Below are 56,399 nucleotides of genomic sequence, written 5' to 3'. Positions count from 1 at the left end.
CACCGCCATCAAGGCCGCGATCGCCGCGAACCTCGAGGGCTCGGGGCTCAGTGCCGACGTCGAGTTCGCCGTCGACGCCCGGGGCCTGACCGTCCGCCTGATCGGCTCCGAGACCTTCTTCGGCACGAACAGCGCCGACCTCAGCGGCACGGCCGTGAACGTCATGAACGCCATCGGGCCGGTGCTGAAGACCTCGGGTCACGACGTCTCGGTCGAGGGCCACGCCGACCAGCGCAGCTCGACCGCGCCCTTCGCGACCAACTGGGAGCTCTCCTCCGCCCGCGCCACCCAGGTGCTGCGCGACCTCGTCGAGCGGGGCGGCGTGGGTGCGGACCACATCCAGTCGGTCGGCTTCGGCTCGTCGCGTCCGCTCAGCACCGGCACGACCGACGCCGACCTCGCGTCGAACCGCCGGGTCGACATCGTCGTCCTGTCTAACCAGTCCGACACGGTGAGTGCGCTGCTGCCGCAGCTCGAGCAGGCCGCCGCCGCCGCAGGAGGCGCGGTGACCGACGGTCGCAACCCCACCGTCCAGCAGGCGGCCGACACCTCGACCACGGCCGAGTCGGGTGACGCGTCGACGGCGGACGCCGCGGTCGAGACGAAGACCGAGACGAAGACCGAGAAGAAGACGGAGAAGAAGGAGGAGTCCTCGGGCCACTGACCCCCGACGGGCCCCTCCGGCCCGGGAGCGCGACCCCGCGCCGCAGCACGACGACGGCAACCCAGTCCGGGGGGTACGACCGATCCTGGGCTAACGCCCAGGTGGGGCGGGCCGATAGCTCCGTCCGTGACACTCCTCGACGCCCCGACGGGCAGCAGCGCACCGACCTCGACGGTCGGCTCGTCGACGCGCCCGCAGAAGACCGTCGAGGTCTACGACTTCCGCCGTCCGACGACCCTCGCCCGTGAGCACTCGCGCGTCCTCGAGCTCGCCTTCGACACCTTCGCGCGGCAGTGGGGCACCCAGCTCACCGCCAAGGTCCGGGTGCTCTCGCAGGTGACCTGCGACCAGGTGCAGATGCTCACCTACGACGAGTACGCCTCGTCCCTGCCGCCGACCACCGCCATGGTGCTCTGCACCCTCGAGGGCGTCTCGGCGAAGGCCGTCATCCAGTTCCCGTCGTCGGCCGCGCTCACCTGGGTCAGCCACATGCTCGGCGCCGTCAAGCCCGCCACGCTGCCCGAGCGCACCTTCACGCCCATCGAGCAGGCCCTCGTGCGCCGCCTGATGGACGACGCCCTCGACGACCTCCGCTACTCGTTCGGCACCATGCTCGCCGACCCGATCAGCGTCGGCGGGTTCCAGTACAACTCGCAGTTCGCCCAGGCCGCCCAGAAGTCCGACCTGATGATCGTCGCCTCGTTCGAGATCCGAGTCGGCGAGCGCGTCGCGCCCGGCACGGTCGCGATCCCCGCCGACGTCCTGCTGTCGCAGCTCGGCGAGTCCAACCCGACGATCGACGCCGCCGACGCCCGCGACCTGCTCGGCGCCCAGCTGGCCTCGGTGCCGGTCGGCGTCTCGCTGACCTTCGCCCCCGCCGCGGTGCTGCCGAGCGTCGTGCTCGGGCTGGCCGTCGGCGACCTGCTGCCGCTTCCCCACCCGCAGCACCGCCCGCTCGAGATCAGCGTCGACGGCCAGCCCGTCGGCCGTGCCGCCGTCGGAGCCGCCGGCTCCCGTCTGGCCGGCATCGTCGTCTCCACCTCCCTGACCGGCACCGAAGAAGGAACCTCATGACCGGCACGACCATCACCCTGCACACCGCGGCGGTCGAGGCGCTGGTCGCCCAGCTGCCGACGCCCACGCCCCTGCGTGCCGTGGCCGTCGACCCGGCCTCCGCGCACGGCCTCCGCCTCGCGGGCCCGTCCGTCGTGGTCACGTCGTTCGTCGGGTCGGTCTCGGCCGACACCGCGGTCCTGCTGGCCGACATGGACCAGCTCGCCGCCGCCGCGGGCACCGACAACCCGATGGTCTCGGTCTCGGACGTCCTGCGTCCCGCGCTCGAGGCCGCGACGGGCGTGCTCGGCACCGGCGTGCTCGGCGAGAGCCGTCGCGAGTCGGCCGACGCGCTCCTGACCGACCCCGAGACGGTCGTCTTCGAGCTGACGGCCGCGGGTCAGCCCGCCGGCTGGTTCGCCCTGCGCCTCCGCGAGACCGGCACGATCGGCGGCTCGTCGCCCGTGGCGCCGACCGTGGGCACGGTGTCGACCGGCAACCTCGGTCGCATCAACAACGTCGAGATGGCCCTGACGGTCGAGATCGGCCGCACCCGCATGTCGGTCCGCGACGTCCTGGGCCTCGAGCCCGGTGCCGTCATCGAACTCGACCGCTCGGCCGGCGCCCCCGCGGACGTCCTGCTCAACGGTCGCCTGATCGCGCACGGCGAGGTCGTCGTGGTCGACCAGGACTACGCCGTCCGCATCACCAAGATCCTCGACGTCGCCGACGGCATCGCCTGATCGTGGACACCGTCGTCGTCGGCCTGCGGGTCGTCCTCTCGTTGGGCGTCGTCCTCGCCCTGCTCTGGGTGCTGCAGAAGCGCCTGGTGAAGGGCGGTCGTGCGGGCTCCCGTGCCACGTCGCAGGTCTCGGTCGTCGCCCGTCAGGGCGTCGGCGCGAAGGCCAGCGTCGTGGTGGTCGACGTCGAGGGCGAGCGTCTCGTGCTCGGCGTGACCGAGTCGTCCGTGACCGTCCTCGCGGCCGCCGACCGTCCCGTCGACGCCGGCGCCCTGACGCTGGTCCCCGAGCCCGAGGAGTCCGCGACCGAGTCCGTCACGCAGGAGGCGCGGGTCACGTCGATCGCCCCCGTCGCGTTCGCGTCCGTCCTCTCCGCCGAGGGCGCCGCGGCCCGCGACGAGCTGCCCGCCCGCCCGGCCGACGCGACCCCCGTCGAGTTGCTGCGCCCCCGCGGCGCCGCCCGCCGTGCCGCCGTCTCGCGTCCTCGTGACCTCGACGCCCGTCGTCGCGGTCGCACCGCCAAGTCGATCGAGGGCTCGATCCTCGCACCCGACACCTGGCGTCAGGCGGCCGCGGCCCTGCGCAGCGGACGAGCCGGATGACCGGCCGCCGGTCGTCCGCGTCCCCGACCCGCCCCTCCTTCGCGTCCGCCCTGCGTCGCCTCGCCCGCCCGACGCTGCGGGACGGCCTGCACGGGGCCCCCCTCGGCCGCTCCCTGGTGGCCGCACCCGTGCGCTTCGCCGACACGCGCTTCGCCCGGGCCGTCGTCGTCACGCTGCTCGCGCTCGTCGTGGCGTCCGCCCTCGTCATGCTGATCGGTCAGCAGGCGAACGCGGCCCCCGTCTCGCCGACGGCCCCCACCGCTCCCACCGCCCCGGCCACGGACGGCACCGACGCCACCACCGGCACGACCCCCACCGACTTCACCGACACCGACCAGACCACGTCGGACGGCACCGGCTCGGGCGGCCTGAACATCGACATCAACGGCCCCGACGGTGCGCCCAGCCAGGCCGTCGTCACCCTGATCGGCATCACGCTGCTGAGCGTGGCTCCCGCGCTGCTGCTGATGATGACGTCGTTCACGAAGATCTTCGTGGTGCTCGCGATGACGCGGAACGCGCTCGCGCTGCCGTCGATCCCGCCGAACCAGGTGCTCGCGGGGCTGGCCCTGTTCCTGAGCCTGTTCATCATGGCTCCGATCCTGACCCACATCAACACGGACGCCGTGCAGCCCTACCTCGACGGCCGCCTCGACCTGCAGGGCGCGATCGACGCCGGCATCGCGCCGTTGCGGGAGTTCATGCTCGCCCACACCCGCGAAGAGGACCTCGCGCTGATGACCCGGTCGGCGAACCAGCCGAACCCCGACAGCCAGGCCGACGTGCCCATGCTGACGCTCATCCCGTCCTTCATGATCAGCGAGCTGCGCGCCGCGTTCATCATCGGCTTCGTGATCTTCATCCCCTTCCTCGTCATCGACCTCGTCGTCAGCGCCGCGCTCATGTCGATGGGCATGATGATGCTGCCGCCGGTGATGATCTCGCTGCCGTTCAAGATCCTGCTGTTCGTCCTCGTCGACGGCTGGGGCCTCATCATCAAGAGCCTCATCGAGAGTTACCAGGTGGGTGCCTGATGGATTCCAACGCCGTCCTCGACCTCTCGATGCAGGCCCTGATCATCACGGGCAAGCTCGCCGCGCCCGTGCTGATCACCTCGCTCGTCGTCGGTTTCGCGATCTCGCTCCTGCAGTCGATCACGCAGATCCAGGAGGTCACCCTCTCGTTCGTGCCGAAGGCCGTCGCCGTCGGCATCGCGCTCATCGTCACCGGACACTGGATGATCAGCGAGATGGTGTCGTTCACGACCATGGTGTTCGACCGCATCCCCCAGCTGCTCAGCGGCGGGTAGGGACGCACCGTGTCGTTCGACCTCAGCTGGCTCGAGGCCACCCTCCTCGCCGCCGTGCGCATGACCGCGTTCCTCGTGATCGCGCCTCCGTTCTCGTACCGGGCCTTCCCGGCGAGGGTGAAGGCCATGCTCGGCATCGGGCTCGCGCTCGCCGTCGCGCCCCGCGTCGCCCCCGGCTACGTGTCCCTCGAGACGGGACCGTTCGTCATGGCCCTCGTGCTCGAGCTCGTCGTCGGCGCCGTGCTGGGCTTCCTGGTGTTCGTCGCCTTCGCCGCGGTGCAGGCGGCCGGCAGCCTGATCGACCTCTTCGGCGGCTTCACGCTCGCCCAGGCGTTCGACCCGCAGTCGATGGTCAACGGCGCGCAGTTCACCCGCTTGTTCCAGATGACCGCGCTCGCCCTGATGTTCGCGACCGGGGGGTACCAGCTGATCATCGGCGGCCTCACGCGGTCGTTCGACGCCGTGCCGCTCGGCCTCGGCATGGACCTCTCCCGTCCGGTCGAGCTGCTGACGACCGGCGTCAGCCAGCTCTTCCTCTCGACCATCCAGATCGCCGGGCCGCTCTGCGTCGTGCTGTTCCTCGCCGACGTCGGCCTCGGGCTGCTCTCCCGCGTCGCGCCGGCCCTCAACGCCTACGCGATGGGCTTCCCGCTCAAGATCCTCATGACGGTCATGCTGGCCGGCGGCGTCTTCCTCGCCCTGCCCGGCGTCGTGGCCTCGTTGACCGGCGACGCCGCCGACATGCTGCTGGGGGTGGGCTGACATGGCGGACGACTCCGGCGAGCGCTCCGAGGCCGCGACCGCGAAGCGGATGAAAGAGGTCCACTCGAAGGGCCAGCTGTCCCGGTCGCAGGACCTCAGCGCCTGGGTGGGCGTCGGCGCCGCCGCCGTGATGATCCCCTCGACCATCGAGCGCGCCTCCTCGGCGGGCGTCGACCAGATGTTCTCGATCCGCCAGGCCATCACGCACCCCGACTCGGCGACCGTGGTCACCGAGCTGATGCAGGGCGCGGGTTCGATGGGGGCCACGATCGGGCCCATGCTGGCCGTCGTCGGCGTGGCCGTCCTCGCGACCGCGATCGTGCAGGGCGGCGTGCACATCAAGCGCATGACCGGCAACTACGAGCAGTTCAACCTGCTCAACGGCCTCAAGAACACCTTCGGCACGCAGGCGCTCTGGAACGGCGCGAAGGCGTTGATCAAGACGACCGTCGTCGGCCTCGTGCTCTGGTTCGCGATCCAGGGCCTGATGCCCGTGCTCATGAGCGGCGGCGGCCTCAGCGTCTCGGCCGTGCTCGAGGAGGCCAAGGCCGGCACCGGCATCCTGATCAAGGCCGCGATCGCGGCCGGCCTGCTGCTCGCCTTCGCCGACGTGTTCGTCGTCATGCGCCGCAACCGCAAGAAGACCCGCATGACCAAGAAAGAGGTCAAGGACGAGAACAAGTCGAGCGACGGCGACCCCCTGGTCAAGTCGCAGCGGCGTTCCCGTCAGCTCGCGATGAGCCGCAACCGCATGATCGGGGCCATCGCCGACGCCGACGTCGTCATGGTGAACCCGACCGACTACGCCGTGGCGGTCAAGTACGAACCCGGCAAGTCGGCTCCGCGCGTCGTCGCGAAGGGCGCCGGCACGGTCGCCGCCCGCATCCGCGAGCAGGCCACCGCCGACGGCGTCCCGCTCGTCGTCGACGTCCCGCTGACCCGAGCGCTCCACGCCGCCTGCGGCCTGGGCGAGGAGATCCCCGTCGACCTCTACACGCCGGTCGCCCGGGTGCTCACCTTCGTCATGGCGCTCAAGGCCCGCGGCACGCTGAAGGGGACGCACACGCCGCCCCGCGTCACCACGGCCGACGAGGTGGCCGGCGTCCTGGCTCCCGAGTCGCTCGAGGCCGACGCCGTGCCCCGCCGCCTCCGCATCGCCCGCGAGGCCGCGACCGGCACGACCGGCGCGACCTCCGCACCGTCCCGCACCGCGCCTCCTGCGCTCTCCCGCTCCGTCCGCCCCGCCACCCCTGGAGGCACCCGATGAAGTCCACCCTGCCCAAGCTCGCCGTCCCGGTCGGCATCGTCGGCATCGTGCTGCTGCTCGTCGTGCCGGTGCCCGCGCCGATGCTCGACGTGCTGATCATCCTCAACATCCTGTTGGCGCTGGTGATCCTGCTGACGACGCTGTTCGTCAAGAAGCCGCTCGACTTCTCGGTCTTCCCGTCGCTGCTGCTCGTGGCGACGCTGTTCCGCCTCGGGCTCAACGTGGCCTCGACGCGCCTCGTGCTCGGCGACGGCTTCGCCGGCGACGTCATCGCGGCGTTCGGGCACGTCGCCGTGAGCGGCTCGATCATCATCGGCTCGGTGATTTTCCTGATCCTCGTCGTGATCCAGTTCGTGGTCGTGACCAAGGGTGCCGAGCGCGTCGCCGAGGTGGGCGCCCGGTTCACCCTCGACGCCATGCCGGGCAAGCAGATGGCCATCGACGCCGACCTTAACGCGGGCCTCATCACCGACGAGGTCGCCAAGCAGCGTCGCGCCGACGTCAGCGCCGAGGCCGACTTCTACGGCGCCATGGACGGTGCGTCGAAGTTCGTCAAGGGTGACGCCATCGCCGGCATCATCATCATCATCATCAACCTGGTGGGCGGCATCGCGATCGGCGCGCTGCAGAACGGCATGGCCATCGGCGACGCCCTCTCGCACTACGGACTGCTCACCATCGGCGACGGCCTGACCACGCAGATCCCCGCCCTGCTGATGGCCGTCTCGACCGGCATGATCGTCACCCGCTCGGGCGCCGACACCGAGATGGGCGCGCAGGCCGCGTCGCAGCTCGGCCAGTCGCGCATCGCGCTCGCCGTGGCCGGGACCGCCGCCATCGGCATGGGCTTCATCCCCGGCATGCCGATCGTCGCGTTCCTGCTGATCGGTGGGGCGCTGCTGCTCGTCGCCTACCGGCTCGGCGTGGCCGCCAAGGCCGAGGAGGCGCGCGCGGCCCTCGCAGAGCAGCAGGCGGCGGTCGTCGCCCCCACCGACACGACCGACGACCTGCTCGAGCAGATGCGGGTGCACGCGCTCGAGATCCTGCTCGCGCCCGACCTCGTCGACATGGTCGGGGGAGCGTCGGACGACCTGCTCGGCCGGGTCAAGGCCCTGCGTCGCAAGATCGCTGTCGACCTCGGCATCGTCGTGCCGCCCGTCCGCACCCGGGACAGCGTCGACCTGCCGCCGGCCACCTACTCGATCCGCATCGCGGGCGTCGAGGCCGGTCGCGGTCAGGCGCCGGCCCGCTCCGTGCTGGCCCTCGGCGACGCGCTCGACGGCCTGCCCGGCACCGCCACGGTCGAGCCGGTCTTCGGCCTCGCCGGCAAGTGGGTTCCCGCCGAGATGCGCCACAGCGCCGAGATGACCGGCGCCACGGTGATCGACCGCGTCTCGGTGCTCGTGACGCACCTGTCGTCGATCATCGCCGACAACGCCGCCCGACTGCTGACCCGCGAGGACGTCCGCGTGCTGACCGAGGGCGTCAAGCAGGTCAACGCCCCGGCCGTCGACGACCTCGTGCCGAACATGCTGTCGCTCGCCGAGCTGCAGTGCGTCCTCCAGGGCCTGCTGTCGGAGCGCATCCCGATCAACGACCTCGCGCGGATCTGCGAGGGGCTGACGCTGCGGGCGAAGGTGTCGACCGACCCGGAGGGACTCGTCGAGGCGGCCCGCGCCTCCTTGGGCCCCGCGCTCACGGCGCAGTACCTCGACGGTCGCGTGCTGCGGGTCATCATGATCGACCCGACCCTCGAGCAGTCGATGCTCGAGGGGCTCCGACCGAGCGACCAGGGGACGCAGATCCTGCTCGACGGGCACCGGGTCGAGCAGGTGCTCGGGTCGCTGCGCGAGGCCGTGCAGTCGGTCGAGACCCAGGGTCTCAGCGCGGTGCTGGTCTGCGCCCCGGCGTTGCGACCGGCCATCCACCGGCTCGTGTCGGCGCAGCAGAACGGCCTGCCGGTGCTGTCGTACCAGGAGGCCACCGCCGCCGGCTCGACCATCGAGACCGTCGGCGTCGTCCGCGCGACCGACTCGATCGTGGCCTGAGATGCCGACCACGATCGTCATGACCGGCGAGACGCTCGACGGGCTGCGCCGCGAGGTGCGGGCGACCCACGGGGCCTCGGCGCGCATCGTCGCGGCGCAGAAGGTGACCGTCGGGGGAGTCGGCGGCTTCTTCGCCCGCAAGCACTACGAGGTCACCGTCGAGGTGCCCGACCCCGCGATCGACCTGCCCGTCGCCCGGGTGCGCATCACGACGCCGGTGCCGGCCGAGCGTGCGGGCATCGCGGCGTTGCTGGCGTCGGCCGACGAGGCCGAGGACGCCCTGCAGGCGGGGGCTCCGGCAGCCCGGGCCGCCTGGTCGGCGTCGCTGGCCGCGGGGGACGCGGCCGCGACGGCGGCGACGGCGGCGACGCCCGCGCGCGACGGCTTCGACGACGTGCTGACCGGTTCGGCCGCGCCCGTCAGCCCGCGGCGGGCCGCCCGCGCCGCTGCCGCCGCCGCGACGGGCCCCGGCGGGGCCTCGGCCTCGCCGTCGAGCGCAGGAGGCGCGGTGCCGGTCGCGTCCCCGGCCGACGTCTCGACGCGCACCGACGCGTTCGCCTCGATCATGGACGACCTCACCTTCAACGGCATCGCTCCCGCCGCCGGTGCCGCCGCCGGTGCCGCCGCCGGCCTCGGAGCCGGTGTCGCGGCGACGGGCCAGGGCCCCACCGCCGTCGCCGACGGTGACGCCGCCGACCCCGACGCGCCGCACGGGGCCGCTCCCCGTCGGACGGCGGCGTCGCTCGCGGCCGCTGCCGACGCCCTCGCCGCGCAGGCCCGGGCCGTGGCCTCCCCGGGCGTGCCGCCCGCCCCCGACGTGTCGCGCGGGGCAGGCGACCTCGTCGTGGTCGTCGGCCGCCCCGGCGACGCCTTCCGCGTGGCCGCCCAGATGGCGTCGACCTTCGGGCTGCGCTCGGTCGATGTGTCGGATCGCCGGAGCGGCATCCTGGCCCGGGCCACCGGCGTGCACGAGAACTCGGCCGTCGTGACGGCCCTCGCCTGGGACGCGGCCGCACCCGCCGCCCTCGAGGCGATCGCCGCCGACCAGGTCTGGGTCGCGGTCGACGTCGGGCGCAAGCACGACGACACGGCCCGCTGGGTCGAGGCCGTCCGAGCGGTCGCGCCCGTGGTCGCGGCCGCCGTGGTCGGCGAGGACGACACGGCCACCCCGGGCACGGTGCACCTGCTCGGGGTGCCGGTGGGCTGGCGCGAAGGAGGCGCGACCCGCTGAGTCGCGCCTCCTCCGGTGGTCGTCCTCCCGCGGTCGCGCCTCGGGGCCGGTGTCGTCCTGCGATCCCCGACCCGCGCCTCCTGCCTGTCGTCGTGGCCGGTGCGCCCCGCGCTCGGTAAGCTGGTCCGATGCTGGTGCTGACACGCAAGGTCGGAGAACGCATCGTGATCGGCGACGACATCGTCATCACGGTGCTCGACTCCCGTGGCGACGGCGTGCGCATCGGGATCGACGCACCGCGCGGGGTCAAGATCCAGCGCGAAGAGGTCATCAAGGCCGTGACCGAGGCCAACGTCGAGGCGTCGAAGGCTCCCGACGACGCCGAGGCTCGCCTGCGTGCCGCCCTCGGCGCCCCGGCACCTCGCGCCGACCAGTAGTCCCGCCGCCCGGCCCCCTCCGCAACTGGCCCGGGCCGCTCTGGCCTCGTGCCGCGGCGCGCTCGTGCCGCCCCGCCGCCGTGCCCTCACGCCGCCACGAGATGGACACAGCGCCACCTTTTCGCCTGGCGTCGTGTCCACATCGTGGCGGGTTGCCGGAGAGAACCGCAGCCTCTAACGGTTCTGACATTGCAGATAAGAATGTTGCTACCTTCGTCGCATGCACGAAAGCCGCCTCCGATGTCACTCGCCAGCTGCCACCGACCACGTCGCCGGCGAGTCGGCGAGGTCGACGATCCTCGATGCCCTGCCCGACTACCTGTTCCTCCGCGGGGGCGCCAGGTGACGGCGGTGTCGCTGTGGGGGGTCGGCCACGACGTGGTGGACACCAAGGGGGCGCGGCGCCCCGTCCTCGAGCAGATCTCGTTCACCGTGGCGAGGGGCGAGACCGTGGCGCTCATGGGGCCCTCCGGGTCCGGCAAGTCGTCGATCCTCGGGTGCGTGGCCGGGCTGCAGGACTGTTCGACGGGTCGCGTCGACGTCCTCGGTGGCGACATCCAGGCGCTCGACGCCGCAGGCCGTGCGTGGGTCCGGGCTCACCACGTCGCCCTCCTCCTCCAGGGAGACGACCTCCTGCCGGCTCTGACGGTCCGGGAGAACGTCGAACTCCTCCATCGCATCCGCGGCGAGAGGCCCCCGGCCGACGTGATCGACGACGCCCTTCGTCGCGTCGGACTCGCCGACAGGTCCGACGAACTGCCCGAGGGTCTGTCGGGTGGCGAGAGGCGCCGGGTCGCACTGGCCCGGGTCGCCGTCCAGCCGCCTCACGTCACACTGCTCGACGAACCGACCGACGGGCTCGACCCGAGATCGGTCGACGCCGTGGTCCAGATGATCCGCATCCGTGCCGGCGCGGCCGTCCTCGTCGTGACACACGATCCGAGGGTGGCGTCCGCTGCCGATCGCGTCGTGTTCATCGACCGGGGCCGAGTGCGCCATGACGTGACCGGTCCGACTCCGGAGGGGCTCGAGGCCATCTTCCGTTCGGCTGGCACGGCATGACGGTCTGGCTGGCCTGGAGGTCGATCCGTGCAGACCCCCGGGCGGCCCTCGCCGCCACGATCGTCGCCTTCGTCTCGACCTCGGCCCTGACCTTCGCGCTGGGACTCGCGGTCTCATCGGGGATCACGCGGTGGGTCGAGCCCGATCCGTTGGACGCCGACGTGAGCCCGGTAGTCGTCGCCACGGCGATGGCGACGGTCGTCGTCCTGATCCGCGTGCACGCACTCGCCGTGCGAGGCGACGAGGTACAGAGCGCCCTCCTGTCGACCGCAGGGCTGGGTCCGGGGCACGTCGTTCGTCTCGCGCTCGCCCGGGCAGGGGGCTGCGCCGTCCTCGGGTCGGTGTTCGCCGCGCCACTCGCCCACGTCCTCGTCCTGGTGCTGGTCCGTCCTGCCCTCGACGCCGTCGTCCCCTCGTTCGTGCTGCTGGTCGGCGGCAGCCTGTCGTGGACGTGCAGCGCTGCGTCCGTCGTGGGGCTGTCCCTGCTGTCGACGCGCTCGGCAGCCTCCAGGGCTTCCACGCGCCTCCCGGCTCGGGTCCTCCGCGGCGAGGGGGCGGATCACACGGTGGTTGCCGCCCCGCCCGCAGGTCGCATCGGCGCCGTCGCCGCGATGTGGCTCGTGTTCGTCTTGCCCGTCGCGGCCCTCGTCCTCGTCTGGGACGGGCTGACGGCGGCCGTCACGTCCGGCGCGGAGTTCTTCGACCAGGCCGACGTCGCCGCGTTCTCCGAGCTCGCGTTCTTCACGCCTGCCCTTCGGTTGCTCGCGCTGCAGTCGACGGCGGGTGTCGTGTCGGTCGCCAGTGTGGTGCTCCTGTACCCGTCCTTCGTGCCCTGGTTCGTCCGCCGATGGACACGGCTGGTGCCCCCTGGCAGAGGAATCGTCTGGCGGATCACGCAGGCCCGGGCCGTCCACGGGACCGTGTCCGCCGTGTCGACGACGGTGACCGTCGGCGTCTTCGTCGGTCTCGTCATGGCGACCGGGTCGGCACTCGACCTGGCCGTCATGCTCGGAGTGTCACCCGCCGGAGCCTCGGGGCCACAGTGGCGTCAGACGGCTCTGGCCCTCGGGCCTGCATCGGCCGTGGCGCTCGCGGGTGCGGCCGCCTCCACCTTGCTCCGCGGCCCTCGCCGCGACCCCGACCGACTCCACTTGTCCGCACACGGGGCGCGACCCGCCGTCGCCCGACGGATCGCCCTGGCAGAGGGGTTGGTCGTGGTCTTCACGGCCACACTGCCCGTCGGACTCGTCGTGGCGACGACGACGGGTTTCTCGCTCGCGCTCGCCGTGTCCACCGGGGTGCAGGTGACCCCCACCCTGCCCGACGTCGTCCCCGTCGTCGTCGCGACGGCCCTCGCCGCGGCCGCCGTCGTGGGCGCCACGGGGGCGGCCCACTGGCTCGACCGGGGCGTCGTCAGCGCGCCCCGAACACGCTCCGTGACGGCTCGGGCGAGGGCACGGCCGTCGCGTCGGTGACGACGGGCGCCCCGGCGACGAAGTCGCGCAGCTCACGGCCGTGGACGACCTTGGCCGGCAGCGGGTCCGACGAGTAGAGCCGGGGCATGCGGTCGGTCGGCAGCGGCGACGGCGAACCGATCAGCACGACGTTGCCGAAGCGACGGCCCTTGAGCGTCGCGGGGTCGGCCACGGCGACGACGTGCTCGAACACGGTCGCGAGGGTCGACGCCTGGCCGCGGGCGAAGGCCAGCCCCGCGCCGTCGGCCGAGTTGACGATCAGCATGCCGGTCGGCGACAGGAACTCGGCCGCCGCCGTGTAGAACTCGAGCGACGTGACGTGGGCGGGGATCTGCGAGCCACCGAACACGTCGACGATCAGCAGGTCGACCGTGCCGCGCAGTCCGGCGGGCAGCTTCACCATGACCTCGCGGGCGTCGCCGTAGCGCACCCGGATCGAGGCCCCCCGCGGCAGCGGCAGGGTCTCGCGCACCAGGGCCACGAGGTCGGCCTCGAGCTCGATCACCTGCTGGCGCGAACCCGGTCGGGTGGCCTCGACGTAGCGCGGCAGGGTCAGGGCGCCGGCGCCGAGGTGCAGTGCGGTGACCGGCCCCTCGGGCAGCAGGTCGACGGCGTGCCCGATGCGCCGGACGTACTCGAAGGCCAGGTGCGTCGGGTCGTCGAGGTCGACGTGCGACTGGGGCGTGCCGTCGACGACGAGGGTGTACGAACCGGGGCGGTGCCGGTCCTCGTCCACGCGGGCGAGACCCGCCCCGATCGAGATCTCGACGGGCGGGTCGTCGTGCTGTGCGGCCATGCCCCAAGCCTCCCATCCCGGGGACGAGGAGGCGCGCGCGGCCCTCGATCCCGTGGAATGCCTGTGCATGCGCCCGGGTTATACCGAAGCTCGGGCGAAAGGTCAACGACAGGGCTTGCCAGGCGTGTCCGGGGCGACCTAGTATGGACCTTTGCGCTCCCCGTGCGTCCTGTCGTCATATTGCGGTCGACAACGTCTCGAGACACCCACCCCCGAATATGACGGCGGGGTGGATGGTGTCCGCCGGGTAGGGCCGTTCACTCACTCACCACATACTGTCCGACAGTGATGACCCGACGGGGTCCACGGAGGTTACTTCCTTGGCTGCTGCGAACAACGCATCCACCAACTCACCCAAGAACGGTCGCAACGCATCGCGGCTCTCGTTCGCCAAGATCACCGACACGCTGACGGTCCCCGACCTGCTGGCGCTCCAGACCGAGAGCTTCGACTGGCTCGTCGGCAACGACATCTGGAAGGACCGCCTCGCCGAGGCGACCGAGCAGGGTCGCACCGACCTGGCCCTCCACTCGGGCCTGGAAGAGATCTTCGAAGAGATCTCGCCCATCGAAGACCTCGGCGAGACCATGCAGCTCTCGTTCACGGCCCCCGAGCTCGAAGAGCCCAAGTACACGATCGACGAGTGCAAAGAGCGTGGCAAGACCTACGCCGCGCCGCTCTACGTGAACGCCGAGTTCATGAACCACCTCACCGGTGAGATCAAGACCCAGACGGTCTTCATGGGCGACTTCCCGCTCATGACCGAGCGTGGCACGTTCATCATCAACGGCACCGAGCGTGTCGTCGTCTCGCAGCTCGTCCGCAGCCCGGGCGTCTACTTCGAGCGCGCCTCCGACAAGACCAGCGACAAGGACATCTACTCGGCTCGCGTCATCCCGAGCCGTGGTGCCTGGCTCGAGTTCGAGATCGACAAGCGCGACCAGGTCGGCGTGCGCATCGACCGCAAGCGCAAGCAGAGCGTGACCGTCTTCCTCAAGGCCCTCGGCCTGACGAGCGAAGAGATCATGGAGGAGTTCAAGGGCTTCGCCTCGATCGAGGCCACCCTCGAGAAGGACGCCATCCTCACCAAGGAAGAGGCGCTCAAGGACATCTACCGCAAGCTCCGTCCGGGCGAGCAGGTCGCTGCCGAGGCCGCGCGTGCGCTCCTCGACAACTTCTACTTCAACCACAAGCGCTACGACCTGGCCAAGGTGGGTCGCTACAAGATCAACCGCAAGCTCGGCATCGACGCGCCCCTGGGCGACTCGGTCCTGACCGTCGACGACATCGTCGCGACGATCAAGTACCTCGTGTCGCTGCACGCCGAAGAGAAGTCGATGAACGGCACGCGCGACGGCGAGCCCGTCCAGCTGCGCCTCGACGTCGACGACATCGACCACTTCGGCAACCGTCGCATCCGCGCGGTCGGCGAGCTGATCCAGAACCAGGTCCGCACCGGTCTGTCGCGCATGGAGCGCGTCGTCCGTGAGCGCATGACCACGCAGGACATCGAGGCGATCACGCCGCAGACCCTGATCAACGTGCGCCCCGTCGTCGCCGCGATCAAGGAGTTCTTCGGCACCTCGCAGCTCTCGCAGTTCATGGACCAGAACAACCCGCTCTCGGGACTGACGCACAAGCGTCGTCTGAGCGCGCTCGGCCCCGGCGGTCTGTCGCGTGAGCGCGCCGGCGTCGAGGTCCGCGACGTCCACCCCTCGCACTACGGCCGCATGTGCCCGATCGAGACCCCTGAAGGCCCGAACATCGGCCTGATCGGCTCGCTCGCGTCCTTCGCGCGCATCAACTCGTTCGGCTTCATCGAGACGCCCTACCGTCGCGTGGAGAAGGGCAACGTCACCACGACGATCGACTACCTCACCGCCTCCGAAGAGGACGACTACGTCGTCGCCCAGGCGAACGCGCCCCTCGACGACAAGTTCGACTTCGTCGACGACAAGGTGCTCGTCCGCAAGAAGGGCGGCGAGGTCGAGCTCGTCGACAAGGCCGAGGTCGACTACATGGACGTCTCGCCGCGCCAGATGGTGTCGGTGGCCACGTCGCTGATCCCGTTCCTCGAGCACGACGACGCGAACCGCGCCCTCATGGGTGCGAACATGCAGCGTCAGGCCGTCCCGCTCGTCCGCAGCGAGAGCCCCCTCGTCGGCACCGGCATGGAGGGCTACACCGCGATCGACGCCGGTGACGTCGTCACCGCCGACGCCGCGGGCGTGGTCTCCGAGGTGTCGGCCGACGTCGTCACCGTCCAGCTCGACGACGGCGGCACGCAGGACTACTACCTGCGCAAGTTCGACCGCTCGAACCAGGGCGCCAGCTACAACCACCGCGTGATCGTCGACGCCGGCCAGCGCGTCGAGGTCGGCGAGGTCATCGCCGACGGTCCCGCGACCGAGAACGGCGAGCTCGCGCTCGGCAAGAACCTGCTCGTCGCGTTCATGCCCTGGGAGGGCTACAACTACGAGGACGCGATGATCCTGTCGCAGAACCTCATCAAGGACGACACGCTCTCGTCGATCCACATCGAAGAGTACGAAGTCGACGCCCGCGACACGAAGCTCGGCAAGGAGGAGATCACCCGTGATCTCCCCAACGTCAGCCCCGACCTGCTGGCCGACCTCGACGAGCGCGGCATCATCCGCATCGGTGCCGAGGTGCGCCCCGGCGACATCCTCGTCGGCAAGGTCACGCCCAAGGGTGAGACCGAGCTCAGCGCCGAAGAGCGCCTGCTGCGCGCGATCTTCAACGAGAAGAGCCGTGAGGTCCGCGACACGTCCCTGAAGGTGCCCCACGGCGAGCAGGGAACGGTCATCGGCGTCAAGGTCTTCGACTCGCAGGACGGCGACGACGAGCTCGGCTCGGGCGTCAACCAGCGCGTCGTCGTCTTCATCGCCCAGAAGCGCAAGATCACGGCGGGCGACAAGCTCGCCGGTCGTCACGGCAACAAGGGCGTCATCTCGACGATCCTGCCGGTCGAGGACATGCCGTTCCTCGCGGACGGCACGCCGGTCGACATCATCCTCAACCCGCTGGGCGTCCCCGGTCGGATGAACTTCGGCCAGGTGCTCGAGATCCACCTCGGGTGGATCGCGGCGCAGGGCTGGAACGTCGAGGGCGTCCAGGAGTGGGCGAAGAACCTGCCCGAAGAGGCGCTCAGCGCCGCTCCCGGCACGAAGGTCGCCACCCCGGTGTTCGACGGTGCCGCCGAGCGCGAGATCGAGGGTCTGCTCGACTCGACCCTGCCGACCCGCGACGGTGAGCGTCTGATCGGTTCGTCCGGCAAGGCGCGCCTGTTCGACGGTCGCTCGGGTGAGCCGTTCCCGAACCCGATCTCGGTCGGTTACATGTACATCCTGAAGCTGCACCACCTCGTCGACGACAAGATCCACGCGCGTTCGACGGGCCCGTACTCGATGATCACGCAGCAGCCGCTGGGTGGTAAGGCACAGTTCGGTGGCCAGCGCTTCGGTGAGATGGAGGTCTGGGCCCTCGAGGCCTACGGCGCCGCGTACGCGCTGCAAGAGCTCCTGACCATCAAGTCGGACGACATCCTCGGCCGCGTGAAGGTGTACGAAGCCATCGTCAAGGGCGAGAACATCCAGGAGCCCGGCATCCCCGAGAGCTTTAAGGTCCTCATCAAAGAGATGCAGTCGCTCTGCCTGAACGTCGAGGTCCTCTCGGCCGACGGCCAGACGGTCAGCCTGCGCGACACGGACGACGAGGTCTTCCGTGCCGCCGAAGAGCTCGGCATCAACATCTCCTCCCGCTTCGAATCGTCGAACGTCGACGAGATCTAAGCCCCCTTCCCACAACGACACGTCGATACATCTGACAAGGGATTAAATTTTGATCGAAGCAACAACTTTCGATGAGCTGCGGATCGGCCTCGCCACTGCCGAGAACATCCGCGCCTGGTCGCACGGTGAGGTCAAGAAGCCGGAGACCATCAACTACCGCACGCTGAAGCCCGAGAAGGACGGCCTCTTCGGAGAGCAGATCTTCGGGCCGTCGCGTGACTGGGAGTGCGCGTGCGGCAAGTACAAGCGCGTCCGCTTCAAGGGCATCGTCTGCGAGCGCTGCGGCGTCGAGGTCACGAAGTCGTCCGTGCGTCGTGAGCGCATGGGCCACATCGAGCTCGCCGCTCCCGTCACGCACATCTGGTACTTCAAGGGCGTCCCCTCGCGCTTGGGCTACCTGCTCGACATGGCCCCGAAGGACCTCGAGAAGGTCATCTACTTCGCGGCCTACATGGTCATCTCGATCGACGAAGAGGGCCGTCACGCCGACATGCCCGGGCTCGAGAACGAGCTCCGCCTCGAGATCAAGCAGCTCGAGTCGCAGCGCGACACGCGCATCGCCGACCGCCTCCAGAAGCTCGAGGACGACCTGGCCGTCCTCGAGGAAGAAGGCGCGAAGAGCGACCAGAAGCGTCGTGCGAAGGACGGCGCCGAGAAAGAGATGTCGCAGACGCGCAAGTCGTTCGACGAGGACATCAACCGCCTCGAGCGCGTCTGGGAGGACTTCCGCAACCTCAAGGTCGGCGACCTCAAGCCCGAGGACGCCGTCTTCCACGAACTGCAGGACCGCTTCGGCATCTACTTCGAGGCCCACATGGGCGCCGAGGCGATCAAGAAGCGCCTCGAGGGCTTCGACCTCACCACCGAGGCCGAGAACCTCCACCTGCAGATCTCCGAGGGCAAGGGTCAGAAGAAGATCCGCGCCATCAAGCGCCTGCGCGTCGTGAGCTCGTTCCTGGCCACCGGCAACTCGCCGGCCGCCATGGTCCTCGACGTCGTCCCGGTCATCCCGCCCGAGCTGCGCCCGATGGTGCAGCTGGACGGTGGCCGTTTCGCGACCAGCGACCTGAACGACCTCTACCGTCGCGTGATCAACCGCAACAACCGCCTCCGTCGCCTGCTCGACCTCGGTGCTCCCGAGATCATCGTGAACAACGAGAAGCGCATGCTGCAAGAGGCCGTCGACGCCCTGTTCGACAACGGTCGTCGCGGTCGTCCCGTCACGGGTACCGGCAACCGCGCCCTGAAGTCCCTGAGCGACATGCTCAAGGGAAAGCAGGGTCGCTTCCGCCAGAACCTGCTCGGCAAGCGCGTCGACTACTCGGGTCGTTCGGTCATCATCGTCGGCCCGACGCTGAAGCTGCACCAGTGCGGTCTGCCCAAGCAGATGGCCCTCGAACTGTTCAAGCCGTTCGTCATCAAGCGCCTGATCGACCTGAGCCACGCTCAGAACATCAAGTCGGCCAAGCGCATGGTCGAGCGTTCGCGCCCGCAGGTCTGGGACGTCCTCGAAGAGATCATCCGCGAGCGCCCCGTGCTGCTGAACCGTGCGCCCACGCTGCACCGTCTCGGCATCCAGGCGTTCGAGCCCCAGCTGGTCGAGGGCAAGGCCATCCAGCTTCACCCGCTCGTCTGCGCGGCGTTCAACGCCGACTTCGACGGTGACCAGATGGCCGTGCACCTGCCGCTGTCCGTCGAGGCCCAGGCCGAGGCGCGCATCCTGATGCTCGCGTCGAACAACATCCTGAAGCCGTCCGACGGCCGTCCGGTGACCCTGCCCGCACAGGACATGATCATCGGTCTGCACTACCTCACGACGGTCACCGAGGGTGCCGAGGGTGAAGGCCGTGCCTTCTCGTCGGTCGCCGAGGCGATCCTCGCGAAGGACCAGGGCACGCTCGACCTCAACGCGATGGTCAAGATCCGCATGAACGGCGTGCACTTCGCCGAGGGCGAGGCTCCCGAGGGCTACGAGGTCGGGCAGGACATCCTGCTCGAGACGACCCTCGGTCGCGCGCTCTTCAACGAGAACCTGCCGGCGGACTACCCGTTCGTCCAGCAGGTGACCGACAAGGGCATGCTCTCGACGATCGTCAACGACCTCGCCGAGCGCTACCCGAAGGTCGCTGTCGCGGCGGCACTCGACAACATCAAGGACGCGGGCTTCTACTGGGCCTCGCGTTCGGGTGTCACCGTCGCGCTGTCCGACGTGCTCACGCCTCCGCGCAAGCCCGAGATCGTCGCGGGTTACGAGAAGCAGGCCGCCGCCGTGCAGTCCGAGTTCGACAAGGGCTTGATCTCGGACGCCGAGCGTCGCGCCGACCTGATCAAGATCTGGACGGAGGCCACGAACGAGGTCGCCGCCGAGATGCGTGCGAACTTCCCGATCGACAACACCATCAACCGCATGGTGACGTCGGGTGCTCGTGGTAACTGGCTGCAGGTGCGCAACATCGCCGGCATGCGAGGCCTGGTGAACAACCCGAAGGGTGACATCATCCCGCGCCCGATCATCTCCTCGTACCGCGAGGGTCTGTCGGTGGCCGAGTACTTCATCGCGACGCACGGTGCCCGCAAGGGTCTGGCCGACACGGCCCTCCGTACGGCCGACTCGGGGTACCTGACCCGTCGTCTCGTCGACGTGTCGCAGGACGTCATCATCCGTGAGGACGACTGCGGAACCTCGCGCGGCCTCGAGATGCCGATCGCCGCACCCGACGCCAACGGCGTCATGGTGCGCGACGCGACCGTCGAGAACACCGTGTTCGCACGGTCGCTCGCGGCTGCCGCGGTGGACGCCAAGGGCACGGTGCTGGCCGAGGCCGGCGCCGACGTCGGAGACGTGCTGATCGACGAGCTCGTGGCGGCCGGTGTCGAGACCATCAAGGTCCGCTCCGTTCTCACCTGTGAGGCCGCCGTCGGTGTCTGCGCCCAGTGCTACGGCCGTTCGCTGGCCACCGGCAACCTGGTCGACATCGGTGAGGCCGTCGGCATCATCGCGGCCCAGTCGATCGGTGAGCCCGGCACGCAGCTGACCATGCGTACCTTCCACACCGGTGGTTCGGCCTCGGCCGACGACATCACGCAGGGTCTGCCCCGCGTGACCGAGCTGTTCGAGGCACGTACCCCCAAGGGTGCGTCCCCGATCGCCGACTCGGCCGGTCGCATCACGATCGAGGACACCGACAAGGCTCGCCGCGTCATCCTGCAGCCCGACAACGGCGACGAAGAAGTGATCTACCCCGTGCTCAAGCGTTCGACCCTCCTCGTCGAGGACGGTCAGCACGTCGAGCTCGGTGAGCAGATCATCGCCGGTGCGGTGGACCCGAAAGAGGTCCTGCGCGTCAAGGGCGTCCGTGCGGTGCAGCAGCACCTCGTGGGTGGCGTCCAGGACGTCTACCGCTCGCAGGGCGTGCCGATCCACGACAAGCACATCGAGGTCATCGTCCGTCAGATGCTCCGCAAGGTCACCGTCGTCGACCACGCCGACACCGACCTGCTGCCCGGTGAGCTCGTCGACCGGTCGAAGTACAACGAGATCAACCGTGCGGCACTGACCGAGGGCAAGCGGACCGCGTCCGCTCGTCAAGAGGTCATGGGCATCACGAAGGCCTCGCTGGCGACCGAGTCGTGGCTGTCCGCCGCGTCCTTCCAGGAGACGACCCGCGTCCTGACGCAGGCCGCCATGGAAGGCAAGAGCGACCCGCTGGTCGGTCTGAAGGAGAACGTCATCATCGGAAAGCTCATCCCCGCGGGCACCGGCCTGTCGCGTTACCGCGACGTGTCGGTCGAGGCGACGGAAGAAGCGAAGGCGGAGCGGTACCCCAACCGCGTCTTCACCGACGACGCGTCGTTCAACGAAGCCGACCTGAGCTTCGTGGACTTCGACTCCTTCTCGTCGGACGACTTCACCCCCGGCACCTACAACTGAGAACCCCGTCAGGAGGCGCGGTGAGGGTCTGACCCCCACCGCGCCTCCTGAGGGCCTCACCTCGAAGGGCCCCGGCTCGCACTCCGTGCGGACCGGGGCCCTTCGTCGTCCCTCCTGATCGGAACGGCGACGCGAGCGGGTGTTCCCCCGTCGGGCTGAGGCGACGGCGGGAGCCGACCCGGCAGGATGGAGGGATGCCTGACGACCAGCCCGACGAGACCGCCACTCTGACCACCGGCGTCGCCGCCACGGCTGCCGCCGCCACGGCCGCCACCGCCGTCGGGGCACCGGCCACGCCGCCCCCGGTCGTCGTCGGCCGAGGCGAGGCCGCCGAGGGGGTCGGCATCGGCACGGCCGACCGCCCCGTCCGCGAGCGGGTGACGGCACCCGACGTCGTGGCGTCACCGGAGCCCGTCGCCGGTGTCACCTGGCGACCGCTCACCCTCGACGACCTCGTGCCCCTGCACGCGCTCTGTGCCCGCATGGGGTCGGTCGACCACCCCGACCGCGGCCATGCGCTCGAGGTCGTGCGTGACGACCTCACGTCGCCCGGCATCGACCTCGTGCGGGACAGCATCGTCGGGGTGGACGCCGACGGCCGCTTCGTCGCCTGGGGCCTCAGCCACCTCGGCCCGACGCGGGTCAGCCTCGTGCGGGTGGGGCTCCCCGGCGGCGTCGACCCCGGCCGACGCGGCGAGGGTCTCGGTCGCCGCCTCCTGGACTGGCAACGGGTCCGGGGCGAGCAGCACCTGGCCACCTGTGACGAGGTGCTGCCGGCCGGTCTCGTGACCGACGTCGAGGAGGACGCCCTCGCCACGCGGGCGGCGTTCCGTCGGGCGGGGTTCGACGAGTCGCGGTGGTGGACCGAGCTGCGGCGCGACCTGACGGAACCGATCGAGCGCGTCGCGCTCGACCCGGCCGTCCGCCTGGTCACGATGACCGACGAGTGGGTCGAGGCGACGCGCCAGGCCCGCAACGACGCCTTCCGTGACCACTGGGGCAGCCAGCCGACGAGCGAGGAGCGATGGGGGCGGATGGTCGGTGCCGGCACGTTCCGGCAGGACCTCTCGCTGCTGGCGGTCGCCCGTCCCCTCGACGACCCCGAGGCCGCCGAGCAGGTCGTCGCGTTCGTGCTGAGCGACGTCGACCCCGAGGACTGGGCGGCCCTGGGGCGGCGGTGCGCCTACGTGGAGTACGTCGGCGTCCGGCGCTCCTGGCGGGGACGGCACCTCGCGCAGTCCCTGCTCGCGTCGACGCTGGAGGCGCACGTCGCCGAGGGGCTCGAGGTCACCGTGCTCGACGTCGACTCCGTGAGCCCGACGGGCGCCCTGGGGCTCTACGACCGGGCCGGGTTCGTCGCCGCGAGGCGCTCCGCCACGGTGGTCCGCGCCTACTGAGTCCGACCGGGGGGCGACCGGCGCACCCCTTCGAGGGGCACCCGCTCTGGGACGTGCCGCCGACGGCGTCGCCGCCGTAGCGTGAGGCAAGCTCGGACCCGACCCCGAGCGTCGAACGGCCTCGTCGTCCTACCCCCGAGGCCCTGTACTTCCGAGGAGGTACGCGTGGCTTCCATGACCGAGATCCTGATCTTGCACGGGCTGTTGCCGATCGAGCAGCTCGACGTGATCCCGCGCGGCCCTGCCGAGGAGGAGGCGTCCATCCGCGACCTCCTCTCGCGAGGCGTCGTGACCGAGATGCAGGTGGCGAGGGCCCGGGCCACCGCCGCCGACCTCGACTTCGTCGAGCTGATCGACTACCCGGTCGACCGCTCGGCCGTGACGATGGTGCCCGCGGCCGTGTGCCGACGGCACAAGGTCCTGCCGATCGGCGTGCGCGACGGTGCGTTGATCCTCGCCATGGAGGACCCGGGCGACGTCTTCGCGATCGACGACGTCCGTGCCGGCCTGCGCATGGGCGTCGACCCCGTCGTCGCCGAGAAGAACGACCTGCGCGCCGCCATCGACCGGTACCTGCGTGCCGACGACGAGCTGAACGACCTGACGTCGACCCTCGAAGAGGAGAGGGCGCACGAGACGGCGGCCGACATCACGGACGGCCCCGACGACGACGTGCCGATCGTCCGGTTCGTCAACCTGCTCGTCAGCCAGGCGATCACCGACCACGCCTCCGACATCCACATCGAGCCGTCCGAGACCGACGTGCGCATCCGGTACCGCATCGACGGCGTGCTGCACGAGATGCAGCCGGCGCCCAAGGCGATCCAGAACGGCGTGATCTCGCGCCTCAAGATCATGAGCGAGATCGACATCGCCGAGCGCCGCAAGCCGCAGGACGGCCGCATGTCGGTCCGCCACGGCGGCCGGCAGATCGACCTGCGGGTGGCGACCCTGCCGACCGTCTGGGGCGAGAAGGTCGTGATGCGCATCCTCGACAACTCGAACACCTCGATGAGCCTGCGCGACCTCAACCTGCTCGAGCGCAACTTCGACGTCTACGCCGAGTCGTACTCGAAGCCCTACGGCATGATCCTCGTCACCGGCCCCACGGGTTCCGGCAAGTCGACGACGCTGTACACGACGCTGAACGCCGTCGCCCGTCCCGAGATCAACGTCATCACGGTCGAGGACCCGGTCGAGTACCGGATGAAGGGCATCAACCAGGTGCAGGTCAACCCCAAGGCGGGCCTGACCTTCGCGAGTGCGCTCCGCAGCATCCTGCGGTCCGACCCCGACGTCGTCCTGCTCGGCGAGATCCGCGACCACGAGACGGCGCAGATCGCGATCGAGGCGTCGCTGACCGGCCACCTCGTGTTGAGCACGTTGCACACGAACGACGCCCCGAGCGCGATCACCCGACTCACCGAGATGGGCATCGAGCCCTTCCTCGTCGGGTCGGCCATCGACTGCGTCGTCGCCCAGCGCCTCGCGCGCCGGCTCTGTGACCGGTGCAAGACGCCCACGGCCTACTCCCCGTTGCAGCTGGCGCACCTGAAGTTCCGGGTGGAGCCCGACGAGAACCCCACGGTGTACCAGCCGGTGGGCTGCCAGCAGTGCTCGAACACGGGCTACCGCGGGCGCATCGCGCTGCACGAGGTGATGAGCGTCTCCGAGGACATCGAGCGGCTCGCGGTGAGCCGTGCGTCCAGCGCCGAGATCGGCCGGGTCGCCCGCGAGCAGGGCATGTTGAGCCTGCGTCAGGACGGTTGGGAGAAGGCCAAGCTCGGCCTCACCAGCGTCGAAGAGATCCTGCGGGTCGTCGCGTGACGCCCGCCTCCGGCCGAGCCCGGACCGACCACGAGGAGCCCCTCTCATGAGCGCTTCGATCTACGACATCCCCGACGACGCAGCCGCCGAGGATGCCGCCCTCGCGGGGTGGACGCCGGGCCGTCCGGGCAACGAGGTCCGGTCCGCCACCGCGACCGCGACCGGCTCCGCGACCGCGACCGGCTCCGCGACCGCGTCGTCGACGGCTTCGGCCGACGCGTCGCCGTTCCCGTCCGCTCCCGTGTCGCCCGGTGGTGCCGCGACGGGCCCCGTCTACAGCCTCGACGGAGGCCAGGACCCGGTCATGGGCTGGACGCCCACGCGTGCCCCCTCGAGCCGTCGCGCCGCGCGGCTGGCCGAGGCGCTGGTCGACAAGGCCGCGCTCGCCGACCAGGAGGCCCTGCTCGTCCCCGACACCGGCCCCTCGCCCGTCCTGCCCCGATCGGCCGTGGCCCCGTCGTCGGTCTCCGCGCCCTCCTCCGTGGTCCCGTCGCCCGCGGCAGCCGCCCCGGCACCGCTCAGCCCGCCCCCCGCCGGCCACGTGCTCCCGTCGACGCCGCGACCCGGCTGGGTCGACCCGCGCTTCGAGGAGCCGATCCGCGCCTCCCGGGCTCAGGCGTCCCCCCTGCAGGAGGCGCGGGCCGGCTCCGCGACGGACCTCGCCGCCCCCGCCCCCACCCTCGCGAACCCGGCCGCGGTCGGCACCCCGGCCGGCACGACGGCCACGTCGGCGTCGCTCGCGTCGTCCTCGCCGTTCGCCGCCGAGGGCGTCGTCCTGCCGAGCCCTGCCGGCGCCTCGGGCGGCCCGACCGCGACGGCCCCCTGGGACGCGCCGGCTCCGCAGCACGTCGCCGCCGACGCGCCGACCGCCGTCCTCGCGACGGCCGAGGACGCGGCCGACTTCCACGGCATCGAGCTGCACCGCCACCCGCGCGACCACGCGCACGCCGGGCTCGTCTCGGCGCTGATCCAGGTCGTGCTGCAGAACGCCTCCGACCTCCACGTCACCACCGACGCCATGCCCACGATCCGCGTCGACGGCGACCTCCGACCCGCCCTCTCCGGCGGCACCGTCTGGGACGCGGCCATCGTCCGCACCGCGCTGGAGAGCCTGCTCACGCCCGAGCAGCAGCAGCGCTTCGACGAGGAGCTCGAGCTCGACTTCGCCTACTCGCTCTCGGACGAGTCGCGTTTCCGCGTGAACTTCTACCAGCAGCGCGGCTCGTTGGGGGCGGCCTTCCGGTTGATCCCCACCGAGATCAAGCAGCTCGGCGACCTGGGCGTGCCCGAGTCGGTGTCGACCTTCGCCAAGCTCCCGCGCGGTCTCGTGCTCGTCACGGGCCCCACGGGTTCGGGCAAGTCGACGACCCTCGCGGCGCTGATCGACCTCGTCAACCGCACGAGGGCCGACCACATCGTGACGGTCGAGGACCCGATCGAGTTCATGCACCAGCACAAGAAGTCGCTCGTGAACCAGCGAGAGGTCGGGCACGACACCCACAGCTTCGCGGCGGCGCTCAAGCACGTGCTGCGGCAGGACCCCGACGTCATCCTCATCGGCGAGCTCCGCGACCTCGAGACCATCTCGGTCGCGCTGACCGCCGCCGAGACCGGCCACCTCGTCTTCGCGACGCTGCACACGCAGAGCGCGGCGCAGACCATCGACCGCGTCATCGACGTGTTCCCGCCGTACCAGCAGGACCAGGTGCGCACCCAGCTCGCCTCGACGCTGCAGGGCGTCGTCTGCCAGACGCTGCTGCCCAAGGCCAGCGGCCGCGGCCGGGTCGTGGCGACCGAGATCATGATGATGACCCCGGCGATCGGCAACCTCGTGCGGGAGGGCAAGACGTACCAGATCGCCTCGTCGATGCAGGCGGGCCGGGACCTCGGCATGCACACGATGGACCAGAAGCTCGCCGACCTGGTGAACACCGGCGTCGTGACGCACAAGGCCGCGATGGAGAAGGTGCACGACCGTGAAGGGTTCGACCGCCTCGTGACGCGAGTGATCAACAAGTCCGAGAGCCAGGGGCTCGACAGCGGCATCGACTTCGGCGACTCGTTCTCGGGCGGGGCCGCCTGATGGCCGGGGCAGTCGCCTACGCCTACAAGGGGCGTGACGGGGCCGGCAAGGTCGTCAAGGGCAAGGTCGACGCGTCGAGCGAGGGAGCGGTCATCACCCGCCTCCGCACGATGGGCGTGCAGCCGATCTCGATCAGCGAGGCGGGTGCCGGCACCGGCCTGCAGCGCGAGGTGTCGATCCCCGGGCTCGGCGACCGTGCGGTCAAGATGAAGGACATCGCGGTCATGTCGCGCCAGATGGCGACCATGATCGGTTCGGGGCTGTCGCTGCTGCGCACCCTGACGATCCTCGCCGACCAGGTCGACAACAAGCGGCTGGCCAAGATCATGGCCGAGGTGCGCGACGACGTCGAGACCGGCGTCTCGTTCTCGGACGCGGTCGGCAAGCACGACAAGGACTTCCCGCCGCTGATGATCAACATGATCAAGGCGGGTGAGACCGGCGGGTTCCTCGACAAGGCGCTCGAGTCGACGGCCGAGAACTTCGAGAAGGAGGTGGCGCTGCGGTCGACGATCAAGTCCGCCATGACCTACCCCGTCGTCGTGCTCGTGATGTCGCTCGTCGCGGTCGTCATCATGCTGCTGTTCATCGTCCCGATCTTCCAGGACATGTTCACCAACCTCGGCGGTCAGCTGCCGTTGCCGACGATGATGCTCGTCTACGCCTCGCGGGCGATGCCGTACGTCGTGCCGGCCGGCATCGTCGTGGGGATCGCGTTCTCGATCTGGTGGCGGACGAACAAGAACTCGGTCAAGGTGCGGGCGTTCCTCGACCCGCTGAAGCTGAAGCTGCCCGTCTTCGGTGCACTGTTCCGGAAGATCGCGATCGCGCGGTTCAGCCGCAACTTCTCGAACATGATCGGCGCCGGCGTGCCCATCCTCACCGCCCTGCGCATCGTGGGCGAGGTGTCGGGCAACTACGTGCTCGAGGAGGCGCTGGTCAAGGTCGCCGAGTCGGTGCGGCAGGGCGAGTCCATCGCCGGCCCGCTGACCGAGTCGGGCGTCTTCCCGTCGATGGTCACGCAGATGATCTCGGTCGGCGAGGACTCGGGTTCGCTGCAGACGATGCTCGAGAAGGTCGCGGACTTCTACGACCAAGAGGTCAAGTCGACGACCGAGTCGCTGACGGCCCTGATCGAGCCCCTCCTGATCGCCTTCCTCGGCGTCGTCGTCGGCGGCATGATCGTGGCGCTGTACCTGCCCATCTTCCAGATCACCTCGCTGATCAAGTAACGCACCAGGCACCCCCGCAGGAGGCGCGGGCCGGCTCACGAGGCCGGCTCGCGCCTCCTTCTCGTCCCGGACGTCCGGCGACCGTGCGGTCTACCCCGCAAACGGGTGTTGACCAGCGATTTCCGGCCTTTCGGGGGATACCCGAACTGGGGCCGTGTCGCAGGCCAAAACCCCCCTTCCAAGGGATTCTGGGGCACTTTCCCAGGTGGCACCATCGATCTCGGCGGGAGCTCAGTGACCGCCTCACCCCCTCACCGGGCATCACTCCCGCACCCGATCGAACAGGACCAGCGACATGTACTTCACCCTCATGGGCAAGCTCAGCGCCCGCCGCCAGAACCTCACCGAAGACAAGGACAAGGGCTTCACCCTGATCGAGCTCCTCGTCGTCGTCATCATCATCGGCATCCTCGCCGCGATCGCCATCCCGGTGTACCTCGGCGTGCAGAACAACGCCAAGGACTCGGCCGTGAAGAGCGACGTCACGAACGCCAAAACCGCCGTCATCTCCATCGCCACCTCGGGGGCGCTTCCTGGTACCGCCACCCTCGACTCGGCCGATTACCTCGCCGCCGGTTCGAGCAAGAGCGCCGACACGACGACCCTCGCGTACACGGTCGACAGCGCGACGAAGCCCACGAAGTTCTGCATCCAGGGCACGAGCTCGACCGGAAAGAACTTCGGCGCGACGGACACCTCGGGTGTCGCCGAAGGCACCTGCGCTGCCGGCGTCTTCACCAAGAAGTCCTAGTCCCTCCTCAAAGCGGCCACGGACGGCATCTCCGTCCTTGGCCGCTTTGAAGCATCCACTGCAACGCCCTCGACCCGACCGGGAGGTGAACCATCATGTTCCAGCGCCTCAGCGCCCGTCTCCGCCCCCTCGACCCCGAGGCCCGCGACGCCGGCCTGTCGATCGTCGAGGTGGTGGTCGCCCTCCTGGTCTTCGCGATCATCACGGTCGGCTCGATCGTCGCCGTCGGCACCACGCTGACGATGTCGAGCGACAACCGCAGCCGTGAGGTCGCCACCAACCTCGCCGCCCAGGCCGTCGACGTCGCCCGTGCCATGACCGACGTGATCGCGGTGGCCTCGGGCACGACGACGACCGTCGTCAACGGCACCACGTTCACCGTGGCCCAGACCGCTGCCTGGATCACCACCACCGGCGTGGACGCGACCTGCACCCCGGCCGCGTCGTCGGGCAACGGTTCGCTGTTCTACAAGCGCCTCCAGGTCGCGGTGACCTGGTCGGGCATGCGGAAGGCGACCGCTCCCGTGCGCAGCGACACGATCCTGGCCCCCAACAGCCGCCTCAACGACCAGGACACCGGCACGATCGTCATCGGCGTCAAGGACACCAAGGGCGGCCCGGTCCCGGGCGTCGTGGTCACGGTCGAGCCCGACACCGGATCGAACGCCCCCGGCAAGGCGCTGACCTCGGGCTCCAAGCCCGGGGCGACCAACGCCGACGGCTGCGCGGTCGCCATCAAGGTGCTGGAGGGCTCCTACAAGGTGACCGTCTCGCGTGCCGACGCCGCGCCGTACCGCGACTCCCGGCAGCAGCCCGCACCGGTCAAGACGGGCACCGTCGTCGTCAAGGGCGACACGGCCGGCGTCTCGTTCACCTACGACCTCGGCGACGACTTCGAACTCGGCTACGCCTCGAACTACACCGGTGGCACCGTGCTCCTGCCGAACGACCTCAAGACCACCGTCCTCGGCGGGCCCGACCCGTACGTGCTCAACGGCCCGGTGAGCGACGCGTACCTCTTCCCCCTGACGACCGGCTACCAGTTGATCGCCGGCACCTACCTGCCCGCCGGCACGTCCGGCGGGAGCTGCCTCTCGCCCGACCCGGCTGCGTGGCCGGCAAACGCCGCCGGCAAGACGGCCACACGCCAGCCCTTCGTCGCCGCGTCGGACAAGACCGCGGCCTATCCGCTGCCGATGGGCGTGACGACCGTGAAGCTCGCCTCGAGCGGCGACACCCTCGTCCAGGCCCGATCGACCACCGCGCTGAACGGCGACCCCGGCTGCGCCGCCTCCCAGACCTACACCTTCACGGTCAAGAACAAGACGTCGGCCAACGAGGTGACGATCGCGCTGCCCTACGGCACCTGGGCGATCAGCTCGGGCACGTCGACCTCGAACCTCCGGTCGCTGACCATCAGCGGGTTGATCGGCAGCATCATCGGCGCCGTCTTCGGCGGCAGCGGTGGCACGGCGAACGTCGTCACACTCGACCCGAGGCCTGCCAAGTGACCGCGCTGCGGCGACTGATCGCCCGGGCCCGCCGTGACGACGGCATCAGCCTGGCCGAACTCCTGGTGGCCATCATGGTCTTCGGCATCGTCCTGACCGTCGTCTCGACGACGTTCGTCTCGCTGACGAAGGCCACGGCCCAGGCCCGGTTCATCGACGCCAACACCCGCGTCGCCTCGAACGGCCTGAACGACCTCAGCCGGACCATCCGGGCCGCCCGGACGATCGCCCAGCCCGGGGGCACCGAGGCGTCGGCGTTCACGCTCGCGACGACCGAGAGCCTCACCCTCACGACGGCCGTGAACACCGCCGACTCCCTGACCACGGTGCCGCGTCGCGTGACCTACCGCCTCGAGGCCGACCGCACCCTCAGTTCGTCGACCGTCGTGGCCACGCCCCTCCAGACCGACTTCTGGCAGTTCACCTCGCCGGCGACCAAGCGCGCCCTCGGGGGCACCGTCGTCACGGCCGCGAGCAGCGGTTCGCCGCTGTTCACCTACCTCGACTTCACGGGCAAGACGCTGACCCCCGACGCCTCGGGTGCGCTCACGGCGTCGCAGCTGCCCTCCATCGCCGCGGTGACCATCTCGCTGACCATCGACCGGACCAGCTCCATGTCGAGCCAGGCGGTCACCCTGCAGAACACCGTCTCGCTGTCCAACCTCGCCGGAGGGGCGACCACATGACCTCCTTGCGCACCCGTCTCGGGCTGGCTGGCCCGTCCGCCGAGAGCGGCATGGCCATGGCCATCACCCTCATCTTCGGCATGGTGCTCGTCATCATGGCCGCCACCGCCCTGACCGTGGCCACGAGCGGGCTCAAGAAGGCAGACGGCGACCAGGACTTCAACGGTGCCCTCGCCGCGGCCTACGCCGGCGTCGAGGAGTACCAGTCCCGCCTCGCCAACGACAACAGCTACCAGCAGTACGGCGACTCCGACGCCCCGTTCAGCAAGGCGACCGCCAGCAAGCTGACCCTGCCGTCCGGCACTCAGGCCAACAAGGCGTTCGGGTCCGGCCCCTCGGGCTCGTGGGCCTCGGTGCCGGGCAGCGCCGACCTCGCGCAGTTCCGCTACGAGGTCGACAACTCGAAGTACGTCGGGTCGGGTGCCCTGCGAATCCGCTCGACGGGCAAGGTCGGTTCGGCCACGCGGTCGGTCATCGCCGACCTGCGCCAGAAGGGCTTCATCGACTACCTGTACTTCACCGACATCGAGTCCCAGGACCCCACGCTCACCCGCAGCACCAACGCGGACTGCACGAAGCACGCCTGGGAGGGACGCACCCAGGGGGACGACTGCGGCGAGATCGCGTTCAGCGGTGGCGACACCATCTACGGTCCGGCGCACTCCAACGACACGATGCGCGTCTGCTCGGCGACCTTCAAGGAGGTCGTCACCACGGCCGATCCGACCGCCGGCCGCACGTACGCCAAGGTCGACTCGAACAACAGCGCGTGCTCGGGGCAGACCTTCGACAAGGGCGTCCCCGGCCAGGTGGCGACCGTGCAGATGCCCGACACCAACAACGACAAGGTGCGCGAGACCCGCACCGACATCTCCACAGAGGTGCCGCGCCCCGGCTGCCTCTACACCGGGCCGACCGACATCGTCTTCACCGCGGACGGCAAGATGACCGTCAAGTCGCCGTACTCGAAGATGACGCGGCTCGCCAACGCCGAGGCCACCGAGGGCAGCGCGCCGGCCGAGTGCGGCCTGCCGGGCACCGGGAAGGGCCAGCTCGGCTCGGCCGAGGGCGCGACCATCACCGTGCCCGTGAACAACCTGGTCTACGTCCAGGACATCCCCGTGCCCGCGTCGGGCATGGGCAAGTCCAACGTCAACGCGTGGGCCTCCACGGGCGACCTCACCCAGACCTCGTGCTCCAACAACCATGTCGGCTACCCCCTGGTCGGCGAGTCCGTGCCGACGGCGACCACGGCCGGTGGTCCGGGCTCCGGGGCCTGCGCCTACGGCGCCCGCAGCGGAGACGCCTTCGTCAAGGGCACCTTCCAGGGGCAGCTGACCATCGCGGCCAAGAACTACCTCTACGTCACGGGCGACCTCACCTACGCGTCCACGAACGCGAGCACGAACATCCTCGGCCTGGCCTCCGACGGCGTGACCTGGGTGCACAATCCGGTCAACGCGTTCGGCGGTTCGATGCTCGGCGACCGTGACCGTGAGATCGACGCGGCGATCATCTCGGTCCAGCACTCGTTCCTCGTGCAGAACTACGGGCGCGGTGGCGACCGGGGCACGCTGACCATCAAGGGGTCGATCTCGCAGGCGTACCGCGGCGTCGTCCGGAGCGGCTCCAACGGGTACATCAAGGCCTACGCCTACGACGCGCGCCTGCGCTACCTCGCGCCGCCGAAGTTCCTCAGCCCGGTGACGACCTCGTACGGCGTCACCACGCAGACCGAGGTCAAGGCCGCCTTCACGTCGACCGGGGCCGCCTCGTGATCGCGGCCCCCTGGATCACCGCCGTCCTCGTGGCGGGTGGCTTCGGTCTGCTCATCGGGTCGTTCCTCAACGTCGTCGTGTACCGCGTGCCCGCGGGCATCTCGATCGCGCGACCCGCGAGCGCCTGCCCGGGCTGCAGCACGCCCATCCGTCGACGCGACAACGTCCCCGTGGTCAGCTGGCTCGCCCTCGGCGGCAAGTGCCGTGACTGCCGCACGTCCATCTCGGCCCGGTACCCGATCGTCGAGCTGGCCACCGGCCTGTTCTTCGTGCTCGTCGCCGCCCGCCTGTGGCCGCTCGTCGGCGTGCCGACCGAGGCGCTGCCGCTCGTGGCGCGCCTCCTGTCCCTCGTCGCCTTCCTCTGGCTGGCCGGCGTGAGCGTCGCGCTCGCCGTCATCGACCTCGAACACCATCGTCTGCCGGACGCGATCGTCCTGCCGTCCTACGCGGTCGGGGGCGTCCTCCTCGCGGCGTCGAGCATCCTCGTGGGGGACTGGCCGGCGCTCGTCCGCGCCGCCATCGGCCTGGCCTCCCTCTTCGCCTTCTACCTGATCGCCGCCCTGTCGTACCCGGGTGGCATGGGCTTCGGCGACGTCAAGCTCGCCGGCGTGCTCGGCCTGTACCTCGCCTGGCTCGGCTGGGGCGAGTTCGCCGTGGGCGCCTTCGCGGCGTTCCTGCTCGGCGGCCTGTTCGCCGTCGTCCTCCTGGTCACCCGACGCGTCGAACGCACCGGTGGCATCCCCTTCGGCCCCTGGATGCTCGCGGGCGCCTGGGTCGGCGTCTTCGCCGGCGGCACCGTCGCCACGGCGTACCTCACCCTCCTCGGCCTGGCATGACCGGGCGAGCTGACAGAGAGCAGAACTGATGGGCAAGAACATCGTGGGCATCGACATCGGCAGCCGCTTCGTGCGGGCGGTCGAGGTCGCCGACGTCGACAAGGCCAAGCCGACCATCGTCCGGTTCAGCGAGGTGTCCCTGCCCGACGGTGCGGCGAGCCGCGGAGAGGTGATCGAGTCGCAGACCATGGCCGGCACGCTCAAGCAGCTGTGGTCGGCCGGGGGCTTCAAGAGCAAGCGCGTCGTGCTGGGCATGGGCAACCAGCGGGTGCTCGCGCGCGACATGACCGTGCCCAAGGCGTCTCACAAGCGCATCCGCGAGATGCTGCCGTTCCAGGTGCAGGACATGCTGCCCGTCCCGGTCGCCGACGCCCTGCTCGACTTCTACCCGTACGCCGAGGGGCTCGGCGAGAACGGTCCCGTCGTCCACGGGCTGCTGATCGCGGCGGTCAAGGACGCCGTCCTCGGCAACGTCCAGGCGAGCAAGCTCGCCGGCCTGACCACGCTGGGGGTCGACCTGATCCCGTTCTCGAACACGCGCCTCCTCGTCACCCGCCCGCGCATCGCGGGCACGGTCGCGCTCGTCGAGATCGGTCACAGCACGACCTCCGTGATCATGATCGCCGACGGGGTCCCGCAGTTCGTCCGCATCATCCCCTCGGGGGGCGACGACGTCACGCAGGCCGTCGCGTCGAAGCTCGAGGTCTCGACCCAGGTCGCCGAGGGCATCAAGTTCGGCCGTGGCCTCGCCACGACCGTCACGACGCCCGACGAGCAGGCCGCGTCGTCCGCCATCTTCGAGTCCGTCAACGAGTTGCTCGGCAGCCTGCGCAACACGATCCAGTACTACGTCAACACCCGCCCGACCGAGACCGTCGCGGGCATCATGATCGCCGGCGGGGGAGCGGCCCTGCCGGGCCTGCCCGAGGCGCTCAGCGAGGTCACCCGCCTGCCGGTGGCCCTCGCCGACCCGTTCGCGACGGTGGGCTTCGCGAAGAACCTCGACGAGGCCGCCCTGCGGTCGCGGTCGACCGACCTGACCGTGGCCCTCGGCCTGGCCCTGGGGAGCGCAGCATGAGAACCCGCGGAAAAGACACCGGCATCACCGTGGGAGGCGCGCCCCGCGTCGACCTGCTGCCTCCCGAGGTCCGCGCGGAGCGTCGCGCCGCCGCCCTGACCCGTCGGGTCTGGGCCGGCGTCGTCGTGGTCGCCGTCGTGGTCGGGATCGGATCGGGTGCGGCGTTCCTCCAACGCATGCAGGCCGAGGACGGGTTGATGACCGCCCAGGGCGAGACCCAGTCGCTGCTCATGTCGCAGACGAAGTTCGCGGACCTCAAGACCACGCAGGGGCAGCTCGACCTGGTCGAGGCCGCCCAGAAGGTCGGCGGTTCGACCGACATCGACTGGCCGACCTACCTCGAGAAGGTCCAGGGCACCCTGCCCGTCGGCGTGACCATCGTCAGCGTCTCGCTCGACCAGGCCTCGCCGCTCGTCCAGTACACGCAGCCCACGGCGCCGTTGCAGGGTTCGCGGGTGGCGACCCTCACGTTCCAGGCGTCGAGCCCGACCCTGCCGTCCGTGCCCGACTGGCTGAACGGTCTCGCGACCCTCCCCGGCTTCGCCGACGCCCAGCCGGGCTCGGTGACCCTCGAGGAAGGCGTCTACAAGGCGGACATCACGATGCACATCACGGCGGACGCCTTCTCGGGCCGCTTCGACCAGAAGGCTGGCGAGTGACCATGGACCGCAACCGGATGATGCTGATCGCCGCCGCCCTGACCGGCGTCGTGGTGCTGGCCCTCGGATTCCTCGTGGGCGTGCAGCCGCAACTCGTCGCCGCTTCGTCCGCCGAGTCGCAACAGCAGAGCGTCGAGGCGCAGAACGAGACCCTGCGCGAGAGCCTCGCGACCCTCGAGGCCGACAACGCCAAGCTCCCCGACCTGAAGTCCGAGCTGGCGACGCTCGACACGTCCGTGCCGTCCCAGGCCGCCCTGTCGTCGTTCCTGACCGAACTCGACCAGCTGGCCGGGGCCTCGGGCACGACCGTGACGGGGTTCACCTCGTCCGACGCGACGGCCTACGAGCCGACGACCACGGACGTCGCCGCCCCCGCCGCGACCGACGCGGCGGCATCCGACGCGGCCGGGACCGCCCCGGCCGCCACCGCCCCGGCCGCGCCCACAGCACCCGAGCTCGTCACCGACCCGCTCGTCACCGCGACGAACTTCTCGTCGATCCCGATCACGGTCAGCATCCAGGGCAGCTACGCCCAGGCCCGCGACTTCCTGTCGAAGCTGCAGGGCGGGTCGCGGCTCTTCCTCGTGACGACGTTCGCCAGCACCGGCAGCTCCGAGGCCGGCGACGCGACCGGCGTCCCCGACCAGTGGACCGTCGGCGGCCTCGTCTACGTCCTCCAGGACGCCGCCGCCACCCAGGCCGACCAGGCCGCCGAGACCCCCGCCACCACGGCCGAGGGCGCCGACGACGCGAGCTCGGACACGGCCGCGGGCGAGTAACCGCGCGCCCGCGCACCCCCGCGGGCGCGTAGCCTCGAAGGATGTCCCGAGCCGTCTACGCCGTCATGGGCACCGTCCTCTTCGGTGCGCTCGTCATCATGGTGGCGGGGTTCGAGGCGCTGCTCCTCGACCGCGACCCCATCGACGAACCCGACGCCGGCACCCTGCTCGGCCCGTTGATGGTCGCCGCCGCCGTGCTCGTCGTGCTGCTGTCGCTGCTGCGGTCGGCGGCGCTCTCCGACGCCCGCGACGACAGGGCTCCGGAGGTGCGGGGCACGTTCCCCGCCCAGCCCGTCGTGTTCGCCCGCCCGGCCGGCGCGGGTGGGTCCCGCTCCGTCACCGGTGACGAGGTGGCCGGCCCTCGCGGGCCCGCACCGCACCTCCTCGTCGCCGCGCTCCTCACGGCCGCGCTCGTCTACGTGTCGATGCTCGCCGTCGGGGGAGTCGTCTACGGCCTCGTGCGAGAAGAGCTCGTCTGGGTGCTGCTCTTCGCCGCCCGGTACGCCGTGTCGCCGTTCGTGATCGGTTCGGCGGTCTGCGCCGGGCTCGTGGTCGGGGGCACGCTGGCGGTGTCGCGCATCGACCCGGGGCGTTCCGACCCTCGACCATTTGATTAAGGCCCTACCTCAAGATAAGCTCTTTCGGGTGTGCGCCTGACCGCGCGCCCGAATAAAAGCCCCCTCGACCTCGCGGCCGAGACGGGCAGACCGTCTCGATCACCGAGACGAGGATGCCGGCTGATCAGCCGGACAGAGCAGAGCGATGCGAGAGCAGCGCGACTCGGCGTGTTCGCAAGGGCAGCGTCGAGATCCGATGAGGAGAACCAGTGCCAACTATTCAGCAGCTGGTCCGCAAGGGACGCACGCCGAAGGTCGTCAAGACCAAGGCCCCCGCCCTGAAGGCCAACCCCCAGCAGCGTGGCGTGTGCACCCGTGTGTACACCACCACCCCCAAGAAGCCGAACTCGGCGCTCCGCAAGGTCGCCCGCGTCAAGCTCTCCAACGGCACCGAGGTCACCGCCTACATCCCCGGCGAGGGCCACAACCTGCAAGAGCACTCGATGGTGCTCGTCCGCGGCGGTCGTGTGAAAGACCTCCCCGGCGTGCGCTACAAGATCGTCCGTGGCGCGCTCGACACCCAGGCCGTCAAGAACCGCAAGCAGGCCCGCAGCCGCTACGGAGCGAAAGCAGAGAAGAAGTAATGCCTCGTAAAGGACCCGCTCCCAAGCGCCCTGTCGTCGCCGACCCGGTCTACGGTGCGCCGATCGTCAGCCAGCTCGTCAACAAGATCCTCCTCGACGGCAAGAAGGGCCTCGCCGAACGCATCGTCTACGGTGCTCTCGCCGGCGTCACCGCCAAGAACGACCAAGATGCAGTGGCCACGCTGAAGAAGGCGCTCGACAACGTGCGCCCCACGCTCGAGGTCCGCTCGCGTCGCGTCGGCGGTTCGACCTACCAGGTCCCCGTCGAGGTCAAGCCCCACCGCGCCAACACCCTGGCCCTCCGCTGGCTCACCAGCTACGCCAAGGCCCGTCGCGAGAAGACGATGACCGAGCGTCTCATGAACGAGATCCTCGACGCGTCGAACGGTCTGGGCGCCGCTGTCAAGCGTCGCGAAGACACTCACAAGATGGCCGAGTCGAACAAGGCCTTCGCGCACTACCGCTGGTAACCGGCACGAGGAGGCGCGGTGTGCGCACGACGCGCACCGCACCTCCTCGTCCCCCCAACTTCCCCACCTACCCCTTCGGAGGAACCTGTGGCACAGGACGTGCTCACCGACCTGAACAAGGTCCGCAACATCGGCATCATGGCGCACATCGATGCTGGCAAGACGACGACCACCGAGCGCATCCTGTACTACACGGGCATCACCCACAAGATCGGTGAGGTGCACGACGGTGCGGCCACCATGGACTGGATGGCGCAAGAGCAAGAGCGTGGCATCACGATCACCTCGGCGGCGACGACCTGCTTCTGGAACAAGAACCAGATCAACATCATCGACACCCCGGGACACGTCGACTTTACGGTCGAGGTCGAGCGTTCGCTCCGCGTGCTCGACGGTGCCGTCGCCGTCTTCGACGGAAAAGAGGGCGTCGAGCCCCAGTCCGAGACCGTGTGGCGTCAGGCCGACAAGTACGACGTGCCGCGCATCTGCTTCGTCAACAAGATGGACAAGCTCGGTGCCGACTTCTACTTCACGGTCGACACGATCATCAACCGCCTCGGCGCCAAGCCGCTGGTGATGCAGCTCCCGATCGGTGCCGAGAGCTCCTTCGAGGGCGTCGTCGACCTGGTCGAGATGCGTGCCCTCACGTGGCGTGGTGACGCCAAGGGTGACGTCGAGCTGGGTGCGAAGTACGAGATCGAAGAGATCCCCGAAGACCTCAAGGAGAAGGCGGCGGAGTACCGCGCCAAACTCCTCGAGACCGTTGCCGAGTCCGACGACGTGCTGCTCGAGAAGTACTTCGGTGGCGAAGAGCTCACGATCGCCGAGATCAAGGGCGCCGTCCGCAAGATGACGGTCAACTCCGAGCTCTACCCGATCTTCTGTGGTTCGGCCTTCAAGAACCGCGGCGTGCAGCCCATGCTCGACGCGGTCATCGACTACCTGCCCTCGCCGCTCGACGTGCCTCCCATGGAGGGTCACGACGTCCGCGACGCCGAGAAGATCATCATCCGCAAGCCCGAGTCGACCGAGCCCTTCTCGGCTCTCGCCTTCAAGGTCGCGGTGCACCCCTTCTTCGGTCGTCTCACCTACGTCCGCGTCTACTCGGGCTCCATCGAGTCCGGCGCCCAGGTCATCAACTCGACCAAGGACAAGAAAGAGCGCATCGGCAAGATCTTCCAGATGCACTCGAACAAGGAGAACCCCGTCGACAGCGTGACCGCCGGTCACATCTACGCCGTCATCGGGCTCAAGTTCACCACCACGGGTGACACCCTCTGCGACCCGTCCGAGCAGATCGTCCTCGAGTCGATGACGTTCCCCGAGCCCGTCATCGAGGTCGCGATCGAGCCGAAGACCAAGGCCGACCAAGAGAAGCTGTCGCTGGCCATCCAGAAGCTCGCCGAAGAAGACCCGACGTTCCGCGTCGAGCTCAACGCCGAGACGGGCCAGACGGTCATCAAGGGCATGGGCGAGCTCCACCTCGACATCCTGGTCGACCGCATGAAGCGCGAGTTCAACGTCGAGGCCAACGTGGGCAAGCCCCAGGTCGCGTACCGCGAGACCCTCAAGAAGGGCATCGAGCGCTACGACTACACCCACAAGAAGCAGACCGGTGGTTCGGGTCAGTTCGCCAAGGTGCAGATCGCTCTGGAGCCCTTCGAGGTCACGGCCGAGTCGACCTACGAGTTCGTCAACAAGGTCACCGGTGGCCGCATCCCCCGCGAGTACATCCCCTCGGTCGATGCCGGCATCCAGGACGCCATGCAGGTCGGCGTGCTCGCCGGCTACCCGACGGTGGGCGTCCGCGCGCTGCTGCTCGACGGTGCGGCGCACGACGTCGACTCGTCCGAGATGGCGTTCAAGATCGCTGGGTCGATCGCCTACAAAGAGGCGGCTCGCAAGGCCCAGCCCGTTCTCCTCGAGCCGCTCATGGCGGTCGAGGTCCGTACGCCCGAGGAATACATGGGCGACGTCATCGGCGACCTCAGCTCGCGACGCGGGCAGATCTCGTCGATGGAAGACGCCAGTGGTGTGAAGGTCGTTCGGGCCAGCGTGCCGCTGTCGGAGATGTTCGGTTACGTCGGAGACCTGCGGTCGAAGACCTCGGGCCGGGCCGTCTACTCGATGACGTTCGAGTCGTACCAAGAGGTGCCCTCGGCCGTCGCCGAAGAGATCATCCAGAAGAACAAGGGCGAATAGTCCTGAACCGCGTGGTCGTCCGACGACCGCGTAACATGTACACACACCAATCCGCAGGGCGACCGGTAGGCCGGGTCATCGACCCGGCCCCCGGGCCGCACTGCAACCGAGTCCTGAGGAGGACCCACAGTGGCTAAGGCCAAGTTCGAGCGGACCAAGCCGCACGTCAACATCGGAACCATCGGTCACGTCGACCACGGCAAGACCACGCTCACCGCGGCGATCACCAAGGTCCTGCACGACAAGTACCCCACCCTCAACACGGCGTCGGCGTTCGACCAGATCGACAACTCGCCTGAAGAGAAGCAGCGCGGCATCACGATCAACATCTCGCACGTCGAGTACCAGACCGAGAAGCGCCACTACGCTCACGTCGACGCTCCCGGCCACGCCGACTACGTCAAGAACATGATCACCGGTGCGGCTCAGATGGACGGCGCGATCCTCGTCGTCGCCGCCACCGACGGTCCCATGCCCCAGACGCGTGAGCACGTCCTGCTCGCCCGCCAGGTCGGCGTGCCCTACATCGTCGTCGCGCTGAACAAGGCCGACATGGTCGATGACGAAGAGATCATGGAGCTCGTCGAGCTCGAGGTCCGCGAGCTCCTCTCGAGCCAGGAGTTCGACGGCGACAACGCCCCGATCGTCCAGGTCTCCGCTCTCAAGGCCCTCGAGGGTGACGAGAAGTGGGCCGAGACGGTCGCCGAGCTGATGAACGCCGTCGACGAGAACGTGCCCGAGCCCGTTCGCGCCACCGACCAGCCCTTCCTCATGCCCATCGAGGACGTCTTCACGATCACCGGTCGTGGCACCGTCGTCACCGGTCGTGTCGAGCGCGGTCAGCTCAACGTCAACGAAGAGGTCGAGATCGTCGGCATCCGCCCGACCGTCAAGACCACCGTCACCGGCATCGAGATGTTCCGCAAGCTGCTCGACTCGGCTCAGGCCGGCGACAACACCGGTCTCCTCCTCCGCGGCACCAAGCGTGAGGACGTCGAGCGCGGCCAGGTCGTCGTCAAGCCCGGTTCGGTCACGCCGCACACCGAGTTCGAGGCGAACGTCTACATCCTGTCGAAGGACGAGGGTGGGCGTCACAACCCGTTCTACGCGAACTACCGTCCGCAGTTCTACTTCCGCACCACCGACGTCACGGGTGTCATCACGCTGCCCGAGGGCACCGAGATGGTCATGCCCGGCGACACGACCGAGATCAGCGTCCAGCTGATCCAGCCGATCGCCATGGAAGCCGGTCTGCGCTTCGCCATCCGTGAGGGTGGTCGCACGGTCGGTGCCGGTACGGTCACCAAGATCAACAAGTAAGTCCTGTTCACGCAGAACTGCTGATCTGACGAGAGAGGTCAGGCCCTTCGGGGCCTGGCCTCTTTCGCGTCAGCAGGGCACGATGGGGGAGACGTCGGACGGACCGGCGCCGACGGGAGGACGTCATGGCAGGTTTCGACGACATCACCAAGAAGGCCCAGGCCTTCCTCAAGGACGGAAAGGTCCAGGAGGCGCTCAAGAGCGAGAAGGCCGAGGGCGTCAGCGACAACATCCTCAACGCGGTCGCCTCCGCGGCCGACAAGGCCACCGGCGGCAAGCACGCCGACAAGATCCAGCAGGCCAAGGAGCAGGCCGACAAGAAGCTGGGCAACCAGTAAGGCGCGAGCGATGCCCCCGCCGTCGAGCGGGGGCTTCGCTGTACCCCGCCCAGGCCCCTCGACGACGCGCGGTGTTCACTCGACCGATGCCGCGCCTCCGGAGGACCGATTCGAGCCGACCCGGGCTGACGCGGGTCCGGGCAGGACGAGGGTTCTCGTACCGGACGGCCGACGGGACCGCCGTCGCCGACGCCGAGTTGCGGGCCCGCATCGAGCACCTCGCCATCCCACCGGCCTGGACCGACGTCTGGATCTCCCCTTACGAGAACGGCCACATCCAGGCCACGGGAGTGGACGCTGCAGGTCGGCGTCAGTACATCTACCACCCGACGTGGCGTGAGCAGAAGGACCGCATCAAGTTCGACCGGGCACTCGCCCTCGCCGAGTCGCTGCCGACCGCCCGTCGATTCGTGACGCACGACCTGCGCGTCCAGGGGGCCGGCCGTGAGCGGGTCCTGGCCGCTGCCTTCCGCATGCTCGACACGGGCTCCCTCCGGGTGGGCTCCGAGCGCTACGCGCAGGAGCACGGCAGCCACGGGTTGTCGACCCTGCTCTGCGCGCACGCGACCGTCTCCGGCGACACGGTGTCGCTGGCGTTCCCCGGCAAGAGCGGCCAGGACTGGGACTCCGAGATCCACGACGCCGACCTCGCGGCCGTCGTCCGCAGCCTCAAGCGGCGGGGCGGGCGGGCCCGGTTGCTCGCCTGGAAGGCCGACGGCGGGGGAGCGGGGGAGGCGCGCGCGGCCTGGCACCCGCTACGAGCGACCGAGATCAACGACTACGTCAAGGAGAGGGCCGGCGACGAGTTCACCGCCAAGGACTTCCGCACCCTGCACGGCACCGTCGCCGCCGCCGTCAGCCTGGCCCGCTCCGGGCCGCAGGCGTCGGCCTCCCGGCAGTCGAAGTCCCTCGCCCAGGCGATGCGGGACGCCGCCGCCGTGCTCGGCAACACCCCGGCCATCGCGAAGTCGTCGTACGTCGATCCCCGGCTGGTCGATGCGTACCGGCACGGGGAGACCATCGATCCGGCCCGCCTGCACGCGGCCGAATCCGAGGTCCGGGCATTGCTGTTCCGCTGAGCCGTCGCACACCCGAGGTGGTCCGCGGTCTGCGAACGGTGCGCGTCGTGACGTAACCTAGAGGGTCGCGTCCCGTTCGGGTCGCCCGAGAGGAACAACTGCAGTGACTGACGAGTGCATCCACGGATTCGAGCGAGAGTTGTGCGACATCTGCGCTCCCCGCAAGCGCGAGGGCGTCGCCGACGGCATGCCCTCGACCGCCGCACGGTCGGTCACCACCCGCCGCCGCCCCTCCAACCGCAAGCCCGAGTCGCTGCGCAGCACGCCCGCACTCGCCCGTGACTCGGCCGCCGTCGCCGTGGCCGCGCAGGCGGCCGCCACCCCCGTCCCCGAGTTCTCGACCCAGCGTGCCTACCACTGGACGCACGTGTCCAACCTGCCCGGCATCCTCGAGGCCGGCGCGCTGCAGGCCGGCGCTGCTCCCGTGCTCGACGTCAGCTCCGAGGCGACGCGGGCCCTCCGCGCCTCCGTCACGACCGCGTCGGGTCAGCCCGTCGCCGCGCACGTGCCGTTCTCGTTGTCGCCTCATGCGACCGCCTGGGACGCCGTCCGTACCGGAGCCGAGGGCTACGAGTGGTCGGATGCGGCACGTGAGGCCCGTGCCATCGACTTCGTCATGCTCGTGGTTCCCGTCGCCTCGCTCGGCGACGACTTCGTCGTGACCGAGGGCGACGCGGCCGTCGAGGGCGTCCGTGCGGCCGCAGGACTCGACGACGCATCGTCGATGGTCCGCCGGTTCAGCCTCAAGGACCCCGACCTGCTCGGGCCGGAAGTGCTCGTGCCCGGTTCCGTGCCCTTCTCCTCGGTGACGCTCGTCGGCGTCCCGAACGACAAGGTCCGCGACGCCGTGAAGGAGACGCTCGCCGGGCTGGGAGCCGAGGCGCCGCGCGTCGCCGTCTACCCGCCGTGGTTCCGGCCTGCACCGGTCGTCGAAGCCGTCTGACATCCGCGACACGCCCGGGTTGCAGCAAATGCAGGCGTGTGGCAAAATCGTCTAGTTCAACATTTCGAGCCTGGCCTCTGCGCCGGGTGTCGGATCACTGCCAGGCAGTGCACAGACGCAAGGCGTCTGGGCCGCGGGTAGCAGGACGCATCTCACAACGAAACCACCGCCGTGACCTCAGGTCGCGGTGTGCCGGGGCGAAGCCCCGGGTGCGGTTGGCGGTGGCGAAGATGGCCCTCCCCGGGTCCTTCCTCGCGGGCACCGGCCGGTTTCGGCAGATGGATTGACACAAGAACAGCGGTACGCGAGAGACACGTAGTGCCAACAGATGTTCGCCCAGCGAACAGCGTCAGGCGGCCCCCGAGGTGCGCGACGTCCGAACGAGAGAGAGTCACACATGGCGGGACAGAAGATCCGCATCCGACTTAAGTCGTACGACCACGAGGTCATCGACACTTCCGCGCGCAAGATCGTCGACACGGTCACCCGCGCGGGCGCTACGGTCGTCGGCCCCGTGCCGCTCCCGACCGAGAAGAACGTGGTCGTCGTGATCCGTTCGCCCCACAAGTACAAGGACTCGCGCGAGCACTTCGAGAAGCGCACGCACAAGCGCCTCATCGACATCGTCGACCCGACGCCGAAGGCCGTCGACTCGCTCATGCGTCTCGACCTGCCTGCCGACGTCAACATCGAGATCAAGCTGTAGGGGGGGGCGACCATGACCATCAGCACCACCAAGAACGTCAAGGGCCTGCTCGGCAAGAAGCTCGGCATGACCCAGGTCTGGGACGAGAACAACAAGCTCGTCCCCGTCACCGTCGTCGAGATCGCCCCGAACGTCGTGACCCAGGTCCGCTCGCTCGAGAAGGACGGCTACACCGCCGTCCAGATCGCGGCCGGCCAGATCGACCCCCGCAAGTCGAACAAGCCCTCCACGGGTCACTTCGACGCCGCGGGCGTCACCCCCCGTCGCCACCTCACCGAGGTCCGCACCGCCGACGCCGCCGAGTACGCACTCGGCCAGGAGCTCACGGTCGACACCTTCGAAGCCGGCCAGAAGGTCGACGTCGTCGGAACGTCCAAGGGCAAGGGCTTCGCCGGTGTCATGAAGCGTCACAACTTCAAGGGCGTCAGCGCCTCGCACGGTGCGCACCGCAACCACCGCAAGCCCGGTTCGATCGGTGCCTCCTCGACCCCCAGCCGTGTCTTCAAGGGCATGCGCATGGCCGGTCGCATGGGTGGCGAGCGCGTCACCATCCTCAACCTCACGGTGCACGCCGTCGACGCCGAGAAGGGTCTGCTGCTCGTCAAGGGCGCCGTCCCCGGTGCTCGTGGCCGCATCGTTTTCGTCCGCACCGCCGTGAAGGGGAAGTAGCTCATGGCCACCACTACCGCATCGGCCGCTTCGGTCGACGTCGTCGACGCCAAGGGCCAGAAGACCAGCACGGTCGAGCTCCCCGTCGAGCTCTTCGACGTCGTCACGAACGTCCCGCTCATCCACCAGGTCGTCGTCGCCCAGCAGGCCGCCGCACGTCAGGGCACGCACAAGACCAAGCGTCGCGGCGAGGTCTCCGGCGCCGGTCGCAAGCCGTTCAAGCAGAAGGGCACCGGCCGCGCCCGTCAGGGTTCGATCCGCGCTCCTCAGATGACCGGCGGTGGCATCGTCCACGGCCCGCAGCCCCGCGACTACGCCCAGCGCACCCCCAAGAAGATGATCGCCGCAGCCCTGCTCGGTGCTTTGTCCGACCGCGCTCGTGGCGCCCGCGTCCACGTCGTCGAGAGCTTCGTCGCCGACTCGATCTCGACCAAGGTCGCTCTCGAGCTGCTCGCGTCGATCGCCTCGAGCAAGCACGTCCTGATCGTCACCGACCGCGACGACACGCTGACCCTCAAGAGCGTCCGCAACGTGCCCACGGTCCACGTGATCACGTTCGACCAGCTGAACGCCTACGACGTCCTCGTCAGCGACGACATCGTCTTCACGAAGAGCGCCTTCGACGGCTTCGTCGCCTCGAAGACCAAGAAGGAGGCCACCGCATGAGCGGCTACGGAAAAGACCCCCGCGACGTCATCATCGCGCCCGTCGTCTCCGAGAAGAGCTACTCCCTGATCGACCAGGGCAAGTACACCTTCCTCGTGGACCCGCGTTCGAACAAGACCGAGATCAAGCTCGCCATCGAGAAGATCTTCGACGTCAAGGTCGACAGCATCAACACGCTCAACCGAACGGGCAAGACCCGTCGCACCCGCTTCGGCACCGGCAAGCGCAAGGACACCAAGCGCGCCATCGTCACGCTGAAGTCCGGTTCCATCGACATCTTCACGGCTGTCGGCTAGGGAGCAGAGGCATAAATCATGGCAATTCGTAACTACAAGCCCACGACCCCGGGTCGCCGCGGTTCGTCGGTCGCCGACTTCGCGGAGATCACGCGTTCGACGCCCGAGAAGTCGCTGCTGCGCCCGCTCTCGAAGTCCGGTGGCCGTAACAACGCCGGCCGCATCACGACCCGTCACATCGGTGGTGGCCACAAGCGCCAGTACCGCGTCATCGACTTCCGTCGCAACGACAAGGACGGCGTCAACGCCAAGGTCGCTCACATCGAGTACGACCCCAACCGCACGGCTCGCATCGCGCTCCTGCACTTCGTGGACGGCACCAAGCGGTACATCATCGCGCCGAACAAGCTGAAGCAGGGCGACGTCGTCGAGTCGGGTGCCGGCGCCGACATCAAGCCCGGAAACAACCTGCCGCTCAAGAACATCCCGGTCGGTACCGTCATCCACGCCATCGAGCTCAAGCCCGGTGGAGGCGCGAAGATGGCCCGCTCGGCCGGTGCCTCGGTGCGTCTCGTCGCCAAGGACGGCCCCTACGCGCAGCTCCGTCTGCCGTCGGGCGAGGTCCGCAACGTCGACGCCCGCTGCCGCGCCACGATCGGCGAGGTCGGCAACGCCGAGCAGTCGAACATCAACTGGGGCAAGGCCGGCCGCATGCGCTGGAAGGGCGTCCGCCCGACCGTGCGTGGTGTCGCCATGAACCCCGTCGACCACCCGCACGGTGGTGGTGAGGGCAAGACCTCCGGTGGACGCCACCCGGTCAGCCCGTGGGGCCAGAAAGAGGGCCGCACGCGTCACCCCAACAAAGAGAGCGACAAGCTCATCGTCCGTCGTCGTAACGCTGGCAAGAAGCGTAAGTAGGAGTTGTAGAAGATGCCACGCAGTCTTAAGAAGGGCCCCTTCGTTGACGACCACCTGCTTCGCAAGGTCGTCTCGCAGAACGAGGCCAGCACCAAGAACGTCATCAAGACCTGGTCGCGCCGTTCGATGATCGTCCCCAACATGCTTGGGCACACCATCGCCGTGCACGACGGACGCAAGCACATCCCCGTGTTCGTGACCGAGAGCATGATCGGCCACAAGCTCGGTGAGTTCGCGCCCACCCGCACCTTCCGTGGTCACGTGAAGGACGACAAGAAGGGTCGTCGCCGCTAACGCGGCGACGTGAAGGAGGAGAGAAATGGTGGAGTCGATCGCACGCGTGCGTCACATCCGCGTCACCCCCATGAAGGCCCGTCGTGTCGTCAACCTGATCCGCGGCAAGCAGGCCGCCGAGGCTCTGGCGATCCTGAAGTTTGCACCTCAGGGCGCCAGCGAGCCCGTCTACAAGCTCGTCGCGTCGGCCATGGCCAACGCTCGGGTCAAGGCGGACGCCTCGAACAGCTACCTCGACGAGCAGGACTTGTACATCAGTCGTGCATTCGTCGACCAGGGCGCCACCCTCAAGCGGTTCCAGCCGCGTGCACAGGGCCGCGCCTTCAAGATCCTGAAGCGCACCAGCCACATCACGATCGTCCTCTCGACGCCTGATGAGGTCGAGGCTGCCGACGCTACGAAGAAGGCGAGCAAGTAATGGGCCAGAAAGTCAACCCGTACGGCTTCCGTCTGGGCATCACCACCGACCACGTGTCGCGGTGGTTCACCGACAGCACGAAGCCGGGACAGCGTTACAGCGACTACGTCGCCGAGGACGTCAAGATCCGCACCCTGCTGAAGACCTCGCTCGATCGCGCCGGCGTGGCGAAGATCGAGATCGAGCGCACCCGTGACCGCGTCCGCGTCGACATCCACACCGCCCGTCCGGGCATCGTGATCGGTCGTCGTGGCGCCGAGGCCGAGCGCATCCGCGGCGACCTCGAGAAGCTCACGAGCAAGCAGATCCAGCTCAACATCCTCGAGGTCAAGAACCCCGAGGCCGAGGCCCAGCTCGTCGCCCAGGGCATCGCCGAGCAGCTCGCTGCTCGCGTGGCGTTCCGTCGTGCGATGCGCAAGGGGCTCCAGGGCGCCCAGCGTGCCGGTGCCAAGGGTGTCCGCATCCAGGTGTCGGGCCGTCTCGGCGGCGCCGAGATGAGCCGCTCGGAGTTCTACCGCGAGGGCCGCGTCCCCCTGCACACGCTCCGCGCCAACATCGACTACGGCTTCTACGAGGCCAAGACCACCTTCGGTCGCATCGGTGTCAAGGTCTGGATCTACAAGGGCGACATCACCAACAAGGAGCTCGCGCGCGAGCAGGCGAACCAGAAGTCGTCTCGCCCCGAGCGCCGCAACGACCGTGACGGCGCCCGCCGCGGCGGGGGCGACCGCGCTCCCCGCGAGCAGAAGGCACCCGCCACCACAGGAGCTGAGGCGTAACCATGCTTATCCCCCGTCGTGTCAAGCACCGCAAGCAGCACCACCCCGGCCGTAGCGGCCAGGCCACTGGTGGCACCAAGGTCAGCTTCGGTGAGTACGGCATCCAGGCCCTCACGCCCGCTTACGTGACCAACCGTCAGATCGAGTCCGCTCGTATCGCCATGACGCGTCACATCAAGCGTGGCGGAAAGGTGTGGATCAACATCTACCCCGACCGTCCCCTCACGAAGAAGCCCGCCGAGACCCGCATGGGTTCCGGTAAGGGCTCGCCCGAGTGGTGGGTCGCGAACGTCAAGCCGGGTCGCGTGCTCTTCGAGCTCAGCGGCGTGAGCGAGGAGATCGCCAAAGAGGCACTCACTCGCGCAATCCACAAGCTGCCCCTCAAGGCACGCATCATCAAGCGCGAGGAGGGCGACGCATAATGGCGATCGGTTCCAAGGAGCTCCGTCCTGTCGAGCTCGACACATTCGAAGACGAGCGTCTCGTCGATGAGCTGAAGAAGGCGAAGGAAGAACTCTTCAACCTCCGCTTCCAGTCGGCCACCGGCCAGCTCGAGAGCCACGGCCGCCTGCGTGCCGTGAAGCGCGACATCGCTCGCATCTACACGGTCCTGCGTGAGCGCGAGCTCGGCATCCGTGCCACCCCCGCCCCGGTCGAGGCGGCCCCCAAGGCCGCCAAGAAGTCGACCAAGAAGGCTGACAAGCCGGCCGAGACGGCTGACGAGACCGCCGAGGAGAGCAAGTAATGGCCACCGAGAACAAGACCGAGGTCGACTCGGCTGCCGTCGAGGTCCGCGGCTACCGCAAGACGCGTCGCGGCTACGTGACCAGCGACAAGATGGAGAAGACCATCGTCGTCGAGGTCGAGGACCGCGTGAAGCACCCCCTGTACGGCAAGGTCATCCGCCGCACGTCCAAGGTCAAGGTCCACGACGAGGCCAACTCGGCCGGCGTCGGCGACCTCGTCGTGATCAGCGAGACCCGTCCGCTCAGCGCCTCCAAGCGCTGGCGCCTGGTCGAGATCCTCGAGAAGGCGAAGTAGGCCTCGCGGCCTGCTTGCGTAGAAGGAGACACAAGTGATTCAGCAAGAATCCCGCCTCAAGATCGCCGACAACACCGGGGCAAAAGAGATCCTCACCATCCGCGTGCTCGGTGGCTCCGGCCGTCGTTACGCCGGCCTGGGTGACGTCATCGTCGCCACGGTGAAGGACGCCATCCCCGGTGGCAACGTGAAGAAGGGTGACGTCGTCAAGGCCGTCATCGTTCGCACCAAGAAAGAGGTCCGTCGCCCGGACGGCTCTTACATCAAGTTCGACGAGAACGCCGCAGTGATCCTGAAGGCCGACGGAGACCCCCGCGGAACCCGCATCTTCGGACCGGTCGGTCGCGAACTCCGCGACAAGAAGTTCATGAAGATCATCTCGCTGGCGCCGGAGGTTATCTAAGTCATGGCAAACATCAAGAAGGGTGACCTCGTGCAGGTCATCACGGGTGCCTCGCAGGCCCGCGGCGGAGACCGCGGCAAGCAGGGCAAGGTCCTCGAGGTGCTCGTCGAGCGCAACCGCGTGGTCGTCGAAGGCGTCAACTTCGTGACCAAGCACGTGCGCGTCGGCCAGACCCAGCGTGGTTCCAAGACCGGTGGCATCGAGACGCACGAGGCTCCCATCCACGTGTCGAACGTCGCCGTCGTCGACCCCAAGACCAAGAAGCCCACCCGCGTCGGCTTCCGCGAAGAGACGGTCACCAAGGACGGCGTGTCCAAGACCGTTCGCGTCCGTTACGCCAAGAAGTCTGGTGAGAACCTCTGATGACCGACACCACCACGCAGGCCGCCACGGCCCTCCCGCGGCTGAAGGCCAAGTACCGCGCCGAGATCATCGAGCAGCTGAAGTCCGACTTCGGCTTCACGAACGTGCACCAGGTGCCCGGGCTCGTGAAGATCGTCGTCAACACCGGTGTCGGTGAGGCCGCTCGCGACAGCAAGATCATCGACGGTGCCATCAAGGACCTGACGGCCATCACCGGCCAGAAGCCCCAGGTCACCAAGGCACGCAAGTCCATCGCGCAGTTCAAGCTGCGCGAGGGCCAGCCGATCGGTGCCCACGTCACGCTCCGCGGTGACCGCGCCTGGGAGTTCCTCGACCGACTGCTGTCGCTGGCGCTGCCCCGCATCCGTGACTTCCGTGGTCTGAGCGACCGCCAGTTCGACGGAAACGGCAACTACACCTTCGGTCTCAACGAGCAGAGCATGTTCCACGAGATCGACCAGGACCGCATCGACCGCGTCCGTGGCTTCGACATCACCGTCGTCACGACCGCCAAGAACGACGACGAGGGTCGCGCGCTGCTCAAGGCGCTCGGGTTCCCGTTCCGTTCGGCCGACTCGGCCAACTAAGATCGTTCGGTCGGCAACTCTCTCGTAGAGTTGCCGGCCGTTCCCCTGAGGTCGACGAGAACCGCTCGTCGACCAATCGATCGCCCAGGTCGGCACCCGGTGTACCGGATGTCGAAACCGGACGAGAAAGTGACAAACCGCATGACGATGACAGATCCGGTCGCAGACCTGCTGACCAGACTGCGCAACGCGAACTCGGCTTTCCACGAGACCGTGTCGCTCCCGAGCAGCAAGCTCAAGTCCCACATCGCCGAGATCCTCAAGCGCGAGGGTTTCATCGAGTCGTGGAAGGTCGAAGACGCCCGCGTCGGTCAGACCCTCACGATCGACCTCAAGTACGGCCCCGCCCGTGAGCGCTCCATCAAGGGCATCAAGCGCGTGTCGAAGCCCGGCCTCCGCGTCTACGCCAAGTCGACCGAGATCCCCCAGGTGCTCGGTGGCCTCGGTGTCGCCATCCTGTCGACTTCCTCCGGTCTGTTGACCGACCGTGAGGCCCAGAAGAAGGGCGTAGGCGGAGAAGTCCTCGCCTACGTGTGGTAACTCGTCATGTCTCGAATCGGAAGACTCCCCATCTCGATCCCTGCCGGGGTCGACGTGAAGATCGACGGCCAGGCCGTCAGCGTCAAGGGCCCCAAGGGTGAGCTGTCGCTCGTCGTCAAGAGCCCCATCGAAGCCAAGATCGAAGAAGGCACGGTCGTCGTGACCCGTCCGGACGACGAGCGCGAGTCGCGTTCGCTCCACGGCCTCACGCGCACCCTGATCGCCAACCAGATCATCGGCGTCACCGAGGGCTACACCAAGGGCCTCGAAGTCGTCGGAACCGGTTACCGCGTCCAGGCCAAGGGCTCGAACGTCGAGTTCGCCCTGGGTTACTCGCACCCCATCACCGTCGAGCCGCCCGCAGGCATCAGCTTCACGGTCGAGGGCAACAACAAGCTCACCGTCGTCGGGATCGACAAGCAGGCCGTCGGCGAGATGGCTGCCAACATCCGCAAGCTGCGCAAGCCCGAGCCCTACAAGGGCAAGGGTGTCCGCTACGCCGGCGAGGTCGTCCGCCGCAAGGCCGGAAAGTCAGGTAAGTAATCATGGGTCTCGGTACACGAGGAAAAAGCAAGTCGGCTGCCACCAAGCGCCGTCACACCCGCCTGCGCAAGAAGGTCGTGGGCACCGAAGAACGCCCCCGTCTCGTCGTCACCCGTTCGGCCCGGCACGTGTTCGTGCAGGTCGTCGACGACAGCAAGGGCTTCACCGTCGCCAGCGCATCGACCCTCGAGGCCGACCTGCGCACGTTCGACGGTGACAAGACCGCGAAGTCCCGCAAGGTCGGCGAGCTCGTCGCCGAGCGTGCGAAGGCTGCGGGTATCGAGGCCGTCGTGTTCGATCGCGGCGGCAACAAGTACGCCGGACGCGTCGCGGCCATCGCCGAAGGCGCCCGAGAGGCTGGTTTGAACCTGTGAGCGACGCTACGAACACCACTCCCCCCGCAGAGACCGAAGCGACCAAGGCGCCGGCTGAGGCCGTCGTCGAGCGTCCCGTCGAGACCGCTGCCGGCTCGGAGTCGAACAACCGCGAGGGTGGTCGCACCGACCGCCGTGGCGGCCAGGGTCGCGGTGACCGCAACCAGGGTGGCCGCGGACGCGGCGACCGTGACGACAAGAGCCAGTTCCTGGAGCGCGTCGTCACGATCAACCGCGTGTCGAAGGTCGTCAAGGGCGGTCGTCGCTTCAGCTTCACCGCACTCGTCGTCGTCGGTGACGGCAACGGCTTGGTCGGTGTCGGCTACGGCAAGGCCCGAGAGGTCCCCACGGCCATCAGCAAGGGCGTCGAAGAGGCCAAGAAGAACTTCTTCCGCGTCCCGCGCATCGGCAACACGATCCCGCACCCCGTGCAGGGTGAAGCCGCTGCAGGCGTCGTCATGCTGCGTCCGGCCTCGGCCGGTACCGGTGTCATCGCCGGTGGTCCCGTCCGCGCCGTGCTCGAGTGCGCTGGCGTGCACGACGTCCTGAGCAAGTCGCTCGGTTCGTCGAACACGATCAACATCGTCCACGCCACGGTCGAGGCGTTGCAGCAGCTCGAAGAGCCGCGTGCCGTCGCCGCCCGTCGTGGACTCGACATCGACGCTGTCATGCCGGCCTTCATGGTCCGTGCCGAGCAGGCAGCCCGTACCGCCGCGACCGAGAAGGCAGGTGCCTGATGGCCGCCAACCTCAAGGTGACCCAGATCAAGTCCGTAATCAGCGAGAAGCAGAACCAGCGTGACACGCTGCGGAGCCTGGGCCTCAAGCGCATCGGCCAGTCGGTCGTTCGCGAGGACACCAAGCAGAACCGCGGCTACGTCAACACGGTCGCCCACCTCGTGAAGGTCGAGGAGATTGACTAATGGCTGACGAGAAGAACGAGGCCGCCGCGAAGGCCGCCCCGAAGAAGGCCGCCGCCCCCAAGGCGACGACCACCAAGGCAGCAGCTCCCAAGGCTGCCGCCAAGAAGCCCGCAGCCGACAAGGCCGCTGCTTCGACGGGTTCGACCACCAAGGCCGCTCCCGCCTCGACGACGTCCTCCGACGACGTCGCGCGTCCCCAGGTGCTCAAGGTGCACCACCTTCGTCCGGCTCCCGGTGCCAAGAAGGCGAAGACGCGCGTCGGCCGTGGTGAGGGCTCGAAGGGTAAGACGGCCGGTCGTGGCACCAAGGGTCAGAAGGCCCGGTACCAGGTCAAGGTCGGATTCGAGGGTGGCCAGATGCCGCTCCACATGCGTACTCCGAAGCTGCGCGGGTTCAAGAACCCGTTCCGCGTCGAGTACCAGGTGGTCAACCTCGAGAAGCTGAACGAGCTCTACCCGCAGGGTGGTGACGTCACCGTCGGTGACCTCGTCGCCAAGGGTGCCGTTCGGAAGAACGAGAAGGTCAAGGTCCTCGGACAGGGCGACCTGAGCGTCAAGCTCACCGTCGCGGTCGACAAGGTCTCCGGCTCCGCCGAGGACAAGATCGTCGCCGCCGGCGGGTCCGTCAGCAAGTAAAAATCACCTGAGGGGGTGGTCCGCCAGGGCCACCCCCATCAGTCGTCTATCCTTCATACCGGGAGGCCCCACGTGTTCAGAGCTGTCGCGCGCATCATGCGCACCCCCGACCTGCGTCGCAAGATCGGGTTCACGCTCGGCATCATCGCGCTCTTCCGGTTGGGGAGCTTCATCCCCGCGCCGTTCGTCGACTACCAGAACGTGCAGGCCTGCCTCGCAGGCAACCAGGGCACCTCGGGTCTCTACGAGCTCGTCAACCTGTTCAGCGGCGGTGCTCTGCTGCAGCTGTCCGTCTTCGCGTTGGGCATCATGCCCTACATCACCTCGTCGATCATCGTGCAGTTGCTGCGCGTGGTCATCCCCCACTTCGACACGCTCTACAAAGAGGGCCAGTCCGGGCAGGCGAAGCTCACGCAGTACACGCGGTACCTCACCATCGCTCTCGGCGTCCTCCAGTCGACGACGCTCATCACCGTGGCCCGCTCGGGTGCCCTGTTCGGTTCGTCCGGCATCGCGGAGTGCAGCCAGCTGATCACGAACGACGCCTGGTACGCGGTCATGCTCATGGTCGTCACGATGACCGCCGGTACCGGCCTCATCATGTGGATGGGCGAGCTCATCACCGAGCGCGGCATTGGCAACGGCATGTCGCTGCTGATCTTCACCTCGATCGCCGCCCGCTTCCCGACGGCCCTCTGGAGCATCGCGCAGTCGCGCAGCTTCGAGATCTTCTTGCTCGTCATCGCGGTCGGACTGATCATCATGGCGCTCGTGGTCTTCGTCGAGCAGTCCCAACGGCGGATTCCCGTCCAGTACGCCAAACGCATGGTCGGTCGGCGCACGTACGGTGGCAACAACACGTACATCCCGATCAAGGTCAACATGGCTGGCGTCGTGCCGGTCATCTTCGCTTCGTCGCTGCTCTACCTCCCGGCCCTCGTCGCCCAGTTCAACCAGCCCTCGGACGGAACGGCTCCGCCCGCCTGGGTCAGCTGGGTGCAGGCCAACCTCACCTCGGGCGACAACCCGCTCTACATGGTGCTGTACTTCGCCCTCATCGTCGGGTTCACCTACTTCTACGTCGCGATCACCTTCAACCCCGAAGAGGTCGCCGACAACATGAAGAAGTACGGCGGGTTCATCCCGGGCATCCGGGCCGGTCGCCCCACGGCCGAATACCTCGACTACGTGCTCACGCGTGTGACGCTGCCCGGTGCCCTGTACCTCGGCATCATCGCGCTCATCCCGCTGATCGCGTTGGCCACGGTCGGTGCGAACCAGAACTTCCCCTTCGGAGGCGCCAGCATCCTGATCATCGTGGGCGTCGGCCTCGAGACGGTCAAGCAGATCGACTCGCAGCTGCAGCAGCGTCACTACGAGGGCCTGCTCCGATGAGCGCCGCTGAGACCCGACTCAGCCCGCGCCTCCTCATCGTCGGTCCCCCCGGGGCCGGCAAGGGCACCCAGGCGGTCGCGATCGCAGAGTCGTTGGGCATCCCCGCGATCTCGACCGGCGACATCTTCCGCGCCAACGTCAAGAACGAGACCGAGCTCGGTCTCAAGGTCAAGGCGATCCTCGACGCGGGCGACTACGTACCGGACAGCCTCACCAATGAGCTCATCTCCGACCGGCTGTCGCAGGCCGATGCGAGCGAGGGCTTCCTCCTCGACGGGTACCCACGCACGCTGCAGCAGGTCGAATTCCTCGACGAGCACCTCGCCGCGCAGGGGCAGTCCTTGACCACCGTCGTCCAGCTGGTCGCCGAGCGGGACGAGATCGTCGAGCGACTGCGTCGGCGTGCCGTCGACCAGGGGCGTTCCGACGACACCGAGGACGCCATCCGCCACCGCCAGGACGTCTACCTCCGCGAGACAGCACCCCTGATTGACACGTACCGAGATCGAGGCATCCTCGTCGAGGTCGACGGTCTGGGCAGCATCGACGAGGTCGCCGGGCGCATCGAGTCGGCCTTGGCCGCTCGCGGCTTCACGTCCGTCGCCTCGGCCTCCTGACCTCGTGGCGTTCCGCCGCTCCGGCATCTACAAGACGGCCGACGAACTCAGACGTCTGGTCGCGCCGGGGCTGTTGACGGCCGCGTCGCTCGACGCCGTCCAGTCCGCCGTTCGTCCCGGCGTGTCCACGCTCGAACTCGACGCCGTCGCCGAAGCCGTCATCCGAGACGGTGGGGGAGAACCCAACTTCATGTTGGTGCCCGGCTACCGTCACACGGTGTGCGCGTCGGTCGGTGACGAGGTCGTCCACGGCATCCCCGGTGCGCGCGTGCTGGCGGCGGGGGACCTCGTCTCCGTCGACAGTGGAGCGCAACTCGACGGCTGGAACGGCGACAGCGCACGGAGTTTCGTCCTGGACGATGCCGGCCGCCCCGACGTGGTGGCCGAGCGTCGTCGGTTGAACGAGGTCACCGAGCAGTCCCTCTGGCACGGCATCGCCGCGCTGGCGTCGGCCTCGCACCTCAACGAGGTGGGGGGCGCCATCGAGGACTACATCGACGGGCAGGGCGACTTCGGCATCATCGAGGACTACACCGGCCACGGCATCGGTCGTTCGATGCACGAGGACCCGCCGGTGTTCAACTACCGCGTCCGCGGACGTGGCCCCGCCGTCCGGCCCGGCCTGGTGATCGCCATCGAGCCCATGGTCACGTCGGGCGGAATCGACACGGTGACCCACGACGACGGGTGGACCGTCAGCACGCGCGACGGTTCGATGGCCGCGCACTGGGAGCACTCGATCGCGGTGCACGACGGCGGCATCTGGGTGCTCACGGCACAGGACGGCGGCGCCGCGGGTCTGGCGCCGCTGGGAGTGACACCCGTCCCGATCGCCTGACCCGCGCCTCCTCGGCTCACGCCGACGACGCGAGGAGGCTCGGTGCGGCTCAGCGGGACGAGCCGACGCTGCAGGTGGCCTCGGCCGCCGACTGGCCCGTGATGGTCGAGGGCAGCGTGGTCGTCGGAGTGTCCGTCGCGACCGGGGCGGCCGGCA

General features: G+C 69.0%; 60 protein-coding genes (2 of these 60 cut by a window edge). 58 read left to right on the top strand and 2 right to left on the bottom strand.

The window, feature by feature from the left end:
• The 13 genes from HQQ78_RS12020 to HQQ78_RS11960 all read left to right on the top strand — a co-directional run.
• On the top strand, positions 1–664 hold the 3' portion of the coding sequence (locus HQQ78_RS12020; protein ID WP_173153494.1) for a flagellar motor protein MotB. 383 nt of this gene lie to the left of the window's left edge; 664 of the gene's 1,047 nt are visible here — the last part of the coding sequence; its start codon lies beyond the left edge, outside the window; the stop codon is at positions 662–664.
• Positions 665–790: 126 nt separating this feature from the next.
• Positions 791–1,738, top strand: a complete 948-nt coding sequence (locus tag HQQ78_RS16425) for a flagellar motor switch protein FliM (protein WP_056043639.1) — start codon at positions 791–793, stop codon at positions 1,736–1,738.
• A complete protein-coding gene (fliN, locus tag HQQ78_RS12010) occupies positions 1,735–2,460 on the top strand; it encodes a flagellar motor switch protein FliN (RefSeq protein WP_173153491.1) in 726 nt (241 codons plus the stop codon). The genes HQQ78_RS16425 and fliN overlap by 4 nt, the downstream gene beginning before the upstream one ends.
• Before the next feature lie 2 nt (positions 2,461–2,462).
• Positions 2,463–3,059: a flagellar biosynthetic protein FliO gene (locus tag HQQ78_RS12005; RefSeq protein ID WP_173153488.1), complete on the top strand. Its 597-nt coding sequence runs from the start codon at positions 2,463–2,465 to the stop codon at positions 3,057–3,059.
• The gene (gene fliP / locus HQQ78_RS12000) at positions 3,056–4,093 is read left to right on the top strand and encodes a flagellar type III secretion system pore protein FliP (RefSeq protein WP_371740455.1); all 1,038 of its coding nucleotides are present in this window, start codon (positions 3,056–3,058) and stop codon (positions 4,091–4,093) included. Before HQQ78_RS12005 ends, fliP begins: the two co-directional genes overlap by 4 nt.
• Entirely contained in the window at positions 4,093–4,368 is a 276-nt protein-coding gene (fliQ, locus tag HQQ78_RS11995; protein WP_043596053.1) for a flagellar biosynthesis protein FliQ, read from the top strand. Before fliP ends, fliQ begins: the two co-directional genes overlap by 1 nt.
• 9 nt (positions 4,369–4,377) lie before the next feature.
• Positions 4,378–5,130: a flagellar biosynthetic protein FliR gene (locus tag HQQ78_RS11990; RefSeq protein WP_255350769.1), complete on the top strand. Its 753-nt coding sequence runs from the start codon at positions 4,378–4,380 to the stop codon at positions 5,128–5,130.
• Position 5,131: 1 nt separating this feature from the next.
• A complete protein-coding gene (locus HQQ78_RS11985; protein ID WP_173153485.1) occupies positions 5,132–6,397 on the top strand; it encodes an EscU/YscU/HrcU family type III secretion system export apparatus switch protein in 1,266 nt (421 codons plus the stop codon).
• The gene (locus HQQ78_RS11980; protein ID WP_173153482.1) at positions 6,394–8,445 is read left to right on the top strand and encodes a flagellar biosynthesis protein FlhA; all 2,052 of its coding nucleotides are present in this window, start codon (positions 6,394–6,396) and stop codon (positions 8,443–8,445) included. The genes HQQ78_RS11985 and HQQ78_RS11980 overlap by 4 nt, the downstream gene beginning before the upstream one ends.
• 1 nt (position 8,446) lies before the next feature.
• Positions 8,447–9,676 (top strand): hypothetical protein, encoded by a 1,230-nt coding sequence (locus HQQ78_RS11975; RefSeq protein ID WP_173153480.1) that lies wholly within the window; start codon positions 8,447–8,449, stop codon positions 9,674–9,676.
• Between the two features lie 128 nt (positions 9,677–9,804).
• Entirely contained in the window at positions 9,805–10,053 is a 249-nt protein-coding gene (gene csrA / locus HQQ78_RS11970; protein ID WP_056043620.1) for a carbon storage regulator CsrA, read from the top strand.
• Between the two features lie 351 nt (positions 10,054–10,404).
• Positions 10,405–11,115, top strand: coding sequence for an ABC transporter ATP-binding protein (locus HQQ78_RS11965; protein WP_173153477.1), 711 nt, complete (start codon positions 10,405–10,407; stop codon positions 11,113–11,115).
• The gene (locus HQQ78_RS11960; RefSeq protein WP_173153474.1) at positions 11,112–12,590 is read left to right on the top strand and encodes a hypothetical protein; all 1,479 of its coding nucleotides are present in this window, start codon (positions 11,112–11,114) and stop codon (positions 12,588–12,590) included. Before HQQ78_RS11965 ends, HQQ78_RS11960 begins: the two co-directional genes overlap by 4 nt.
• Here HQQ78_RS11960 and HQQ78_RS11955 read toward each other — a convergent pair.
• Complete coding sequence (locus HQQ78_RS11955; RefSeq protein WP_123571300.1) at positions 12,529–13,386, bottom strand: spermidine synthase; 858 nt, start codon at positions 13,384–13,386, stop codon at positions 12,529–12,531. The genes HQQ78_RS11960 and HQQ78_RS11955 overlap by 62 nt on opposite strands.
• A gap of 320 nt (positions 13,387–13,706) precedes the next feature.
• On the opposite strand from HQQ78_RS11955, the gene rpoB reads away from it, so the two are divergent.
• From rpoB to map, 45 genes are all read left to right on the top strand, one after another.
• A complete protein-coding gene (rpoB, locus tag HQQ78_RS11950) occupies positions 13,707–17,198 on the top strand; it encodes a DNA-directed RNA polymerase subunit beta (RefSeq protein WP_056043614.1) in 3,492 nt (1,163 codons plus the stop codon).
• A 49-nt stretch (positions 17,199–17,247) separates the two neighbouring features.
• Complete coding sequence (locus tag HQQ78_RS11945; protein WP_056043611.1) at positions 17,248–21,129, top strand: DNA-directed RNA polymerase subunit beta'; 3,882 nt, start codon at positions 17,248–17,250, stop codon at positions 21,127–21,129.
• Between the two features lie 194 nt (positions 21,130–21,323).
• A complete protein-coding gene (locus tag HQQ78_RS11940; RefSeq protein ID WP_173153471.1) occupies positions 21,324–22,526 on the top strand; it encodes an N-acetyltransferase in 1,203 nt (400 codons plus the stop codon).
• Between the two features lie 165 nt (positions 22,527–22,691).
• Complete coding sequence (locus tag HQQ78_RS11935) at positions 22,692–24,353, top strand: GspE/PulE family protein (RefSeq protein WP_056043605.1); 1,662 nt, start codon at positions 22,692–22,694, stop codon at positions 24,351–24,353.
• A 46-nt stretch (positions 24,354–24,399) separates the two neighbouring features.
• Positions 24,400–26,436, top strand: a complete 2,037-nt coding sequence (locus tag HQQ78_RS16255; protein WP_305847242.1) for a PilT/PilU family type 4a pilus ATPase — start codon at positions 24,400–24,402, stop codon at positions 26,434–26,436.
• Positions 26,436–27,668, top strand: coding sequence for a type II secretion system F family protein (locus HQQ78_RS11925; RefSeq protein ID WP_056043602.1), 1,233 nt, complete (start codon positions 26,436–26,438; stop codon positions 27,666–27,668). Before HQQ78_RS16255 ends, HQQ78_RS11925 begins: the two co-directional genes overlap by 1 nt.
• Positions 27,669–27,963: 295 nt before the next feature.
• A complete protein-coding gene (locus HQQ78_RS16250; protein ID WP_173153468.1) occupies positions 27,964–28,419 on the top strand; it encodes a type II secretion system protein in 456 nt (151 codons plus the stop codon).
• A gap of 95 nt (positions 28,420–28,514) precedes the next feature.
• Positions 28,515–29,930 carry a hypothetical protein gene (locus tag HQQ78_RS11915; RefSeq protein WP_173153465.1) on the top strand — a complete coding sequence of 472 codons (1,416 nt, stop codon included), beginning with the start codon at positions 28,515–28,517 and terminating at the stop codon, positions 29,928–29,930.
• A complete protein-coding gene (locus HQQ78_RS11910) occupies positions 29,927–30,616 on the top strand; it encodes a type II secretion system protein J (protein ID WP_173153463.1) in 690 nt (229 codons plus the stop codon). The genes HQQ78_RS11915 and HQQ78_RS11910 overlap by 4 nt, the downstream gene beginning before the upstream one ends.
• A complete protein-coding gene (locus HQQ78_RS11905) occupies positions 30,613–32,394 on the top strand; it encodes a hypothetical protein (RefSeq protein ID WP_173153461.1) in 1,782 nt (593 codons plus the stop codon). The genes HQQ78_RS11910 and HQQ78_RS11905 overlap by 4 nt, the downstream gene beginning before the upstream one ends.
• Positions 32,391–33,230: an A24 family peptidase gene (locus HQQ78_RS11900; protein ID WP_371740456.1), complete on the top strand. Its 840-nt coding sequence runs from the start codon at positions 32,391–32,393 to the stop codon at positions 33,228–33,230. Before HQQ78_RS11905 ends, HQQ78_RS11900 begins: the two co-directional genes overlap by 4 nt.
• A gap of 28 nt (positions 33,231–33,258) precedes the next feature.
• A complete protein-coding gene (gene pilM / locus HQQ78_RS11895) occupies positions 33,259–34,308 on the top strand; it encodes a type IV pilus assembly protein PilM (RefSeq protein ID WP_056043589.1) in 1,050 nt (349 codons plus the stop codon).
• Positions 34,305–34,967, top strand: a complete 663-nt coding sequence (locus HQQ78_RS11890) for a hypothetical protein (protein WP_173153459.1) — start codon at positions 34,305–34,307, stop codon at positions 34,965–34,967. The genes pilM and HQQ78_RS11890 overlap by 4 nt, the downstream gene beginning before the upstream one ends.
• The gene (locus HQQ78_RS11885) at positions 34,964–35,746 is read left to right on the top strand and encodes a hypothetical protein (protein ID WP_173153457.1); all 783 of its coding nucleotides are present in this window, start codon (positions 34,964–34,966) and stop codon (positions 35,744–35,746) included. Before HQQ78_RS11890 ends, HQQ78_RS11885 begins: the two co-directional genes overlap by 4 nt.
• Before the next feature lie 41 nt (positions 35,747–35,787).
• The gene (locus HQQ78_RS11880; protein ID WP_056043581.1) at positions 35,788–36,363 is read left to right on the top strand and encodes a DUF6121 family protein; all 576 of its coding nucleotides are present in this window, start codon (positions 35,788–35,790) and stop codon (positions 36,361–36,363) included.
• Between the two features lie 209 nt (positions 36,364–36,572).
• Positions 36,573–36,947: a 30S ribosomal protein S12 gene (gene rpsL, locus HQQ78_RS11875; RefSeq protein WP_056043579.1), complete on the top strand. Its 375-nt coding sequence runs from the start codon at positions 36,573–36,575 to the stop codon at positions 36,945–36,947.
• The gene (gene rpsG, locus HQQ78_RS11870; protein WP_043593378.1) at positions 36,947–37,417 is read left to right on the top strand and encodes a 30S ribosomal protein S7; all 471 of its coding nucleotides are present in this window, start codon (positions 36,947–36,949) and stop codon (positions 37,415–37,417) included. Before rpsL ends, rpsG begins: the two co-directional genes overlap by 1 nt.
• Positions 37,418–37,504: 87 nt before the next feature.
• Positions 37,505–39,619, top strand: a complete 2,115-nt coding sequence (gene fusA, locus HQQ78_RS11865) for an elongation factor G (RefSeq protein WP_056043577.1) — start codon at positions 37,505–37,507, stop codon at positions 39,617–39,619.
• 129 nt (positions 39,620–39,748) lie between these two features.
• Positions 39,749–40,939, top strand: a complete 1,191-nt coding sequence (tuf, locus tag HQQ78_RS11860; protein ID WP_043593375.1) for an elongation factor Tu — start codon at positions 39,749–39,751, stop codon at positions 40,937–40,939.
• 125 nt (positions 40,940–41,064) lie between these two features.
• Positions 41,065–41,277 (top strand): Rv0909 family putative TA system antitoxin, encoded by a 213-nt coding sequence (locus HQQ78_RS11855; protein WP_173153455.1) that lies wholly within the window; start codon positions 41,065–41,067, stop codon positions 41,275–41,277.
• A gap of 86 nt (positions 41,278–41,363) precedes the next feature.
• Entirely contained in the window at positions 41,364–42,356 is a 993-nt protein-coding gene (locus tag HQQ78_RS11850) for a DNA topoisomerase IB (RefSeq protein WP_173153452.1), read from the top strand.
• A gap of 103 nt (positions 42,357–42,459) precedes the next feature.
• Positions 42,460–43,299: a DarT ssDNA thymidine ADP-ribosyltransferase family protein gene (locus HQQ78_RS11845; protein ID WP_173153449.1), complete on the top strand. Its 840-nt coding sequence runs from the start codon at positions 42,460–42,462 to the stop codon at positions 43,297–43,299.
• Positions 43,300–43,696: 397 nt separating this feature from the next.
• A complete protein-coding gene (rpsJ, locus tag HQQ78_RS11840) occupies positions 43,697–44,005 on the top strand; it encodes a 30S ribosomal protein S10 (protein WP_043593369.1) in 309 nt (102 codons plus the stop codon).
• An 18-nt stretch (positions 44,006–44,023) separates the two neighbouring features.
• Positions 44,024–44,674, top strand: a complete 651-nt coding sequence (gene rplC / locus HQQ78_RS11835; protein ID WP_173154863.1) for a 50S ribosomal protein L3 — start codon at positions 44,024–44,026, stop codon at positions 44,672–44,674.
• Positions 44,675–44,677: 3 nt separating this feature from the next.
• The gene (gene rplD, locus HQQ78_RS11830; RefSeq protein WP_043593365.1) at positions 44,678–45,340 is read left to right on the top strand and encodes a 50S ribosomal protein L4; all 663 of its coding nucleotides are present in this window, start codon (positions 44,678–44,680) and stop codon (positions 45,338–45,340) included.
• Positions 45,337–45,636 carry a 50S ribosomal protein L23 gene (rplW, locus tag HQQ78_RS11825; RefSeq protein WP_043593363.1) on the top strand — a complete coding sequence of 100 codons (300 nt, stop codon included), beginning with the start codon at positions 45,337–45,339 and terminating at the stop codon, positions 45,634–45,636. Before rplD ends, rplW begins: the two co-directional genes overlap by 4 nt.
• 18 nt (positions 45,637–45,654) lie before the next feature.
• Entirely contained in the window at positions 45,655–46,494 is an 840-nt protein-coding gene (gene rplB / locus HQQ78_RS11820; RefSeq protein WP_056043560.1) for a 50S ribosomal protein L2, read from the top strand.
• 12 nt (positions 46,495–46,506) lie between these two features.
• Positions 46,507–46,788, top strand: a complete 282-nt coding sequence (rpsS, locus tag HQQ78_RS11815) for a 30S ribosomal protein S19 (RefSeq protein ID WP_043593360.1) — start codon at positions 46,507–46,509, stop codon at positions 46,786–46,788.
• 25 nt (positions 46,789–46,813) lie between these two features.
• Positions 46,814–47,206 (top strand): 50S ribosomal protein L22, encoded by a 393-nt coding sequence (rplV, locus tag HQQ78_RS11810; protein ID WP_043593358.1) that lies wholly within the window; start codon positions 46,814–46,816, stop codon positions 47,204–47,206.
• Complete coding sequence (gene rpsC, locus HQQ78_RS11805; RefSeq protein ID WP_043593357.1) at positions 47,206–47,985, top strand: 30S ribosomal protein S3; 780 nt, start codon at positions 47,206–47,208, stop codon at positions 47,983–47,985. The genes rplV and rpsC overlap by 1 nt, the downstream gene beginning before the upstream one ends.
• A 2-nt stretch (positions 47,986–47,987) precedes the next feature.
• On the top strand, positions 47,988–48,407 hold the full coding sequence (gene rplP, locus HQQ78_RS11800) for a 50S ribosomal protein L16 (RefSeq protein WP_043593355.1): 420 nt from the start codon (positions 47,988–47,990) through the stop codon (positions 48,405–48,407).
• The gene (gene rpmC, locus HQQ78_RS11795; protein ID WP_054145424.1) at positions 48,407–48,730 is read left to right on the top strand and encodes a 50S ribosomal protein L29; all 324 of its coding nucleotides are present in this window, start codon (positions 48,407–48,409) and stop codon (positions 48,728–48,730) included. Before rplP ends, rpmC begins: the two co-directional genes overlap by 1 nt.
• Positions 48,730–49,026, top strand: a complete 297-nt coding sequence (gene rpsQ / locus HQQ78_RS11790) for a 30S ribosomal protein S17 (RefSeq protein WP_056043557.1) — start codon at positions 48,730–48,732, stop codon at positions 49,024–49,026. The genes rpmC and rpsQ overlap by 1 nt, the downstream gene beginning before the upstream one ends.
• Positions 49,027–49,060: 34 nt before the next feature.
• Positions 49,061–49,429 carry a 50S ribosomal protein L14 gene (gene rplN / locus HQQ78_RS11785; RefSeq protein ID WP_043593350.1) on the top strand — a complete coding sequence of 123 codons (369 nt, stop codon included), beginning with the start codon at positions 49,061–49,063 and terminating at the stop codon, positions 49,427–49,429.
• A 3-nt stretch (positions 49,430–49,432) separates the two neighbouring features.
• Positions 49,433–49,792, top strand: a complete 360-nt coding sequence (gene rplX, locus HQQ78_RS11780; protein ID WP_043593348.1) for a 50S ribosomal protein L24 — start codon at positions 49,433–49,435, stop codon at positions 49,790–49,792.
• Positions 49,792–50,379: a 50S ribosomal protein L5 gene (gene rplE / locus HQQ78_RS11775; RefSeq protein WP_043593346.1), complete on the top strand. Its 588-nt coding sequence runs from the start codon at positions 49,792–49,794 to the stop codon at positions 50,377–50,379. Before rplX ends, rplE begins: the two co-directional genes overlap by 1 nt.
• 141 nt (positions 50,380–50,520) lie before the next feature.
• A complete protein-coding gene (gene rpsH, locus HQQ78_RS11770) occupies positions 50,521–50,919 on the top strand; it encodes a 30S ribosomal protein S8 (RefSeq protein WP_043593344.1) in 399 nt (132 codons plus the stop codon).
• Positions 50,920–50,925: 6 nt separating this feature from the next.
• Complete coding sequence (gene rplF, locus HQQ78_RS11765) at positions 50,926–51,462, top strand: 50S ribosomal protein L6 (protein ID WP_043593343.1); 537 nt, start codon at positions 50,926–50,928, stop codon at positions 51,460–51,462.
• Between the two features lie 2 nt (positions 51,463–51,464).
• Positions 51,465–51,836: a 50S ribosomal protein L18 gene (gene rplR, locus HQQ78_RS11760; protein WP_043593341.1), complete on the top strand. Its 372-nt coding sequence runs from the start codon at positions 51,465–51,467 to the stop codon at positions 51,834–51,836.
• On the top strand, positions 51,833–52,573 hold the full coding sequence (gene rpsE, locus HQQ78_RS11755; protein ID WP_043593339.1) for a 30S ribosomal protein S5: 741 nt from the start codon (positions 51,833–51,835) through the stop codon (positions 52,571–52,573). The genes rplR and rpsE overlap by 4 nt, the downstream gene beginning before the upstream one ends.
• Positions 52,573–52,758: a 50S ribosomal protein L30 gene (rpmD, locus tag HQQ78_RS11750; RefSeq protein WP_043593338.1), complete on the top strand. Its 186-nt coding sequence runs from the start codon at positions 52,573–52,575 to the stop codon at positions 52,756–52,758. The genes rpsE and rpmD overlap by 1 nt, the downstream gene beginning before the upstream one ends.
• Entirely contained in the window at positions 52,758–53,393 is a 636-nt protein-coding gene (gene rplO / locus HQQ78_RS11745) for a 50S ribosomal protein L15 (RefSeq protein ID WP_082460060.1), read from the top strand. The genes rpmD and rplO overlap by 1 nt, the downstream gene beginning before the upstream one ends.
• Before the next feature lie 72 nt (positions 53,394–53,465).
• The gene (gene secY, locus HQQ78_RS11740; RefSeq protein ID WP_043593336.1) at positions 53,466–54,788 is read left to right on the top strand and encodes a preprotein translocase subunit SecY; all 1,323 of its coding nucleotides are present in this window, start codon (positions 53,466–53,468) and stop codon (positions 54,786–54,788) included.
• Positions 54,785–55,405 (top strand): adenylate kinase, encoded by a 621-nt coding sequence (locus HQQ78_RS11735; protein ID WP_173153446.1) that lies wholly within the window; start codon positions 54,785–54,787, stop codon positions 55,403–55,405. Before secY ends, HQQ78_RS11735 begins: the two co-directional genes overlap by 4 nt.
• Before the next feature lie 4 nt (positions 55,406–55,409).
• Complete coding sequence (gene map, locus HQQ78_RS11730) at positions 55,410–56,243, top strand: type I methionyl aminopeptidase (protein ID WP_159827809.1); 834 nt, start codon at positions 55,410–55,412, stop codon at positions 56,241–56,243.
• Positions 56,244–56,292: 49 nt separating this feature from the next.
• On the opposite strand, the gene HQQ78_RS11725 is transcribed toward map, so the two are convergent.
• Positions 56,293–56,399 carry the 3' end of an LCP family protein gene (locus tag HQQ78_RS11725; RefSeq protein WP_254065146.1) on the bottom strand. The gene runs 1,090 nt beyond the window's last position, so 107 of the gene's 1,197 nt are visible here — the last part of the coding sequence; its start codon lies beyond the right edge, outside the window; the stop codon is at positions 56,293–56,295.

This window comes from Frigoribacterium sp. VKM Ac-2859 (assembly GCF_013204925.1).
Classification (GTDB): domain Bacteria; phylum Actinomycetota; class Actinomycetes; order Actinomycetales; family Microbacteriaceae; genus Frigoribacterium.
The sequence above is the reverse complement of the archived record's forward strand: the minus strand, read 5'-3'. Positions and strand labels throughout refer to the sequence as shown.

Bases quoted from the DNA above. Each gene is read 5' to 3' on its own strand.
- fliN (WP_173153491.1), top strand. From the start codon at position 1,735: ATGACCGGCACGACCATCACCCTGCACACCGCGGCGGTCGAGGCGCTG.
- fliP (WP_371740455.1), top strand. From the start codon at position 3,056: ATGACCGGCCGCCGGTCGTCCGCGTCCCCGACCCGCCCCTCCTTCGCG.
- fliQ (WP_043596053.1), top strand. From the start codon at position 4,093: ATGGATTCCAACGCCGTCCTCGACCTCTCGATGCAGGCCCTGATCATC.
- HQQ78_RS11985 (WP_173153485.1), top strand. From the start codon at position 5,132: ATGGCGGACGACTCCGGCGAGCGCTCCGAGGCCGCGACCGCGAAGCGG.
- HQQ78_RS11980 (WP_173153482.1), top strand. From the start codon at position 6,394: ATGAAGTCCACCCTGCCCAAGCTCGCCGTCCCGGTCGGCATCGTCGGC.
- HQQ78_RS11975 (WP_173153480.1), top strand. From the start codon at position 8,447: ATGCCGACCACGATCGTCATGACCGGCGAGACGCTCGACGGGCTGCGC.
- csrA (WP_056043620.1), top strand. From the start codon at position 9,805: ATGCTGGTGCTGACACGCAAGGTCGGAGAACGCATCGTGATCGGCGAC.
- HQQ78_RS11960 (WP_173153474.1), top strand. From the start codon at position 11,112: ATGACGGTCTGGCTGGCCTGGAGGTCGATCCGTGCAGACCCCCGGGCG.
- HQQ78_RS11955 (WP_123571300.1), bottom strand. From the start codon at position 13,386: ATGGCCGCACAGCACGACGACCCGCCCGTCGAGATCTCGATCGGGGCG.
- HQQ78_RS11940 (WP_173153471.1), top strand. From the start codon at position 21,324: ATGCCTGACGACCAGCCCGACGAGACCGCCACTCTGACCACCGGCGTC.
- HQQ78_RS16255 (WP_305847242.1), top strand. From the start codon at position 24,400: ATGAGCGCTTCGATCTACGACATCCCCGACGACGCAGCCGCCGAGGAT.
- HQQ78_RS11925 (WP_056043602.1), top strand. From the start codon at position 26,436: ATGGCCGGGGCAGTCGCCTACGCCTACAAGGGGCGTGACGGGGCCGGC.
- HQQ78_RS16250 (WP_173153468.1), top strand. From the start codon at position 27,964: ATGTACTTCACCCTCATGGGCAAGCTCAGCGCCCGCCGCCAGAACCTC.
- HQQ78_RS11915 (WP_173153465.1), top strand. From the start codon at position 28,515: ATGTTCCAGCGCCTCAGCGCCCGTCTCCGCCCCCTCGACCCCGAGGCC.
- HQQ78_RS11905 (WP_173153461.1), top strand. From the start codon at position 30,613: ATGACCTCCTTGCGCACCCGTCTCGGGCTGGCTGGCCCGTCCGCCGAG.
- pilM (WP_056043589.1), top strand. From the start codon at position 33,259: ATGGGCAAGAACATCGTGGGCATCGACATCGGCAGCCGCTTCGTGCGG.
- HQQ78_RS11890 (WP_173153459.1), top strand. From the start codon at position 34,305: ATGAGAACCCGCGGAAAAGACACCGGCATCACCGTGGGAGGCGCGCCC.
- HQQ78_RS11880 (WP_056043581.1), top strand. From the start codon at position 35,788: ATGTCCCGAGCCGTCTACGCCGTCATGGGCACCGTCCTCTTCGGTGCG.
- rpsG (WP_043593378.1), top strand. From the start codon at position 36,947: ATGCCTCGTAAAGGACCCGCTCCCAAGCGCCCTGTCGTCGCCGACCCG.
- HQQ78_RS11855 (WP_173153455.1), top strand. From the start codon at position 41,065: ATGGCAGGTTTCGACGACATCACCAAGAAGGCCCAGGCCTTCCTCAAG.
- HQQ78_RS11850 (WP_173153452.1), top strand. From the start codon at position 41,364: ATGCCGCGCCTCCGGAGGACCGATTCGAGCCGACCCGGGCTGACGCGG.
- rpsJ (WP_043593369.1), top strand. From the start codon at position 43,697: ATGGCGGGACAGAAGATCCGCATCCGACTTAAGTCGTACGACCACGAG.
- rplD (WP_043593365.1), top strand. From the start codon at position 44,678: ATGGCCACCACTACCGCATCGGCCGCTTCGGTCGACGTCGTCGACGCC.
- rplW (WP_043593363.1), top strand. From the start codon at position 45,337: ATGAGCGGCTACGGAAAAGACCCCCGCGACGTCATCATCGCGCCCGTC.
- rplB (WP_056043560.1), top strand. From the start codon at position 45,655: ATGGCAATTCGTAACTACAAGCCCACGACCCCGGGTCGCCGCGGTTCG.
- rpsS (WP_043593360.1), top strand. From the start codon at position 46,507: ATGCCACGCAGTCTTAAGAAGGGCCCCTTCGTTGACGACCACCTGCTT.
- rplV (WP_043593358.1), top strand. From the start codon at position 46,814: ATGGTGGAGTCGATCGCACGCGTGCGTCACATCCGCGTCACCCCCATG.
- rpsC (WP_043593357.1), top strand. From the start codon at position 47,206: ATGGGCCAGAAAGTCAACCCGTACGGCTTCCGTCTGGGCATCACCACC.
- rplP (WP_043593355.1), top strand. From the start codon at position 47,988: ATGCTTATCCCCCGTCGTGTCAAGCACCGCAAGCAGCACCACCCCGGC.
- rpmC (WP_054145424.1), top strand. From the start codon at position 48,407: ATGGCGATCGGTTCCAAGGAGCTCCGTCCTGTCGAGCTCGACACATTC.
- rpsQ (WP_056043557.1), top strand. From the start codon at position 48,730: ATGGCCACCGAGAACAAGACCGAGGTCGACTCGGCTGCCGTCGAGGTC.
- rplX (WP_043593348.1), top strand. From the start codon at position 49,433: ATGGCAAACATCAAGAAGGGTGACCTCGTGCAGGTCATCACGGGTGCC.
- rplE (WP_043593346.1), top strand. From the start codon at position 49,792: ATGACCGACACCACCACGCAGGCCGCCACGGCCCTCCCGCGGCTGAAG.
- rpsH (WP_043593344.1), top strand. From the start codon at position 50,521: ATGACGATGACAGATCCGGTCGCAGACCTGCTGACCAGACTGCGCAAC.
- rplF (WP_043593343.1), top strand. From the start codon at position 50,926: ATGTCTCGAATCGGAAGACTCCCCATCTCGATCCCTGCCGGGGTCGAC.
- rplR (WP_043593341.1), top strand. From the start codon at position 51,465: ATGGGTCTCGGTACACGAGGAAAAAGCAAGTCGGCTGCCACCAAGCGC.
- rpmD (WP_043593338.1), top strand. From the start codon at position 52,573: ATGGCCGCCAACCTCAAGGTGACCCAGATCAAGTCCGTAATCAGCGAG.
- rplO (WP_082460060.1), top strand. From the start codon at position 52,758: ATGGCTGACGAGAAGAACGAGGCCGCCGCGAAGGCCGCCCCGAAGAAG.
- HQQ78_RS11735 (WP_173153446.1), top strand. From the start codon at position 54,785: ATGAGCGCCGCTGAGACCCGACTCAGCCCGCGCCTCCTCATCGTCGGT.